Source organism: Microbulbifer regidiadema (SeqCode) (genome assembly GCF_052466995.1).
Genome location: NZ_CP174297.1, coordinates 57,672 through 115,342, shown reverse-complemented (window position 1 = coordinate 115,342; position 57,671 = coordinate 57,672). Strand labels below are relative to the sequence as shown.

Annotated in this window: 48 protein-coding genes (2 of these 48 cut by a window edge); 16 read left to right on the top strand and 32 right to left on the bottom strand. The window is 49.1% G+C overall.

The features are described 5' to 3' along the window. The 8 genes from ACJJIK_RS00495 to rdgC all read left to right on the top strand — a co-directional run. A protein-coding gene (locus ACJJIK_RS00495; RefSeq protein ID WP_444931713.1) for a VOC family protein crosses the window boundary here: on the top strand, positions 1 to 346 show its 3' portion. 53 nt of this gene lie to the left of the window's left edge; the window shows 346 of its 399 coding nt (coding positions 54-399); its start codon lies beyond the left edge, outside the window; its stop codon occupies positions 344 to 346. A gap of 375 nt (positions 347 to 721) precedes the next feature. Next, positions 722 to 1,825, top strand: a complete 1,104-nt coding sequence (locus ACJJIK_RS00490) for a hypothetical protein (protein ID WP_444943874.1) — start codon at positions 722 to 724, stop codon at positions 1,823 to 1,825. 94 nt (positions 1,826 to 1,919) lie between these two features. Next, positions 1,920 to 2,420 (top strand): hypothetical protein, encoded by a 501-nt coding sequence (locus ACJJIK_RS00485; RefSeq protein WP_444931715.1) that lies wholly within the window; start codon positions 1,920 to 1,922, stop codon positions 2,418 to 2,420. Between the two features lie 10 nt (positions 2,421 to 2,430). Then, a complete protein-coding gene (locus ACJJIK_RS00480; protein ID WP_444931716.1) occupies positions 2,431 to 2,769 on the top strand; it encodes a hypothetical protein in 339 nt (112 codons plus the stop codon). Between the two features lie 247 nt (positions 2,770 to 3,016). Continuing rightward, positions 3,017 to 3,487 carry a hypothetical protein gene (locus ACJJIK_RS00475; protein WP_444931717.1) on the top strand — a complete coding sequence of 157 codons (471 nt, stop codon included), beginning with the start codon at positions 3,017 to 3,019 and terminating at the stop codon, positions 3,485 to 3,487. A 294-nt stretch (positions 3,488 to 3,781) separates the two neighbouring features. Next, positions 3,782 to 4,123: a hypothetical protein gene (locus tag ACJJIK_RS00470; protein ID WP_444931718.1), complete on the top strand. Its 342-nt coding sequence runs from the start codon at positions 3,782 to 3,784 to the stop codon at positions 4,121 to 4,123. 162 nt (positions 4,124 to 4,285) lie between these two features. Next, entirely contained in the window at positions 4,286 to 4,825 is a 540-nt protein-coding gene (locus ACJJIK_RS00465; protein ID WP_444931719.1) for an alkaline phosphatase family protein, read from the top strand. 185 nt (positions 4,826 to 5,010) lie between these two features. Beyond that, on the top strand, positions 5,011 to 6,003 hold the full coding sequence (gene rdgC, locus ACJJIK_RS00460) for a recombination-associated protein RdgC (RefSeq protein ID WP_444931720.1): 993 nt from the start codon (positions 5,011 to 5,013) through the stop codon (positions 6,001 to 6,003). A 50-nt stretch (positions 6,004 to 6,053) separates the two neighbouring features. On the opposite strand, the gene gndA is transcribed toward rdgC, so the two are convergent. Then, complete coding sequence (gene gndA, locus ACJJIK_RS00455; protein ID WP_444931721.1) at positions 6,054 to 7,574, bottom strand: NADP-dependent phosphogluconate dehydrogenase; 1,521 nt, start codon at positions 7,572 to 7,574, stop codon at positions 6,054 to 6,056. Between the two features lie 848 nt (positions 7,575 to 8,422). Here gndA and ACJJIK_RS00450 point away from each other — a divergent pair. Then, the gene (locus tag ACJJIK_RS00450) at positions 8,423 to 8,905 is read left to right on the top strand and encodes a hypothetical protein (RefSeq protein ID WP_444931722.1); all 483 of its coding nucleotides are present in this window, start codon (positions 8,423 to 8,425) and stop codon (positions 8,903 to 8,905) included. A gap of 384 nt (positions 8,906 to 9,289) precedes the next feature. On the opposite strand, the gene ACJJIK_RS00445 is transcribed toward ACJJIK_RS00450, so the two are convergent. Then, positions 9,290 to 12,280, bottom strand: a complete 2,991-nt coding sequence (locus tag ACJJIK_RS00445) for a TonB-dependent receptor (RefSeq protein ID WP_444932328.1) — start codon at positions 12,278 to 12,280, stop codon at positions 9,290 to 9,292. Positions 12,281 to 12,530: 250 nt separating this feature from the next. Further along, positions 12,531 to 13,046 (bottom strand): RNA polymerase sigma factor, encoded by a 516-nt coding sequence (locus tag ACJJIK_RS00440; RefSeq protein ID WP_444931723.1) that lies wholly within the window; start codon positions 13,044 to 13,046, stop codon positions 12,531 to 12,533. Positions 13,047 to 13,819: 773 nt separating this feature from the next. Between ACJJIK_RS00440 and ACJJIK_RS00435 the strand changes: the two genes are divergently transcribed. The 6 genes from ACJJIK_RS00435 (at position 13,820) to ACJJIK_RS00410 (ending at position 19,279) form a co-directional block, all read left to right on the top strand. Next, positions 13,820 to 14,680 (top strand): alpha/beta hydrolase, encoded by an 861-nt coding sequence (locus ACJJIK_RS00435; protein WP_444931724.1) that lies wholly within the window; start codon positions 13,820 to 13,822, stop codon positions 14,678 to 14,680. Positions 14,681 to 14,752: 72 nt separating this feature from the next. Beyond that, positions 14,753 to 16,222 carry an alpha/beta hydrolase gene (locus ACJJIK_RS00430; protein WP_444931725.1) on the top strand — a complete coding sequence of 490 codons (1,470 nt, stop codon included), beginning with the start codon at positions 14,753 to 14,755 and terminating at the stop codon, positions 16,220 to 16,222. Between the two features lie 123 nt (positions 16,223 to 16,345). Beyond that, positions 16,346 to 17,440 carry a PaaI family thioesterase gene (locus ACJJIK_RS00425; RefSeq protein ID WP_444931726.1) on the top strand — a complete coding sequence of 365 codons (1,095 nt, stop codon included), beginning with the start codon at positions 16,346 to 16,348 and terminating at the stop codon, positions 17,438 to 17,440. Between the two features lie 149 nt (positions 17,441 to 17,589). Beyond that, positions 17,590 to 18,123, top strand: a complete 534-nt coding sequence (locus ACJJIK_RS00420) for a DUF2058 domain-containing protein (RefSeq protein WP_444931727.1) — start codon at positions 17,590 to 17,592, stop codon at positions 18,121 to 18,123. 8 nt (positions 18,124 to 18,131) lie between these two features. Beyond that, on the top strand, positions 18,132 to 18,695 hold the full coding sequence (locus ACJJIK_RS00415) for a DUF1415 domain-containing protein (RefSeq protein ID WP_444931728.1): 564 nt from the start codon (positions 18,132 to 18,134) through the stop codon (positions 18,693 to 18,695). Continuing rightward, positions 18,692 to 19,279 (top strand): endonuclease dU, encoded by a 588-nt coding sequence (locus ACJJIK_RS00410; RefSeq protein ID WP_444931729.1) that lies wholly within the window; start codon positions 18,692 to 18,694, stop codon positions 19,277 to 19,279. Before ACJJIK_RS00415 ends, ACJJIK_RS00410 begins: the two co-directional genes overlap by 4 nt. Positions 19,280 to 19,332: 53 nt before the next feature. On the opposite strand, the gene ACJJIK_RS00405 is transcribed toward ACJJIK_RS00410, so the two are convergent. The 21 genes from ACJJIK_RS00405 to cysM form a co-directional block, all read right to left on the bottom strand. After that, on the bottom strand, positions 19,333 to 20,199 hold the full coding sequence (locus ACJJIK_RS00405) for an alpha/beta hydrolase (protein ID WP_444931730.1): 867 nt from the start codon (positions 20,197 to 20,199) through the stop codon (positions 19,333 to 19,335). 139 nt (positions 20,200 to 20,338) lie between these two features. Continuing rightward, on the bottom strand, positions 20,339 to 21,712 hold the full coding sequence (locus ACJJIK_RS00400) for a peptidoglycan DD-metalloendopeptidase family protein (protein WP_444932329.1): 1,374 nt from the start codon (positions 21,710 to 21,712) through the stop codon (positions 20,339 to 20,341). Positions 21,713 to 21,725: 13 nt separating this feature from the next. Next, a complete protein-coding gene (locus ACJJIK_RS00395; RefSeq protein WP_444931731.1) occupies positions 21,726 to 23,213 on the bottom strand; it encodes a M23/M56 family metallopeptidase in 1,488 nt (495 codons plus the stop codon). 3 nt (positions 23,214 to 23,216) lie between these two features. Beyond that, a complete protein-coding gene (locus ACJJIK_RS00390) occupies positions 23,217 to 23,612 on the bottom strand; it encodes a BlaI/MecI/CopY family transcriptional regulator (protein WP_444931732.1) in 396 nt (131 codons plus the stop codon). A 216-nt stretch (positions 23,613 to 23,828) separates the two neighbouring features. Beyond that, positions 23,829 to 24,227: an MAPEG family protein gene (locus ACJJIK_RS00385; RefSeq protein ID WP_444931733.1), complete on the bottom strand. Its 399-nt coding sequence runs from the start codon at positions 24,225 to 24,227 to the stop codon at positions 23,829 to 23,831. 95 nt (positions 24,228 to 24,322) lie between these two features. Further along, entirely contained in the window at positions 24,323 to 24,784 is a 462-nt protein-coding gene (locus ACJJIK_RS00380; protein WP_444931734.1) for a hypothetical protein, read from the bottom strand. Positions 24,785 to 24,947: 163 nt separating this feature from the next. Beyond that, positions 24,948 to 25,433 (bottom strand): hotdog fold domain-containing protein, encoded by a 486-nt coding sequence (locus ACJJIK_RS00375; RefSeq protein WP_444943873.1) that lies wholly within the window; start codon positions 25,431 to 25,433, stop codon positions 24,948 to 24,950. 662 nt (positions 25,434 to 26,095) lie between these two features. Further along, positions 26,096 to 27,067, bottom strand: a complete 972-nt coding sequence (locus tag ACJJIK_RS00370) for a GlxA family transcriptional regulator (RefSeq protein WP_444931736.1) — start codon at positions 27,065 to 27,067, stop codon at positions 26,096 to 26,098. 238 nt (positions 27,068 to 27,305) lie between these two features. Beyond that, positions 27,306 to 27,650, bottom strand: a complete 345-nt coding sequence (locus ACJJIK_RS00365; RefSeq protein ID WP_444943872.1) for a hypothetical protein — start codon at positions 27,648 to 27,650, stop codon at positions 27,306 to 27,308. A 528-nt stretch (positions 27,651 to 28,178) separates the two neighbouring features. Next, the gene (locus tag ACJJIK_RS00360) at positions 28,179 to 32,147 is read right to left on the bottom strand and encodes a DUF6531 domain-containing protein (RefSeq protein WP_444943871.1); all 3,969 of its coding nucleotides are present in this window, start codon (positions 32,145 to 32,147) and stop codon (positions 28,179 to 28,181) included. A 787-nt stretch (positions 32,148 to 32,934) separates the two neighbouring features. After that, positions 32,935 to 35,145, bottom strand: a complete 2,211-nt coding sequence (locus ACJJIK_RS00355; protein ID WP_444931739.1) for a neutral/alkaline non-lysosomal ceramidase N-terminal domain-containing protein — start codon at positions 35,143 to 35,145, stop codon at positions 32,935 to 32,937. A gap of 763 nt (positions 35,146 to 35,908) precedes the next feature. After that, complete coding sequence (locus ACJJIK_RS00350; protein WP_444943870.1) at positions 35,909 to 37,039, bottom strand: tRNA-queuosine alpha-mannosyltransferase domain-containing protein; 1,131 nt, start codon at positions 37,037 to 37,039, stop codon at positions 35,909 to 35,911. A 68-nt stretch (positions 37,040 to 37,107) separates the two neighbouring features. Then, complete coding sequence (locus tag ACJJIK_RS00345) at positions 37,108 to 37,989, bottom strand: NAD(P)-dependent oxidoreductase (protein ID WP_444931741.1); 882 nt, start codon at positions 37,987 to 37,989, stop codon at positions 37,108 to 37,110. Positions 37,990 to 37,994: 5 nt separating this feature from the next. After that, positions 37,995 to 38,792 (bottom strand): undecaprenyl-diphosphate phosphatase, encoded by a 798-nt coding sequence (locus tag ACJJIK_RS00340; RefSeq protein WP_444931742.1) that lies wholly within the window; start codon positions 38,790 to 38,792, stop codon positions 37,995 to 37,997. Positions 38,793 to 38,795: 3 nt separating this feature from the next. Further along, complete coding sequence (gene tsaB / locus ACJJIK_RS00335; protein WP_444943869.1) at positions 38,796 to 39,518, bottom strand: tRNA (adenosine(37)-N6)-threonylcarbamoyltransferase complex dimerization subunit type 1 TsaB; 723 nt, start codon at positions 39,516 to 39,518, stop codon at positions 38,796 to 38,798. 153 nt (positions 39,519 to 39,671) lie between these two features. Continuing rightward, the gene (locus tag ACJJIK_RS00330) at positions 39,672 to 40,475 is read right to left on the bottom strand and encodes a hypothetical protein (RefSeq protein ID WP_444943868.1); all 804 of its coding nucleotides are present in this window, start codon (positions 40,473 to 40,475) and stop codon (positions 39,672 to 39,674) included. Between the two features lie 266 nt (positions 40,476 to 40,741). Next, on the bottom strand, positions 40,742 to 41,740 hold the full coding sequence (gene hemH, locus ACJJIK_RS00325) for a ferrochelatase (RefSeq protein ID WP_444943867.1): 999 nt from the start codon (positions 41,738 to 41,740) through the stop codon (positions 40,742 to 40,744). A 168-nt stretch (positions 41,741 to 41,908) separates the two neighbouring features. Next, positions 41,909 to 42,562, bottom strand: a complete 654-nt coding sequence (gene adk, locus ACJJIK_RS00320) for an adenylate kinase (protein WP_444931746.1) — start codon at positions 42,560 to 42,562, stop codon at positions 41,909 to 41,911. Positions 42,563 to 42,899: 337 nt separating this feature from the next. After that, positions 42,900 to 43,727: a nucleoside triphosphate pyrophosphohydrolase gene (mazG, locus tag ACJJIK_RS00315; protein WP_444943866.1), complete on the bottom strand. Its 828-nt coding sequence runs from the start codon at positions 43,725 to 43,727 to the stop codon at positions 42,900 to 42,902. A 12-nt stretch (positions 43,728 to 43,739) separates the two neighbouring features. Then, the gene (gene relA, locus ACJJIK_RS00310; protein ID WP_444931748.1) at positions 43,740 to 45,986 is read right to left on the bottom strand and encodes a GTP diphosphokinase; all 2,247 of its coding nucleotides are present in this window, start codon (positions 45,984 to 45,986) and stop codon (positions 43,740 to 43,742) included. Positions 45,987 to 46,727: 741 nt separating this feature from the next. Beyond that, complete coding sequence (gene cysM / locus ACJJIK_RS00305) at positions 46,728 to 47,618, bottom strand: cysteine synthase CysM (RefSeq protein WP_444931749.1); 891 nt, start codon at positions 47,616 to 47,618, stop codon at positions 46,728 to 46,730. A gap of 434 nt (positions 47,619 to 48,052) precedes the next feature. Here cysM and ACJJIK_RS00300 point away from each other — a divergent pair, with 434 nt between their 5' ends. Further along, positions 48,053 to 50,830 carry a response regulator gene (locus ACJJIK_RS00300; protein ID WP_444943865.1) on the top strand — a complete coding sequence of 926 codons (2,778 nt, stop codon included), beginning with the start codon at positions 48,053 to 48,055 and terminating at the stop codon, positions 50,828 to 50,830. Here the strand turns inward: ACJJIK_RS00300 and acpS are convergent. From acpS to ACJJIK_RS00260, 8 genes are all read right to left on the bottom strand, one after another. Then, complete coding sequence (acpS, locus tag ACJJIK_RS00295; protein WP_444943864.1) at positions 50,827 to 51,213, bottom strand: holo-ACP synthase; 387 nt, start codon at positions 51,211 to 51,213, stop codon at positions 50,827 to 50,829. The genes ACJJIK_RS00300 and acpS overlap by 4 nt on opposite strands. Further along, a complete protein-coding gene (recO, locus tag ACJJIK_RS00290; RefSeq protein ID WP_444943863.1) occupies positions 51,213 to 51,962 on the bottom strand; it encodes a DNA repair protein RecO in 750 nt (249 codons plus the stop codon). Before recO ends, acpS begins: the two co-directional genes overlap by 1 nt. 27 nt (positions 51,963 to 51,989) lie before the next feature. Then, on the bottom strand, positions 51,990 to 52,889 hold the full coding sequence (gene era / locus ACJJIK_RS00285) for a GTPase Era (protein ID WP_444931753.1): 900 nt from the start codon (positions 52,887 to 52,889) through the stop codon (positions 51,990 to 51,992). 122 nt (positions 52,890 to 53,011) lie between these two features. Continuing rightward, positions 53,012 to 53,692 (bottom strand): ribonuclease III, encoded by a 681-nt coding sequence (gene rnc / locus ACJJIK_RS00280; RefSeq protein ID WP_444931754.1) that lies wholly within the window; start codon positions 53,690 to 53,692, stop codon positions 53,012 to 53,014. After that, positions 53,685 to 54,125 (bottom strand): DUF4845 domain-containing protein, encoded by a 441-nt coding sequence (locus ACJJIK_RS00275; RefSeq protein WP_444931755.1) that lies wholly within the window; start codon positions 54,123 to 54,125, stop codon positions 53,685 to 53,687. Before ACJJIK_RS00275 ends, rnc begins: the two co-directional genes overlap by 8 nt. 53 nt (positions 54,126 to 54,178) lie before the next feature. Further along, the gene (gene lepB, locus ACJJIK_RS00270) at positions 54,179 to 54,946 is read right to left on the bottom strand and encodes a signal peptidase I (protein ID WP_444943862.1); all 768 of its coding nucleotides are present in this window, start codon (positions 54,944 to 54,946) and stop codon (positions 54,179 to 54,181) included. Positions 54,947 to 54,995: 49 nt separating this feature from the next. Continuing rightward, positions 54,996 to 56,801, bottom strand: a complete 1,806-nt coding sequence (lepA, locus tag ACJJIK_RS00265; protein WP_444931757.1) for a translation elongation factor 4 — start codon at positions 56,799 to 56,801, stop codon at positions 54,996 to 54,998. A 134-nt stretch (positions 56,802 to 56,935) separates the two neighbouring features. Then, positions 56,936 to 57,671, bottom strand: partial view of a Do family serine endopeptidase gene (locus ACJJIK_RS00260; RefSeq protein WP_444943861.1) — the 3' portion only. It continues 659 nt past the right edge of the window; only the last 736 of its 1,395 coding nucleotides appear in the window; its start codon lies off the right edge, out of view; its stop codon occupies positions 56,936 to 56,938.

Here is a 57,671-nt window from a genome sequence, read left to right as displayed (position 1 = left end):
TGCTTTCTATTGCGACAAACTGGGATTTGAAGTTTTTATAGACTCTGAAGTAGCATCCCAGAGATTTGTACATATTCGCCTGCCAACACAAAAAGATATGGGCATATGGCTACTTCAGACAACTTCTGACAAGCAACAAAAGAAAGTAGGCGCACAAACTGCCGGACAGCCCTGCGCCGTTATCTATACGGATAACTTCGACAGAGATTATAAAAAGCTTGTGCGCAATGGCGTCCACTTCAATACCTCTCCCGCTTTTCATGGCGGAGCAGAATTTGCACACTTTGCAGACCTCTACGGCAACGAATTCATTTTGGTAGAGTTCCAAACAGAAACCGCCGTGTAAATTTTCACCGATCGCGCTAGCGGATATGGCGCAGAGATTTGTACAGCCCGCATCGCTCTACTTCTCTTAGGCAAAGATAAGGCGCACACCTAATCAATAATTTTTAATTATTTGCGTATTTACATCTTGCTTCGTATCACATATAAATCGAGCAAGACTCAGTCGATGAGCACCATCCCCCATGTCTTCCGCTCAGTGAAAAAATGTTCACTGGTCGAAAATTCGGCACCGGGACGTGCCGCAGCTAGCTACAGACTAGTGCGCACTCAAGTATTAGAAAACTCACCTGCTGAAATCGCCACCACACTACGAACAATGGCACAGGTAAGCCTTGCCAAAGGCGGCTCCTGCAAGATACAGCCAACTGGAATAACAATGAGAAGAAGCCTGATTATGCTGGTACCCGGATTGACCAGGGTTACCAGCACCGCTCAACTATCAGAATTCACCGAGGGACTGATCGCAGCCAGTGAGCGCATGCCGCTCACTAAAATCTCCGACCCCTCTGTTCCCGCCGGAATCAGCCGTCTGAGGATCAGCGATACGCAGGAGCTCGATCTAGTCGAGGCCTACTGGAACGATTTGGTTCCCAGTATTACCCAGCAGAGCCTGAAAGTCCGCCTCGCCCGGGGCTTTTCCCTGATCTGGTTCTGGCTGGCTAACCTGCATATCTGGAAAGGTGTCCTAAAACGAAAGTACCTGACATTTGGCCTAACCCTTTCAGCACTGACCTTTATTGTTTGGTACCTTGGCACCATTATCTTGTTTGTCGAAGCCATTGAACCCAGCAGTGACAGCCCATTTTTTCCCGCTATCCAACAACTCAAGCAGGGGGTCGAGTATATAGGCGGCTGGCGTGTCTGGCTGATTGCCACCGCAGTCGTTGCCCTTATGCCGGTCTCTCTGCTGGTGGATATTTCCGACTTCTGTAAGCGCTATCTCACCAATGAGCCAGCTGCCAAAGGCAAACCGGCAGTGCGCTTTGAAATTATCCGGCGGGTTAGGGAACAATTGGAAAGCAGCACTCAGCAATATGAGTACGATTCTGTCACTATCGTCGGGCACAGTTTTGGCAGCGTTGTCACCGTAGACCTGTTCGCCGATCTCCCGCCAATCGGAGTCCCCATCCGCATTCTTACAATGGGTTCCCTGATTGAGGTTTTGGCGAAGCAGGCGCCCTGGCTACAAGGTGAAGTTGAGCAATTGTCAAAGAGAGAGGATTTGGTCGAGTGGATTGATATCAAATCTCATTCCGACTGGTTTGCCAGCGGCTCTGCGGTACCAGCGCGTCACCATTGCTACGAACGAATTATCGGATCTTACGGTACATTCCCCGACAAGCTGGCAGCCCGGGTACACTCCCGCTATTTTGACAATCAAGAGGCCGTTCGCTTATTGCTCACATATTTTGAAAAACAAGTTACACACAATGCTGCAACGCCAAGCAAGAAAATACTGGAAACAGCATCAAGCGAGTAACGTGAATATTCTGCCACTCATAGCCGTGCACAACCGAAGTATTTAGTGGCAGTCCAGCTCGATCACTACCCAATAAAACCAAAGGGAGATTTTTATGTTAAAACTGTATCCGAAAGCAGCTTTTATACTCCTGGCCTTCCTGGCGATACTCGCCAGTGGCTGTTCACAAATGGCCCCGCGCTACGATGCCGCCCTCTACTCCGATTTAACCAGCATCAATGTAGAGCTAATGGAATTTTTCTCCTCGGTATCCAGGGGTACTGACAAAGATTCTTACTCAAAAAGGGACAAGAAATACCACGCTTTAATCGGTAGAGTGGAAGCTCTGGCAATGCAGTCAAACACTCGCCCAGCACCTGAGAGTAAAGCGCTCAAAAAGATTAATGAATACCTGAGATCCACCGGCAGGGAAATTAGCTTTGAACGGGTGCCTCCCAGTGTCGCATCACTAGAAAAGATTTCCGAAAGCTTGAATATGATGCGCACAGCAGATGAAGACCAAGGCCTAAACGCTACGGCCGTCTCTCTTTTTAAAAATGAAGTTGTTATCTCTATGGACCAAGCACTCACCTACGAATCCTTTTTGAATCGCTGAGGAAATGAAAATGTCTATTGACGTTAACCAACTCATTATCGATATTAAAGGGGCCGCTTCTGCGGTAATCAACAGTGATATTACTGAACTGAGGGGGTTTTCCGAGCGCCAGTTATCCGCATTGGCACTACAAACCAAAATGATAGCCAAAGCAATTCTATCTGGAGAGATTTCTGATGAACTGAAGGATTATTTCCTCGACTCCCTCGAAGATATGACCAAGAACTTCGCCAACACCTTGCGGGGGCTCCTGGTAGTGACTATTGAAAAAATTTGGAATGCCATTATCGGAGTTATTTGGGGAACGATTGAGGCTTGCACCGGCATTCCACTCAAAATCGCCACATAACTTCCATTCAAACAGGGCTGGGACAACCCAGCCCCAAGTATACATAGCCACAAGTCCCCTCTTACCCTCTCACTCATATTAAAGCTCAAGCGCCACGCCCTCCTATTAAAAAGAGAAAAGAAAGGCATACACCAGTCAAAAGAGTTTAACTCCGCTGTAAAGAATATTTCATCAAGACCCGTCACTGTAACCGCGCCAATCAAGCCACTGACTAGGCCTGTTGAATCATGACATGCTGGGGTTTCCGATGAATACAAACAAAATCTGCCTAGCAGCCGCTGAAGAGCTCAGCAATATGCCAATAGAAGAAGTGATGGTAGTGGGATCGACCAGTACCTTTAACCGCAGCGAAATCTCCGAGGCGATACACAAGCAGCAGTCCTCCATCATCAACGTCAACGCCCTGATCGACAATCTCCCCGGTGTTTCTGTCAATAAAGGAGATACTTACGGCTTTGACGACTGGCCCACCAATAATTGCCTACGACGACATTCACAAAGACAACTACCAACACATCCATTCAGACACTCAATTCGAAGTATTTTCAGCAAATTTACTGCTGACCGCTATGTCGACCTGGGCAATAGCTGGATTACCGATGCCTACCTGGGGATTAATCTGGAAGATTTTAGCCCGGCACTGCAGGGCGCCAACCTGAATTTAGCAATCAATAACTTACTGAATGAGGGTTGCTTGGGCAGCGTAGTTTCTGGCTGAGCCTGGATTCGCATCCCACGCACAGCCTCAGCCACTGTTGATTTCCAGAGTGTTTTAGCGGCAGCACAATCGGCCAGTAATACTGATCAATTGCATCTGCGGCACCGAAAGCAATAGGATAAAAAATAATTTCGCCTTCAATTTCCAGCAAAAAATAAACGCAAATATTTTTATTTAATTAAGACCAACCCATAACCGCAAAGCACTACAAAGAGCTGACTCAATGGAAAACTGATTACTGTAGTCCTGACCCTATTTCTATCCAGCCAAACCCTCGCCGCAGACAACTTGGTATTGGTCACTATTGACAGTTTGCGCTGGCAGGAGGTATTTTCCGGGTACGACAGCGAGCTTCTCCACCATGCGGGGCTCACTAAAAACAAAGAAGACCTGATTGATAATTTTCACGGCGATTCACTCGATGAAAAACGCCAAAGACTTCTGCCTTTTATCTGGCAAACAGTCGCTAAGAAGGGAGCTTTGATTGGCAACCGCACCAGGGGATCTGAAGCAAAAACTACCAATGGCTGGTGGTTTTCCTACCCCGGTTACAATGAAATATTAACCGGTTCCGCCGATCCCAGAGTCAACAATGACGAGCCACTCCCCAACGCCAACACCACCTTTCTCGAATAGCTAGTCAACAAACCTGAGTTTACAGATCGTATCGCTGCGTTTGGTAGCTCGGGCGCTTTCTCTTCGATTATTAACCGTGAGCGCAGCGGTATTTATATCAATGCCGGCCCCGAGGCGGCAGACTGGCCCAAACTGACCCAAAGAGCTGTATTTCTCAACGACTTGCAAGGGCAACTGCCGGTTTTCTGGCAAAATGTGCGACCCGATGCCTTTACTTACGGATTTGCCAAGGAGTATCTCATCAGTGAAAAACCCAGGGTAATGTATATTGCCCTGGGGGAAACCGATGATTTCGCCCACGATGAGGAGTATCACCACTCAGCCCATCGCAACGACGTGATACTCGCGGGCCTCTGGCAAACACTCCAATCCCTGGATCAATACCGGGACAATACCAACTTAATCATTACCGTCGACCACGGGCGCGGCAATACCGCAGAGTCCCGGTCCCACCACGCCAGCGGCCCAGCTCTGACCCAGCATTTCAGCAAACGGGATCACCCCCACAAAGCGGGTATACCCGGCTCCAGTGAGACCTGGATTGCAGCACTCAGCCCCGATATTAAAGCCCTGGGCGAAGTATCCGGGGGAGATGCGGTCTTTCAGGATCAAATAGCGGCAACCGCATTAAAACTCCTCGGCTACCGAGCCCAGGCGTTTTCACAGGATGCCGGCGCGGCGATCGATCACATTATCAAATAACCTCTAGTCGAACCGATCCCACAGGCTCGACTGTACAGGCCCTCACCGCCTTGGGGTGGCAAAGTTCTGGCACTGGCTGACAACGAATAACGGCCAGCAAATTAGTACCACAGGCCCTAGCTGCCCCGCCTCAGTTTCCGCATAATGCAGGCCGCACTCGCAACTGAAAACCGATGGCCTGATGTATGTGGTTTAAAAATCTCCGTATTTATCGTTTGACGAAAGAATTTTCCCTGGATGCTGAAAAATTGAACGAATTGCTGGAGCCCCACGCATTCGTCCCCTGCGGCAGCCAGGACAGTACACGCTATGGATGGGTGGCTCCGCTGGGTCGTCACGGCAGCCAGTTGGTACACGCAACCAATGGCTACCTGATGGTCTGCGCCAAGAAGCAGGAAAAAGTAATTCCTGCTGCGGTAGTGAACGAGAAAGTCGAAGAACTGGCGCAGGCAATTTCCGCAAAAGAAGCGCGGCAAGTGGGCCGCAAAGAGCGGCAAAATCTCAAAGACGAAGTACTCCTTGAGATGCGCCCCAAAGCATTCGCTCGCTCCCGCCTGCAATACGCCTATATCGCCCCACAAGATGGCTGGGTAGTGGTAGACGCAGCTTCCGCCTCCGCCGCTGAGGAACTGCTGGAAAATCTCCGCGAAGCTATCAGCAGTCTCGCCGTGGTACCGCTCTCCGCGAAGAATCTGCCACAGCAGACTATGACCCACTGGCTCAGCGCCCCTGAGGCACCGCTGCAATTTGATTTTGGCCATGAATGTGAGCTGCGCGACCCCAAGGACAGCGGCAGTGTTATCCGCTGTAAAAACCAGGATCTCTGTGCCGAGGAGATTCACAACCACTTGGTGGCCGGACTACAGGTACACAAGCTGGGGCTAACTTGGCGCGGCGGCGTTGACTTTCTGGTAGACGACCAGTTATCTCTGAAGCGTATAAAGTTTAGCGACGAGCTGCTGGAGAAGGCCGATAGCGCCGATGCCGAAAGTGCAGCACAGCGGTTTGATGCGGATTTTGCGGTAATGACTCTGGAAATATCAGCCCTGACCAAAGACCTGCTCACGGCCTTCGGCGGTGTAAATACCGAGTCGGTCAGTGTTGAGGAGCTGGTCGCCAAAGCCAGCCGCCAAGAGGCGGAGGCCCTGGCTAAAGAGGTGGAAGAGGTCGTACTTTAACAACCTCATGCAGTGATACGTACACACGGGCACGTATCACTGCCCTCTTATCAGATCTCCACCATCGGGCGGCCAGCTTCAGTCCACTGAACGTGATATTTGTTCTGCTCAGGCTGATCCACCCGCGCAAAGGTATGGGCGCCGAAGAAATCTCTCTGCCCTTGCAGCAGGTTTGCCGGCAGCGATTCGGTGCGGAACGCATCGTAGTAGTTGAGTGCAGATGACAGAGCGGGCACCGGGATGCCATTCAGAGTGGCGCTCGCCACTGCTTGGCGCCAGTTGGCCTGGTGATCGGCAATCTGCTGGGTGAAGAAGTCATCCAACAGCAAGTTGGAAAGCTTGGGATCGCGGTCGTAAGCATCGCTGATCGATTGCAGGAATACGGCGCGGATAATACAGCCCGCACGCCAAATTCTAGCGATCTCAGAGAAGTTCAGCTGCCAACCCTGCTCCCGCGCCGCCAGCTTCATCAAATCGAAACCCTGAGCGTATACGCAGATTTTTGCGCAGTAGAGCGCATCGTGCAGTTGCGCGATTACCTCTTCCCGCTGCTCTCGGGCCACAGGCATCAATTCTGGCCCCTGTAACTTCTTCGCCGCACGGGTGCGCAAGACTTTGCGGGTCGACAGTGAACGGGCATAAACCGCCTCGGCAATACTCGGGGCAGGACAGCCCACCTCCAGGCTGCTCATAGCAGTCCACAAACCGGTGCCTTTTTGCCCGGCGCGATCGAGGATAACGTCGACCAGAGGCTTCTCTGTTACAGAATCCAGAGTGGAGAGGACTTCTGCACTGATATTGATCAGATAGCTATTCAGCGGGCCTCGGTTCCACTCCCGGAACACCTCGGCAATTTCCTCTGGAGCCATACCCAGTGCCGTACGCATCACATGATATGCCTCGCAGATCATCTGCATATCGGCATATTCAATACCATTGTGCACCATCTTCACATAGTGGCCGGAGCCTATCGGGCCGATATAGGCTGCACAGGGCTCGCCTTCACGGACCGGGTTGCCCGGCTCAAAGCGCTCAATCGGCTGGCCGCTGGTTTTATCCACCTTGGCGGCAATCGCATGCCAAACGGGCTCGATACGGCTCCAGGCATAGCGGTCACCACTGGGCATCAGGGATGGCCCAAAGCGAGCACCCACTTCGCCACCGGATACTGCGGTGGTGAAGAAAATCAATTTGCCCTCATAGCGCTTGGCCCGCTCTACGGAGTCGGTCCACAGGCTGTTACCGGTATCGACAACGATATCGTCAGCTTTCAAGCCGGCGTCAAGCAGCTTGCTGCACACATCATCAACGGGGTCTCCGGCCGGAACCGAGAGAATAATCAAGTGCGGGGCTTTAACCTTCGCCAACAGCTCTGTGTAAGAGTTGCAGGCTTCAACACGTGCGGGCTGGTCGCCACGCTCTTTCTCGTCCTGCTCCAGCAGCGCATTCAGCCGGTTGTGATCCAAGTCAAAAGCACAGACCCTGTAGCCGTTATCGGCCAAGTTCAGGATCAGGTTCTTACCCATCACACCGGCGCCGATAAAGCCAATATCGCACTGTGAATCAGACATCAAGTTCTCCATATAAAGAAAGGGGGCTTTCAGGGGCGCGGAGTATAGCAACATGAAACGAGTGCCGGGAGAGCAAAAGCCCCACAAAACAGTCCGCTTCGACGCTAATGCCAGCCTAGCGGGATGTTAAATAGCAGTATGAATACACGGCCAGGTTTTTATGGTCATATCAGCATCGCATGTCGACTTACCTTTTGGCGACGCCGCTTCGGATAAGAACACCCAGCAAAAGTGTACAGGCAATCTTTTGTGGTTGACGGCAACCAGCCTTGACCAACCAGTCCAAAGCTTACCTGTCAGTATCCTTGCCAGAGAAACGAGAAGTAATACTGAGATCAATACAACCTCTGCAATAGCCCCGAAGCCCAACCCCACTTAAGGCACCGCTAAACCACTCCACTCTGTCTCTGCAGATTATTTAAAACTTCCGCTACCCTTTTCCCCGGCAAACTAGACTTTCCACAACAACCCCCCAGGGTGGTCAATTAAAAACCAGCAAATAAGCCCCCCATAACTACCAAAAGAAAAATTAATAAAAAATAGAGCAATTAATCTTTTAGTAACAAAAAATTCAAACTCGCACTTATCTATAAAACTTTTTTTATAATTGTCGAACCTGAGCAGACCCAAACCGAATAGAGCAGACAAGCAAGTCTCAGAACAAATAGAAACACGTCGTTTTCCCCCAACTCATGCCCCCCAAAAATAACCAATTACGTCTTTTATTGGTGGGAGGCGCATGCCTTCCTGCGATATGAGAGCTTCTAAGCGCGGCGCATGAAAACAGGCAACAGCCAAGTAATGTGTCGACATCAAAAACTAACAGAGATATAAGGAATACTATTATTATGAAAAAGATCCTTACCGCAGCAACTATCTGCCTAGCCTCTTTTGGAGTGAGCGGGCTGGCTAATGCAGAAACCTGGTCACCATCAGGTGCTATCGGCCTTGCCAATGTCGGCACCTTCAGCGTGCAAAAAGGCATTGCGCTCAACTGCACACTCTCTGGCAGTGTGAATTCAACTGGGGGCTCTGCCGAGGTAGGCAGCCTGGCGCTATCAGGTGGATTCCTCAATATTTGTAGTAGAATCTCATTTAACAACCTACCCTATGATCTGATAGGCAATGCCAACAATACTGTAACAATTAAAGATGTATCCGTTACGGCGATAACCGGCTCATGCGCTGGGGACCTGACCGGATCATTTAATCAATCAAATGGACAAATCACCTTCAACAATGCTCAAATTCCCAGTGTCGGTTCGGGCAGTGCATGCGAAATTGATGGTGTAATCTCGACCAACCCTCAATCCTCCTATACAGTGCCCTAAATCAATGTCTAGCTGATTGACAGCCCCAAATATCACCAGCAAAAGCTGGTGTATTTGGGGCTCACCTCACTAATATATAAATTGACTATCCGCCCGAAGAATCACCGACTTCACTTTTAAATGCCAAGAACTCGGGGAATCGCAACACCTTGAGGAAACAACGGCAGCCCCGTCCCCCTAATAAGAGAAAGCTGTTTTCACAGCAAACGATAAAGTCACCTAAAGGATGATGCGCGTCAAAGTTGAATACAGACTGCTTAAAATAGCGGATTTCAGAATAAATATTTAGGTGGGTGGCAGCAAGCTGGCAAGAAAATTCCACCTAGCCAACTTGCTACACTTTCTCCGGCTGAGTCAAAATCACCAACTTTTTGTCAGTTGAAATTAGAACCCTTTACTAACACTAAAGCCGACAATACGCGGTTCTAGTGTAAAGACATTAGTGGTAAGGCCTGAATCATCACTATTGGTAAACATATCCGTGATAGGCGCATCATCAAAAATATTTTTCACATAGAGCTGCATATATAGGTCAGAGTTAGGATTGCTGAGGCTCACAGAAGCATTGAGGTTACTCCAGGCCTTCAGGCGATCATATTCAGTATTATATACCCGCGCGTAACTTTCCGATTGGCGGTAATAATCTGCTCGTAAAGTGAGATCCCAACTATCAATAGGAATAGTATGCTGAAGACCCAAGTTCATGGTTAAGCGTGGTGCATTGGGTAATTCATTGCCACTTAAATCAGCAGCAAAACCACGCCCTCCATTAGGGGCATCGGTAAGTGGATTGTAGGGGGCAAGACCGAGAATTTGGTCCCAGCGGGTACCATCAATTTCAGGACTAAAAGATCCATACTGAGAAGACCCTGCACAAAGCGACCAAAGGGGGAATGGGTGCCCCACCAGCAGACTAGCCTCTACATATTCCACCGGTGCGATGCAATTAGAGGGCACCTGGATACTTGGGCGCACCAGCACCCAACCTTCATTTCCCTGAGTGCGATCCATCACATCGATTGACTCTTCACCATCAGCAATACGAGTCTTCAAGTATCCCAAATTCATATCCATCCGAGTCGCATCTGTCAGCTGCCAGACCAACTCAAGTTCCAACCCCATACTCTCTGCATCAAAGTTTTCATTGAGTGAAATACGATCGACAATCTGGGAAACCTGATAATCAGAATAGTCATAATAGAAAGCATTGGCGTTCAACATTAAACTGCCATCAAGCAAAAGGTTTTTCGCACCAAACTCAATTGCATTTACAAACTCAGGCGCAAAGGTCTCCTCTAGCGGTTGATATTGTACCCTTGCCGGATCAATCTCTGCGCGGGGCGGGTTGGTGCCTCCTCCTTTGTAGCCGTGGGCAAAGGAGATATAGAACATACTCTCATCCGTAAAAGGTGTCTCCGAGCGCCAGTCCAATACTGCACGCCCTGTATACTCTTTCCAGCTCTGAGTAACCTGAGGGTCTTCAGGGTAGCCTTGATGAACATAACCCCCTGAATACTCACCCGGTATCACTTCACCGGTTACAGGATCGAGTTGAGTGCCTAGCAGTAGTTGACTGGATACTGGCGTTGAGCGCTTGCGATCATCGGTGTAACGCAGGCCGGTTGTTAACTTCACATCATCATTAATTTGCCAGTAGGCCTCACCAAATAAAGCCCAAGATCGAACCTCGACTAAATTTCGACTCAGAAAATAGTTATGCCCCTCTTCATCGATATTTTCAAGTGAGTTGGGGTCAACATAAATACAATCCCCTGGACCCGTTGGTCCATCTATACATTCCTCTGTATACAGCATGCCACCTTCATATTCCCCACCATAAAAATATTGGGCGACCATGGAAAACATATTATTGAAAACAAAGTAGTCATCCTGAGTTTTAAAATCCAAATAATTAGTGCCAAAAGCAAAATTCCAAGGGCCATCAAAAGATGTCTGCAAACGGAATTCTTGGCTCCACTGTTTATTATCTGAACGGCTGACATCCACCGCTAGTATTCCATCAGAAGCCCCAAGCTGTGGATCAATAAAAAAACCACCAGGCGTAGGGCCAGGATCTAGCCCAGCCTCTATAGAGTCACGAAATATTGCATCCGAAACATAGCGGTTATAATCCTGAGAGGAATAATAGTCATCTTTGGCATAAGTAGACTGTGAGAAAAAGGTAAGATTGTCCCCCACGGCCCACTCAAAATTCAGCTGCACTAAATCATTTTCTGCACGAAATACGGGGTCATAACTGGTCTCTATCTCACGAAGATCCCGCGACTGGGTTGCGCCAGCATATGGATCAATGTAGTAATCATTGAACGGATTTCCACCATCTGGATAAATGATAAACTGGGGAACTAACACAAAAGCAAAACCCTTAGCGTTGGGGGTATCGTAAGCGTCATCGCTATATATAGATTCCGGCAGGCACCCCTGGCTAAAGAATACCGGAAAGAAACCTGTCAACTCTGTATCACCAATCTGAGATAAGCCTGGATCTTTAGTACAGAGCTGTTTACCGGTACGCGAACGTTTATCATCTTCCTCAAAATGCTGCCAAATTAAATTGGCACTAAAAGTATCACTCGGCTCCCATTCGAAAATGGCACGAGTAGAGTAGAGGTCGCGGTCATTAACATCATTATCGGTGTAAGTGTTGTAATCAAATCCATCACGCTTGGTCATAGCTCCGGAGAAACGCAACGCCATAGTTTCCCCAATCGGCAAATTTAACATGCCACTTGTGCGCTTAGAATTGTAGCTACCCACCTCAGCTTTAAGCTCAGAAGCAAACTCATCCTCAGGCATAATCGGCAGCATGTTAACTACGCCAGCGGTCGCGTTGCGACCATAAAGGGTACCCTGAGGGCCGCGCAACACCTCGACTCGCTGCACATCAAAAAACTCCTGCTCGAATAGCCGATTGCGAATCAAAGGGGTATTATTGAAGCTAACTGCCACCGCTGGATCCGAAGCGGCAGAGACTGCCTTGGTACCTATACCGCGAATAGAGAAGTTGTAGGTACTGAAGTTAGATTTGGAGAAGTTGGTATTTGGTATGGCGCGAAGCAGCTCTTCTCCTCGCTCAATCTTAAGGTCGTCCATATCGTCACCACTCAGCGCAGAGACCGCTATTGGTACATCCTGAATGCTCTCTTCAATTTTCTGCGCGGTAACCGTAACCTCCTCAATCGCCTGGCTTGGACGATTGCGTTCTGTACTCTCCTGGGCACTAGATATAGTAGGTGCAGCTGCAATTGCCAAAGAGGCAATCACGACACTGTACCAGGGGGTGGTTTGACATGAATGTCCAGATTGATAAATCGCTTGTGCAATCAATGTTTTATTTTTCGCAGGTTTCATCATCACACTACGTCTCTCTTTATTGTCGGTATTATTGGGCTATTGACCTGATCTAAATCTATTTCAGGTACAATAAAATTTAAGACGCACAAATAAAAAAATGGGGGGGATAAAAAACGGTACTTAACTCTTTCAAACTAAAGCGGAAGGCTCATTCTGGTATTTAGCCAGTTTTAGCAGAACAACCGAAACAGCACATGTTTGGCGCAGCATTGCTCCGCCCCTATCACCACAGAGTTCTGACAAAAAGCTATCAAGAGGCCTCTTCTTCCACTTGCCTGATCTTAACCAGCGCTCGCTGTATTAGCTCTTTCACCGACTCCTTGGAAATTCCCATCTGCTCGGCAATTGCCTGATAAGTCATCCCTTCAAATCGATGAAAGCGAAAAGCCGCGCCAGCCCTTGGTGGCAGCCTTAAAATGGCCTCCCGCACCCGGGTATAGGCCTGTATTCCCATCACCGCCCGCTCGGGACTGATCATATAAGGAATATCCGCTTTACAATCAATAGAATCATGAAGCCCACCACATCGCGATTTCTGATGTCTACCGTGGCTAATCAAAAGATTTTTTGCTATCGCATAAATATAAATTTTGGGGTTTTCGATATCGCCGCCGTGCTTTGTTATACGAATATACAGCTGTGTAAAAACCTCTTGTACCAAGTCATCAACATCAGACAGGTTGACCCGGGAAGAAAAGTAACGCTTCAAACCCAACCCGTACTCCCCTACCCACTGAGCCACATCATCCTGATAAGAATTTTCCATTTTACTAGCCAATCATCGCTTATGACCGACCGGTTTCGCTTAACTCCTGGATAGTGTTTCAATAGTACTACATCGCTTACAGAGGCTCTCTAGAGACAATCCATAAAATAAGCAGCCGACCAATTGTTTTTTTGATCAAATTATTTTTCGGTACAAGCCAACTTCCCTTCACTCTTGCCTCACCCTTGAATATCGCCCCCAATGGGTTGTTATCAAACTTTAGTTTTATCCAGATAAAAGCCTCTGCTCAACCACTGAAAAAAGCAAAGAAAATATACAATAAACGACCAGCTCCGATAGCTGGAGAAAACCAACGCCTAAATCACAAACAACAGGAAAACCTAGAGACACTACTGAGAGCAAAATGCTAATCGAATTTTAGACTATTAGTATTCAAAAGAAACAAAAATAAAAGAATACATAGGCAGCGCATCGGCTAAAAAAGTATGGATAGCACAGAATCATCTTGCCAAATATAAAAATAGAACTAGTCAACTCCTCTAATTGACGAATAACACAGTGAATTCTTCCAATTCTATAGGATTTTTAAACCATCCATACTCTTTATCTTGCCGTAGAAAAAATATCGATATCAGCCTCAAAAATTATGCAAATAGTTTTCAACAAAGATTTATTTCGATATGCTGGGGCACTTTCCTGACTTTTTATTAGTACCAATCTGTTAACCAGCGCACAAAAGGTGGCACTTTCGTGCATAAGACAGTGTAAATTGCCCCACAAAAAGTACAGATTTTACCCGATGGATTCTCTCAATGATCAGATCCCTTGCCTGTTTTTTCGCCGCAGCGAGCCTCTACTTAACCCTTGAAACTCCAGTCAGTGCGGAAACCACCCCACTCCAAATTCCTCGCAGTAGCAGCTTCGAGCTACAGGACCCAAACAGCAAAAGGACCTACCCACTTTTTGTTAAATTACCAAAAAGTTACAAAAGCACCCCCTATCAACGATACCCTCTGGTACTGATAAGCGATGGGGACTCTGCCTTTCAGATGATCTCTGGTGCAACTCAAATTCCAATGGACTTCGGCAAACTACGGGAAGTTATTCTGGTCGGACTCTCATACGCAAAAGGCTCCAATGACCAAGTCAGCCGTATTCGGGACTTCACCCCCACCAGCGATAACAGCTGGCAATATATGACGGGTAAAGCTGCTGAACACACAGATTTTATCCACGATGTCATTTTGCCCCATCTATCCAGTACTTATCGCCTAACGGATGGTGGACACACCTTTATAGGGCACTCTCTAGGTGGGCTCTTAGGTACCTATATACTACTTACCAGATCAAACAGTTTTGACAACTATATCCTTGGCAGCCCCTCTATATGGTACGACCGTGAACATATTCTCAGCCTCAAGGCCACGCCCAACCCTGTCCCCCGCAAGGTATTTATCGGGGTTGGTGCCCTAGAAACTCCAGAAAAAAGTCTAACTCGCAACGACATGGTAAAGGGAGCGAAGAAGCTTTATAGCAAACTGCTTGGTGAAGAAGGGATTGTGATAGATGGCAAACTGCTGATTGTCCCCGAAGCCAATCATGGCACTTCATTTCCAACAACGGCTATTCAGGGATTGGACTGGCTATACAGGACTAATCTACAACGACAGTAATAGCATACCCTTTAGACGCTAGTTGTATAAAGCGCCCCTCAGGTACAGCTACTTTAAATCAGGAATAAAATAATGAAAAACAAGGCAAAACAATTTTTTCTTCTCGCTCCGGCCTGTTTAGCACTTTTGCTAAGCCCTATTAGCGGGGCTGCAAAACCTATTACCAATGAAGAGCCCTACACTTTTACCACATGGAGCAAACAAACGGCACAGGGCTATAGTGGTTTTATCCAGGTACCTGAGGATCGCACCAATAAGGATAGCCGCAATATCACTCTCCAGTACGTAAGATTTCCAGCCACTGGAGAACAAGCGGGCCCACCAATCATCTACTTGGCAGGCGGTCCCGGTGGTTCAGGAATTATGGCCGTTAACTACCGCTTTGATATGTTTATGGCGCTGCGGCAATTTGGTGATGTCATTGCCTTGGACCAACGCGGTACCGGCCGCTCCAATGACCTTCCTAACTGTGAATCCCAGCAAGTGATACCATCACTTAAAGTCACCACTGACGTCCAGTATATCGATTACCATCGCAAAGCCCTAAAAGAGTGCTTACACTTTTGGACCTCCCATGGCGTAAACCTAGCGGCCTACAATACACTCGAAAACGCCCGTGATCTCGATGCCCTAAGAAGCCATTTGGGTACAGAAAAAATAGTTTTATGGGGCACCTCCTATGGAAGTCACCTCTCTCTGGCGGCAGTAAAGGAGATTGAGGCACGCATTGACAAGCTAATTCTATCCAGCGCTGAAGGTTTGGCCCAAACCATTAAACTACCGGCCCGAACGGATCTCTATTTAAGCCGCCTACAGCAGGCGATCGACCAGCAGCCCGCAGCCAAGGCCGCCTATCCAGATATCAAAACACTGATAAGCCGGGTCCATAACCAGCTAGAATCTCAGCCTTTAAAAATTCAAATCCCTCAACGGGATGGCAGTGAAATCGACTATCTTCTACAGCGTAGGGATATGCAGCAAATTGCCTCAGCATTTATTGCAGACCCTAAAAGCGCCAGCCATCTTCTCAGGTTTTACCGCAATTTGGACCGAGGTAAAACGCTGAATTTTGACCAGATTCCCAGACGCTACTTCCCCAGTGAATTCTTGCAACCGGGCAGCCCCATATCCCTGCGCCCAATGCCAACGGCAATGGATATCGCCTCTGGCATTGACCAGAAACGTAAAGCGCAAGTTGTAGAGCAGGCAAAAAAATCTCTACTTAAAGACTACCTGAACTTCTCACTACACTACGATAAATTGGCTCCAGACCTTGATCTCGGGGATAAATTCCGAGAAAAACCGGTCAGTGATATCCCCGTATTGCTATTAAGTGGCAGTTTGGATGGGAGAACTTATCTGGAAGGGCAACATGAAGCTATTTCAGGCTTTAAAAATGCCATCAAGGTAACAGTAGAAAATGCGGGGCATAATTTGCTAATGGCTTCCCCTGAAGTTCAGGATACCATCAATCTATTTATGCAAGACCGCCCTATCCCCACTACTCATATCGTGGCCGAGCTACCTGATTTCGCACCATAATTCCCCTGCATCAGGAGAGAGTTGCAGTATTGGAGTTAAGGGCAGCCGCGCAACTTTCTCGCCTCCTCGTGCCGTGTAAACCGTCACATTACCCTTGCCATAGATGCAACGGGAGGCTGGGGGATGACCAATATCACCGACGAAGTTCATCGTGGTGCCATCTGTGACCTCAGGGCCTTACAACAGCCAGGCCTTGAGACCTTTAAACGCTATATTCGCGGCAGCTTACCCGGCCCCCCGTTTTGGCGCTTAACCGGTATGACCCCCACTGAAGCAGGCCTTGGCAAGGCCACCTATTCAATGCCCATTACGCCCTGGTTGGCCGATGGCACAGGTATCTATTGGGGCGGTATTTACGCCATGTTTGCCGACGCACCCCTGGCTTCTGCTATATGGACGACTTTACCCGCCGGTAAAGTCCTGAGTACATCAGAATTAAACATGTGCTTTATCCGCCCCATCACCAGTAGTACGCAAAATATTGTTGGCAGAGCCACGACCGTTCATTCAGGTAGCCAAGTGGGGCTCTCCAGTATTCAGATTAACGATCAGGATGGGAGGACTCTGGCCTACGGCAGTACCCGCTGCCTAATCTCCGACTTTCCAGTCAACCCCGCTCAAGAGCTTCCCATGCCCGACCTGGGACCAGCAGATACACCGGACCCCTATCTGCGCCCTCCCCCAAAAACCTTCTTTTGCGATATGGCACACCTGCCGGAACAAGTCCCCATAGAACTCCAGCGAACGACCATCAGTGAGGGGCGAACTCATCCCATCTGGATACTTACAGGCTACCGTGCTGTAGAGATAGAAAACGGTCGCTGCATCTCGACTATGCCTTCCTCCCCGTGGTTTTCCAACGGGACCCTATCTATCTACGGTGGGCTCTTGGCATGGGCCGCAGATTTCACCATGGGGGGCGCGGTCTACTCGACACTGCCTGCCGGATCGATATTTGCCACCCTGGATATGCACATTCGCTTTGCTCGCCCCGCCAAACTCAATAGCGGTGACTTAATCCTGGAGGCTCAAGTCCTCCACCGGGGACGGCAGTTGAGAGTATCATCTTGTAATATTGATACCCCCAGCGGTAAACGCGTGGCTATTGCCAGCGGTTCTGCCCTGGTAATCCCAGGGGGAGCTCAAATGCTGAGTGACGGCAAAGAACCCGATGAGATTATCGCAACAGCCACCTCTGGCAGACCTTGGACACTGTAAAATTCATTGGCGGCAATACCGCCATCTTCAGGTAAAATACCCCCAACCAATGTCAACTCACACAGTTGATCAATTTTTAACCAGGCGTGCCAGCAAAGCCTACCCAGCTGACCACTGCCAAAAGCTTAGATTATTACGGGGAAGCGACTATGGCCTCATTGCAAGACCAACTGCTCCAGGCGGGACTTGTCGATAAAAAGAAAGCCAAACAAATCAGCAAAGATAAGCGCAAGCAACAAAAAGTTACGAAGAAGTCCTCCCAACCCCAGGTTGATGAAACCAAGCTCGCCGCACAAAAAACTCGTGCGGAGAAAGCCGCCCGCGACCGAGCCCTCAATGCCGAGCGTGATGCCGCAGCACAGCAAAAAGCAATCGCTGCACAGATCAAGCAATTGGTAGAAAATAATCGCCAGCCATACTCCGGCGAAATCACCTACAACTTCACTTTCGACAAAAAGATCAAAACCATCTATGTCAGTGAAGACTTGCGGGACCACCTGATTGCTGGGCGTCTGATGATCGTTGTCCAGGGCGAGCGCTTTGAGCTGGTCCCACGGGTTATTGCGGAGAAAATTGCAGAGCGCAATAGTGATATCGTAATCAAGCCCGCTGAAAGTTCAGCAGTGGTGGATGAAGATGATCCCTATGCAGACTTCCAGATCCCCGATGATCTAATGTGGTAAGCAGTCAGATGGAAAAAGCGGTTATCCAAGCAGTACAACAATGGCTTACCGATGTGGTTGTCGGTCTCAATCTCTGCCCCTTCGCACGCAAGCCTTTGCGTGCAGGGCAAATTCGCTTCAAAGTAAGTACCGCCACAGAAGATGAAGCGCTGCTAAATGACCTGCTGGCTGAATTGCACCAGCTCGACGCCACATCAGAAGCTGAAGTAGTCACTACTTTACTTATTATCCCCAATCACTTACACAATTTCAGCGACTACAACCAGTTCCTGGATCTCGCCGAGTGGTTACTGGATCGCAACGATTATACCGGCATCTATCAATTGGCCAGCTTCCACCCGGACTACCAGTTTGCCGGAACCGCAGCCACCGACGCTGAAAACCTTACCAATCGCGCCCCCTACCCAATCTTACATCTACTGCGAGAGGAAAATCTGGAAAAAATGATTGATCTGTACCCGGATCCAGAGAGTATTCCAGAAAATAATATCCGCCGTGTGGAATCCTTAAGCCATGAAGAAAAACTAAAGCTATTTCCCTACTTGTTTCAGCAGGATAACAATAACCGATGAGGCCTCTGGCTGAGCTGTTACGACTAGGGAAACAGATTCGGGTTGTCGGCTTTGATGACGCCCCTTTTGAAAAACAAAGGGGCGCACCGGTTAAAGTAAGCGGTATTATCTGCACGAATACTCGCTTCGAGGGAATGCTCTGGGGACAGGTCAGTAAAGATGGAATGGAGGCGACTGAAACGCTCGCCTCCCTACTGCAAGAAAGTAAATTCTATAGCCAGGTAAATGTCGTGCTAACCGATGGCGTAGCTGTAGGCGGTTTCAATATCATTGACCTAGCCAAGCTGGCTGATATCTTACAGCGCCCCTGTATTGCTGTAATGCGGAAAGCACCCGACCTTGAAGCCATTGATAAGGCCCTACAAAACTTTCCCGACTACCTGTTGCGCAAAGAAACCCTGCTAAAGGCTGGGAAAATTCACAACTACAGCAACTTCCATTTTCAAGTACAGGGCTGCGAACCAGAGATTGCCGCCCAGGTACTGGAGCAGGCCACTGACAGGGGGCATGTTCCCGAGGCTCTGCGCTTGGCTCATATGATTGGCGCAGCAGTAATGACCGGGCAAAGTGGCAAGCGCGCCTAAGCACTACAGGTCTAGTCTATGTGGCAGATAGCTATAGTGCCACTTCGCTATAGCTATTGGTTCGCCCACAGGTCTTGGTATATCCACCTTAAGCCCTTTGCCAACCCCACAGGGAAGGTAGAGAAGTGGTCCGCCCCATTAACAACCTCTCCATTAAGCTTCAATCCCCGGTAATTGCGTGACTGTAAGCGCGCAAAAAATCTCTTGTGTCCATCGACCATATCTTTGCGCATGCCCCCTGCCTCCGGTGTCTCCAAGGCGCCGGTGGCGATATATACATTTACCGGCAATGAATTATGACGGCTTGCATATTTATCCTCCAGTTCAAATATCATTTCATCTTTAAACCAAAGTGAGGGGCTTGATAGAATATAGCTGGAAAATAACTGAGGTTTGGTAAGCAATACCCAAGCACCAAAAGATCCACCCAACGAGTGGCCGGAGAGAATTCTGCGCCTGGGGTCAACTCGAAAACTCCTCTCAATAAAGGGTATTATCTCTTTTTCGATAAATTTTAAGTAGTCTTCAGCTCCACCCGTGGTATAGCGCCTCCATCCGCTATCCACTGCCGGAGTAAGATCCCGTACCCGGCTAAACTGACCATTTTCACCGTGAGCAAATGAGATAGCAACAACAATAGCTTTATCCATACTTCTAAAGTGCGTAACACCCGAGGCGACCTTAAATGTATGCGGGCCATCATTAAGGTAAATAACCGGGTAAGCCTTATTTCTATCTGTTAAATAACCTGAAGGTAGTTTCACATATAAATCATACTTGCGCTTTAGGACCTCTGAGTCAACGGTATATATTTGAGAGCTGCTCAACTCAAAAGATTCCGAAACTTTGGTGACAAGTGGTTTTGCATTGATCGGATTAGATAACACAAAAATAGCCACCAGAAAAATAAGTCTAGTCATATTTAACCTTGGTTAATTTTTTACACATGGCGCCGCTGCAAGTCTATCGTTAACTGCCAGCTAAAATTACAGCGACATTAACTCTCCCCACTCTAAAAAGAGCAAAGACAGAAACAAAAGTAATAAATAGGGCGTTTAGTTATGAGTCAGACAAATCTGATTGAGCGTATTTCGCCAGCTCATCTTGGATATTCTGGACCTGTTGAGAAAAACGCTGTAAATCATCTCCTGTCAGCGCTGTGCTAACGGGAAGATTAAGCCTTAATGGGTCAACCGCTATACCATTTTTATGAATTTCATAGTGTAAATGTCGCCCCTGCACCCGCCCGGTGGCTCCGAGATAACCGATTATCTGCCCCTGCCTAACCCGAGCTCCTTGATTGATTCCTTTCGCATACCCTTTCAGGTGAGCATAAATAGTTTTTATACCAGAGGTATGGCGAATACGAATATAGTTGCCAAAACTACCAAAATAGGAGGCTCGCTCAATAACACCATCACCAGCAGCCAATATCGGTGTCCCCAAGGGAGCGCCAAAGTCCAGCCCCTTATGCATTCGGGTATACCCTAACACTGGGTGCTTGCGACGCCCAAAATAGGATGACAAGCGCGCATTCTCTAAAGGTGTGCGCATTAGAAATCCTCTAGAACCCCGGCCATCAGGATAAAAATACTCCGACCCCAAAGACTCTTCAGCAGAAAAATTATATAGCGTGACTTTCTCTCCACTTAAAATCAGTTCTGCAAATAGAACCCGATCTAGCTGCTCCTCCCCAGTTTGGTGGTCAAACAAAGTATCGTAGAAAACTGAAAATTGATCACCAGCTCGAATCTGTCGCTGAAAGTCTACGGAATAACTAAATATTTCATTGAGCTTTACGAGAGCAGAAACAGATACCCCAGCTTCTTTTCCACTTTGATACAAACTACCAGAAATTTCACCTTTCACATATTTCTTTCTGATATCAACAGTAGACTTTATTTGGCGAGCGCTATAGCTGTCTCCCTCTCTAACCAACTCTAAACGCTCTGCAAAACCGGTACGCAAAGTAATTTTATCGAGTTTTCTGTCAGGGCTTATTAGCAACTCAAACTCCTTAGCAACTGGCAAACTGCTGACATTGATATGCACCGACAAGGCCTGGACAATCTTATAAGCCTCTGTTCGATCAATCCCACTCCCCGTCAACAAAGATAAAACTCCTTGATTTTTAGCTAACCTGATCTTCTTCGTGCGCTCTCTATACTCCCTCTCAAACGCAACTTTGAGCGGTGGGAAAACTGCCCCGCGCTGTACTTTATAGTCTTGATAACCTATGGATAGGTCATTTAGAGAAGGCAATATATTCGACCAATCATATGGCATCAATTGAACATTGGGATAACCTTCTGATAGTGGACCTGCCATTGCCCATGAATGGGCTGGCACAAAAGCGAGCAACAAAGCCACCTTCCACAAATCGAGCAACAAGAAAGCAATTGATTGCCCTATTTTTCTTGTGTAATAAATCATCAACAGCTGCCCCTTACTTTGCCAGCAAAGTAGCAGGATTGATTCTTTTACCGTCTTTGATCAACTCAAAATGAAGATGCGGTCCGGTAACACGTCCAGATACCCCCACAGTCCCTATCGGCTGGCCGGCTCGCACGGATTGTCCGACCTCGACCTCCCGTTCATTCAAGTGAGAGTAAAGTGTTTTAGTATCATCACCATGGTCAACAATTATAATTTTCCCGTAATTTTTATGTTTATATTCATCAGTAGAGACTATTACAACACCACTTGCAGCTGAAACCACAGGGGTACCTATGGGGGCGGCAAAATCGGTGCCTTCATGAGGCTTTTTACGGATTTTACTGAGATCACCAAATGGACTGCTGATACGCGCACTCTCAACTGGAATTGTCAAATTGGCGACCTCAGCTGAAGCCATTGTTAACCCAGGTTTTAATAGTAGTCCTGCAAGAATTAATATCGTTGAAAAACCGCAGAACAACATAGCTCGCATATAAACCTCTAAATTACTGCTAAAAGACTCTATCCTTGAGATTTCCATAATGTTTATGAGTCTTCGGCGAAAAAATGGGACCTGATTCGACCCAGCGAAGAAAGAGAATGCGACAGCCCAATCACTTGTCCTCTGTAAAGAGTTTCGTCGAAGCGAATCAATCATTGTCTGCGCATAAACACGGTGCAAATTTCGCTGGCAAGATTTTAGAACATCACGATCACAGCCCAATTCAATCGCCCAGCTAAACCGAGATTTCATCCAACCCAAGAAAGGATTAAACCATAGGATGCAAGTAAAAATATGCACCAAAAAAATCAGCAAAGGGTCCAACCTTTTCAGATGCATAATTTCATGCTCAACGATGAGGTGGCGCTCGGTGGCATCCATTGATAAAACATAGGAGGGAAGCACCAGTTTGCGACTGAATAATTGCATCACAAATGGCGTAACCGCTGATTGAGTAATAAATACCTGAGTTTTACTTTTAACCAGGTAATCACTTTGCGACAAAGTAAAAAACCGGCCAAAATTGACAGTAGATAGTTGGTTATTTGCTATTAGGCTCAATCTCCTGCCACAGAGCAATTGACTCAGCACCATTTTAGCTAGCTTGAAAGATACGCCACAGACATATAGAAGCAACCAAAAAATAGCCAGTAGCTCTATCGCACTTAAAGAGGTAGATACATATTCATGCAGAACCCTATTTTCTGGCGGTATAGAGGCAGCTTCATAAACTGTAGGCAATTCAAAATTCAAATCTGGAACTATACCCAGGGTTAATTGGTCGCTCAATTGCGCGAAAACAAATGGAGAGCCAGCAGCTACTAAGGCACACAACCAAAAGCTTCGCCATTGGTATAGCGCTTTAAACTTATCACCTCCAATAGCGATTACCAGCCAAATAACAGTAAAAACCAACCCCGCCCACAGAATGGAGAAGAAAGAGGTAACTAGAAAATCCAATGAAAATGGTAGAACTGTAGAGACTATCTCGGCCATAGCCTATTCACCCTTATTGACTGACTCAGAGTCAGGCCAGGCATCAAGCACTGCCTGGAGTTCCTCAATGTCCGCATCATTCATTAACTTACTGCTGGCGAACATCGCCACGGGAAGGGGACCATCAAGTTCCAAAACTCTCTCCGCGAAATCTTTGGCATAGGATGCCAGAGTTTCCACCTTGTCAATCACAGGGCTATAAACATGGATTCCGTGGATCTCAGATTGAGCTACGAGCGACTTATCCCGCATTCGATCCAGAGTCTTTCGTGTCGAGGAGTAAGACCAACCCAGTCCCGGCCCCACCCGATCGTGTAGCTCTCTAGCACTTAGTGGCTCCTGCTTCCATAGAGCCTTTAATAATGCAAGTTCAGATGGAGACGGCTTTACTTCTTTCATTATGCTTACTCTTGTGACGACAAGGGTAAGTGTGCGACAAGTGTCGCATGCGGTCAACCAACTATTCGAAAAACTCTTTGTTGGTTATTTTATGTACAGGAATGACAGATAGAATTACCTGGCGGCCCGTCATAAATTAAAAGCTGGCGATATACCAACTTATTTTGATCAATTTAAAGGCAGCCAATATAGACTCTACGAGCCTTGGCAAGCATTTCAAAGGCTCAGAGCTCGCTGAACAAGCGCCAGGCACAACCCTAAGCTAAAGAAGTAAGTGCCTATAGCACCCAGAAAGCGCATGGGGTTTGGCTTTGCCATAGTGGAGGGAAATAAGATACCCGCAACAAAAAGAAATCGGCAGGCGGTCAGTAAAATAGCAAACCAGTAAACCCAGGTAGAGGGCTGCCCCAAACTCACTAAATAAATAAGTATCATCAAAAGGGGGGCATATTCTGCTGTATTTGCATGAGCCCTTACCCATTTGTGTAAGGTATTATCAGGGTCGAACGAGTGCCCCACCAAGACCTCATACTTACCGCGACCAATAGTAACCAGAATACCGAGTAGAAGAGATAATGCCGCTAAGAGACCAATACATAAGTAGTAAACATTCATAGAAAACTCCTTTTTCTATTATGCTATCAATAAGGGGAGGTAGCCCCTCCCCCAAGTCAGCTCACAGTATAAAATACGGTTTACGACATAGCCTGTTAGAGAATTACAGCCTTATCTCTGGAACCCACCGCAAATAGTGCAACCAACGAGAACTGCGAAAATCCCTGATCGGTAGATAGATACTCTTTACACCAAAACCTGAGATCATCGGATAGCTTGGCGAGAGCCTCCAACCTATCTACCTCAACCGTATTTTGAGAGGCCAGTCCGGCAAAATGACAGTGCACAACCGCTTTAGAGTCGTTACTGCGGCGATCATCTGTCACTGATATCGTCACACTGGCCGACGCTGGCTCCCAACCTATCAGAAAGTACAAAGAGCTATCTGTTACATTTTCATCAAGCTTGGAAATTGCCAGCTGTAATACTTCAGAGAGATCCTGATAGACCTCTTCTGCCTTGAGGGCGCCACTTTGCGCTTGATGCACCTCACGCTCTGCATTATCTACTGCATCAAAAAGGTTGCTCGATTGCCCTACCTGCCAAGCCAATCCCATAAATCCTCCCAATATACCGAGACTCGTAAAAGTGTATTTTACGAGATTCATGGACATAGCACACTCAACACCTTTGAGGCCGGTCTCTTATGTGCAACTTCAAGCTCGCGGTAGAACTCCCCGTAAAGGGCAGAGCAACATCTGGCATGAAATGCCAATATTGTTACTCTGGCGAAGGACGCGCTGAAACGCGCATGGTGATGTCCGCATGAAAGACCTCTACACCATGTGTATCGATAACCCTTACCGGCATCACAACATCTCCAGCTTGAATCGCCTTAAAGTCCGGGTAGTCACAAACCGCCCGAAGGTTTGTCTTTGCCATCTTTAAATATTTGACTTCCATCCCTACCGGTATCCAGCGAAAGCGGCGATCCAGAGATACATCCAGACATACACCACCAGCCAGTTCAGCCGCATTACACATGGCAATAGCATGCACCGTTCCGATATGATTTGTTACACCCCATCGCTTCTGTAGTAAAACTTCCACCTTGCCCGGTGATATTTCTGCAAAACGTGGTTTGATCGACCGAAAGTACGGCGCCTTGAAAGCTACGAGTTTAGACACCGCCCATCGACCCAATCCCGAACCACCAAACCTGCTCCATAGATTAAGCACCGGACTTCTTGAAGATTGATAGTCCATATTACCTCACCACCTTATAAATCTGAGACCACTCTAAACGGGTGGCCCTAAGCTATTTAGGCCAACTATATATCAATTTCTGACAGACCTGAGTACTCAGATCTATCAGTCTTATTGACATGGCACTCTACTCCAAATAGAGCAATAGCTAGGAGCTGGATATGGAATTTGACTATAAAACAACCACCGGAATATGGGCAGATCACGATAATCTCCATATAAGCTGAGCCCGGCAGCTATGAAAAAAGAAAGGCACAGGAGATCATTTTATAGGCCAAATGATCTCGATCCAGAGGCCCTCTACTTTTCATCTGTGTCAACATACAAAAATATCGAGTTTTAAATTGGAGACAATATCACTGACTCAATTCCGTCAGAGCCCCCCGAGGCATAGTGAGGCTCTGCCCGCCTTTTACAATTTACACTATCGCGGACATCATCAGCCAGCTTCGATTAATAGAAGTTGACTGTGCTGATTAGCGCAACAACCTATTTACCACTGACGAACGCAGATTAGTAATCGAAGACCTTTTATAAAATAAGCCGACCTATATCAGTTATTGGAAATACTGCGATGATAATTTTTATTTTAAAAAACAGGACAAAATAGCCAAGCTTAAATTAGAGCGACCTGTAAATAAGCCACTCCACGATAAATCAACTCAAGACAATCTTTGACGATACTCTCTCGGCAACATTCCTTTATTGCGACGAAATGCTCGTCTAAGCTGCTCTTGCGAGTTAAACCCACAGATACTTGCAATTTTTTCTTGAGTCAATGCTTGTGTAGCAAGAAGCTGACACACCTTTTCTATGCGGATTTTCTCTACAAACCGGCCTGGAGTCTCGCCCATATCCCGGGTAAAACAGCGCGCAAAATTCCTAGGGCTCATAGATGCCTTTTCCGCAAGACTATTGACACACATAGGCTTATCTAAATTATTGTGCATCCACTGAATCAACTCTAGAAAACGGTCGCTTTTCAATTGGCTCATTAAATAAGTACTACTCTGCTTGTGATCACCGTCTCGCTTGAGATAAAGAATCATCAACTGCGCGACAGCGAGAGCAATCCCACGGCCAAAATCATCCTCAACCATTGCCAGAGCTAAATCTACTCCTGCACTGACGCCTGCGGAGGTATATATATGGCCATCTTTGACAAATACCGACTCAGAATCAACCTCCACTTCCGGAAATTTCTTCAGCTGCTCAATATATCTCCAGTGAGTCGTCGCCCGTCGGCCGTTGAGCAAACCAACCTTTGCAAGAATTAGAGCACCACTACCAATAGAGCCTATACGCTTAACCAGGCCAGACTGGTAAGATATCCAACGTGTTAGACATTCACTTACCTTGAGGCCCTCACCATTATCAAGGTTACCGCTAACAAGGAGTGTGTGAATCCCACTAGAGTCAGTAAAACACCTATCAGAGCACAACCTCAACCCTGATGACACTTGTTTAGTGTCCCCATCTTCTGCCAAGAACTCTACTTCGTACTGATCATCACAGCTAAACCCTTTATCCTTTAATTGCTGATTTGCAAGAGAAAACACCTCTGCTGGACCCATTACATCCAGTGAGTGCGCCCCAGGATAAAACACAATTGATACTTTCTTTTTACAGTTCATTTTATATTGCAGAATAAGTGTAAAACCTTATACAAATATCAAAATCTCTGTGTGAACCATAATTTATTTCGGAAAGCCCAGGAACACAACCCAAACAGCTGAGCCCCAAACAAAAGGGGATAACGCTATAGCGGAAGCTAACAACCACAAATAAATTGATCCTTTACCTATACCCGAGTAAATTACTGGGCTTTACCGCTACCGAACAACAAGAACTGATTACACAGCGATTTTCACCTCAAAGAGAACTCTGACAGACAGCCCCACTATCTGCTACATCCTCAAGATGTATATCCATATTCCTTTCGGGAAAGCCATCTCCTAAAAAGCAGTAGATGATCCACCCTATCAAATCAATTAATTTTGACTCTAAGTTACCAGCTTTTTCTATTCTGTAAAGCGATAACGTTATTTTTTTAAAGAATACATATTTACTGGTTAAATAACCTTGCTTTCTGCCAAATAAACTTTGATTGCAGCCATAAACCTTCAGCAAAGAAAACTCTAAATCCAAGCCGAAAAAGAAAAGAATAATCACCTTAAAGAGGCGACCCTTAAAGCCTCCAAGCATAGAAATCGCCAATAGCCTTCAAAAGCCACCCGCAAAAACATAAAATTCAGCCAAGGAGGAAATAGCAACTTAACAGTTAGCCGTCCAAACGATGGTACCACTTTCTATTATAAAACATACCCAGCCCAAGCTAAGCTCTTCCCTCCAGTCACATCTTAGCCTCAGAATCTAAAATATTTATATAATTACATCGGTAGCCACTAAACTGCGCAGCTGGAGACTCTTCAGCAGGGTCAAATGTTGGTATACACCAATGAAGAAGAAAAAATATTGAATACCACTCAGAACCCAGGCAACATTTTATTGAAGGAATAATTGGTAGAATAGCCCAGAACATCAATAAGGACACCCTGCTCCTTATTGATAAAGGTCCGTCAGTAGAGCTAGAACACAGACCTGATCTTTCCCTGAAGACACTATCAACTTAATAGGTTTATCAATCAGAAGAGGCTATACGCTAGCGCACTCGACACACTCTTAATGAAAGAAAAACTCCTCACATCTACTCTCACACACCAATTACAGTAGAATCAAATAAAGCTAACATGTATAAATAGCAACACCCCGGCCCGCTAAACTCCCAAGCCTTTGCTCCTGTACAAGAACACCACCACTCCAGAGGAAACTCACACTGCCCCTATAGCTTTTATGCCTAATGCATCGACCCAAAGGATCGTATTGATACTGAATCACTTCCTGAAACTGCTCCATACCCTTTTCCACTTTCAGCTTTTCCACTCGCATTAGTTGCTGACGGAAATTATAGTAGAATCGGGCCCTGCATGATTCTTCCCCACCCCTCAATTCCTTAACCAAATACCCCTGAAAATTATAACGGCCATCAACACCACAGGAAGAAACACAACCTCTTACATCCTCACCGGCAAGATCTCGATACTTAACCCCATATTTAAATTTAGTTTCAGAGGAAGTAAAAATATCGGGAAGAACAACAGAAGTTTTGGCGAACTGATATCCCCTACTATATTGACAATCACTCTTGAACATTAAGCTCAACTCATCCAAACGGGCATTAGTTAAGCCCTCAGGATTTTCAGGCAGTAAAGCTAAAGCATCACCTGAAAAATCATAGAATCTATGAAACCCCAAATTATCAGCTAACAGGCACAGAGCATCTTCGCCACAGCTGTCAAAATTCTTATGCTCCACTAGAGGATTTATATCCCCAACCACTGAATAATCACGCAAACCCTGAGCTTCACCAGAAGAGCTATATATACCCTCAAGAATTTCTCCACAGGGCAATGTGGTCGCAACAAGATTACCTGCCACATCGTATTGATAGCTGAGCTTATTAAAACCCTGCCACTCAGCTATAACGCGACCATTAACATCGTATTCCCAACGCAGCCTACACTGACTATTTTTAGCTTCGATCAACTGACCCCGACAATTATATCTAAAGCTGCTTACACCATCTGGAGCATTTTCTCTCAATAGACGACCTAGCAAATCTCTTTCAAAGTAGATATCTAATTCTACATCACTCTCTACATCAATAACTTTGCTCGACCTTACTAAATACCCTGCAGGATTATAAGTATAGCGAGTAGCACGACCATCAAAGCCCACTTCTTCAACAAGGCGGTTATTAAAATCATATTTTCGCTGATAGCATTCGCCTTTTTCATTCTTCAAGCCGATTAAGTTGCACTCTCCATCATAATAAAACTCCAGCCGACTGCCGTTAGAGTGTGTACGAGACCTTACTTGACCGAGCCCATCATAAGTGTACGTAGTACTTGTACCATCATCCTCTATAATTTCAACAAGCAGACCTTGAACGTTATAGATATATTGAGTACGCCTTCCATCGAGAGTTGAGACTATACAAACACGCCCCTGTTCATCGTACTTATAGCAAGTTTTCTTGTCTTGACTAGAGCGCACTATATTTAGAAGACTATCACTACCATATTGATAACAAATAGATCTTCCCAGAGAATCCTCAATCGCTGACAAGCGGCCTTCATCTTCCCAAAAATAGCGCGTAACATTACCTAGAGGATCAGTAACAGAATCAATCAAGCCCTCAGGGGTATAGGTGTAGTGCGTAGTATTGCCAAGGGGGTCTTCAATAGCTACAATTTTTCCATATTTATTGTAGCGACGCTGCCAACTGGAGCCTTCTGGGTCAGTGAGCTTACAGGGAAGTCCTGCACTACTGTACTCGATTTGATATCTATTTCCACCAGCATCCACTTTCTGTACTAGGCGGCCATCCTTATCGTATTGGTATATCTCTTCACGTAGGGCGTCACTCTCACTGGGCAGCTGCACCCTGGAAATCCTGCCCATATCGTTGTAACTATACAACGTTTCCCCACCTTCGCCATTACAGTAATAGGTGGGCAATCCTCGCTCATTAAAACAATAATGCGTTTGCCCTCCCCGGGTATCAATAATCGTTACTCTATAGCCATCTCCGCCCCAAATAAATTGGTAGTTACAGGTAGGTTTGCCGTCAATCGTATCTCCCCACTGCCGGACACATCGCGCAGAGGGGCCATCAGTATCCCACTCAAAGTAGAAACGATAACCAGTTTTTAAGGTCCGCTGTTTAATGTTATATTTTTGGTATTCATATTTTTCGCCACAGCCAGACCCGTCTACAGCTTTAATTAGTGAGCCTTCATCACTATACTCATAGTGAGCGACAAATTTAGTGCCACCATCTCGACCTATTCTTTTTAAGGCACCGATTCGAAAGCTTGCAGAACTTTCCTCTGCTGGACTTATATATAAATCCTCGCCAAAACTACTCTCAACTCTGATTAAACATTCATTACGGTAGTGGAGCTGGTAAAAGTTACCATAGCTATCACAAATTTTAGTAAGCCTTAGTGCACCCGTTTCCCCAGTAGCTTTAAAGTGCTTCTCTATTCCAGCGGAAACCCCGTAAGTCGTGATAACCCAATGTTCGTCATTTATCCTGGTGAGTGTTAATTGCTCAACAACATTATGGCTGCGAGAGCTATTTCCTGGTGCCGGCAAACTTATTACTCTACCTTCAGCATCAAAGAACAGTATCGTTTGACCCGGACGCCACACCAGGCGTTCACTTAATGTATGGGTCCACCCATATCCCAAACCAATATCCCTAGAGTTACTACTACGATATGTACGGGCTATCCGTAATGGTAGAGGTCCACTCAGCGCCACATCTGTCAAGGTAAAGCTAACCTCACCCGTTTTTAAATGAACTATCTCTCCAACTGTACAAGCGGTAGCGTTACTCTGACAGGTATCACCCGTATAATTTTCTCCTGCTTCACTACAACTCTTATCGGCCTCCTCTGAAAAATTTTTCGCCCGATTTATTCCTATAACTTGTGCACCCGAACTATAAAGCCTCCTGGGAGTTTGACTCTGCGGATTGCCACTTCCTAATAAATCAGATTTAACTGAAGCCTGGGAATTTTTTTTGCCATAGCGCTTTTGTATATTGGCTTGAGTACCCTTCCTGCCCGCTTTGCGCTCTGTTTTTTTAGCAAGTAATGTGCGCTGCCTTTTTAACCGGGCAAAATCAAACATCAAATCGCCAATATTTCTAAAGGCAGTAAGCAGGCGTGCACTCTTTGCACGGGAGACTGCTGTAACGTCCCCTTTAGTTAAAGCTGCAAGTGCTATTGTCAAGATAATTTCAAAAGTGCCGCTGGCAACTAGATCGGTAACTTTTAGGCTATAGCGTGTCTTGATATAATTCTGTGCAAAATGAAAGACGGCCCCTCGAAGTATGGAGTCACTATAGATAACCTCAGCGATATTAAAGCTCAGGCGAAGCTGTTTCCTGGAAACCGTATTCGGATTAAATCCTAATGCTGTGATCACTCCACGGAACACGGAGGTTACACACTCTCCGCCAGGCTCCTCTAGATTTTCTGCATACAATATATAGTCGATGACTTCTGTACTAAGTTCAAATGATTGACGCGCTGGACTCACCACCGCTGCAACCTCAGCAGCATCCTTAGTCCAAATAGATAGGCTCCATGCGGAACAACTTGGTACTTTTGTAATATTCGTTGCGGCAGCCTCCTTCACCTTACCGGAATCAGTTTTAACTACTGATTTGGTCAGGGGTTCGCCGACAGAATCTTGCAAGGTTACCTGTTGCAACCCTATGCGAATCCTGTTAGCCAGCTCCGCTTGTAAATCTGCCAAAACGGAGTACGGTAAAGGAGCTTCTTCGATCACGAGTCGGTGCTGTACTAACGCAAGGTAGATGGCCTTATCTCGCTCACAGAGATAGCCTGGGGCATCATTTTTCGGTGTGGATTGGCGTTCTGCCTGTCGAGAATCTGTATCTGACGTAGGAGTCTTATATAAGCCGAGATACTGGTCATATACTAGCTGGAGTGTTTTGCTATCAAACATACCCAGTACCTCGGTAGCATCAATCTGAGCTGAGGTCGTGTTTTTGCAGGTCCAGCCAGCACTTACTGTGTAACGGGTGCCTTGATAATTTTCGATAAAGAGCTGTATCAAAAGTTAAATCCTATCAACCACTGACCAACCGTTGTACGGTCATCAAACAACCGAATCCATCCAGGATTCCTAAAATATGATCTCAACTCCGTTATCACCACTCTGATTAAGGCTGTCCTCTCAAAAAAGGAAAGAAAACTTCGCTATAGCCACCCAGTGTCGGGGATAGGCAATAGTAGCGGATAAAAAATAGCCTAAACCTCTAGAGCATGGCTAAAAAGTACCAATCAGAATGTCACGTAGCTAGAATCACCAAGCCGAGCCCCTAGTTAGTACTTTTGTAACAAAACTAGTAATAACAGCCCCAAAACCAACAGATAATTTCACAATGCATCCACATTTAAAATCTTCTGCTGGATTTAAACTCAATAGATAAACTACTCAGTAGTCTCCAAACCATATTTCTCAAATATCAAATAGAATGCCCTGTAACCTGGCCCAAAATTTGGAGAAAGCTGACTTAGTTTAGTATTTCTTAGTAGGGAAAAGCGATGACAGTAAAGCACACAGAGAGCAATACAAATAAATTTGACTTCGATTAAGGTTTTAATCTCAATTCCAACCGACAGGAAGCGGGAAATTTTAACAAAGAAGCATCGCCTATCGAAAGAAATATAGGCGACCTAATCACCCCGACAAAACTACAAAAAGCACCCCCTGCAAATGAATGGTATCACAAAATCATACAAGGACCGATTCAATTCAGGTGGCGCCTTTCTTATACCAGCCGCATACTGTTTGCAAATTAAAGAAATCGGCAGGAGTATCCAGCCGACGTCTTAACTCATTAATTGTCAACCGTAAAGCTGCTCGACGTACCAGAATAGCTGGAAATTTTTCCGCCCCACCCACTCTTCCAGTTTCCATAATGCCTTATTCGATAAGTACCTGATGGCGTATCCCCTGCAATAAGCCACTGCCCTTCAGCAAAGGAGCAGGCCATACAATCAATAGCCGTATCCCGTGTCCAAATAAAATGTGTATTCAAATCATTATCAGTCAGGTAAGCCTCCCAACTACCATTAACTTTACGCTGTACCTCAATAAAAGTTTCCTCAGTTTTTAAGTCATTGCGCGGATGGCCAGAACGAAAGGTAACTGAGACCGTATCGCCAATACGATAATTGTTATCCACGTCATCCCATACCTGCCCAAAGGACTCCCAGAGGCGCTTATCATCATAAACAACCCCTATAACATTAATAATTTGATCATCGGATAGATCTTCAGGTATGGGCCCCGCAGCGACATCTACACCGTTGATCATGGCATAAGACATTTCGGTATATATCTGCCGATAAGCGGCAAGTGTATTCGGGCCATAAATCGTATGCGCTCCCTCATAATGCTGCATATCGAACTCTTCATGAGTCGTTATATAGCCGGTATAGGCATTTGCTAAACCGGTTAGCACCACAGCGGTGACACCACTCTGTGCAAAAGCCGATAAAACATCCGCCTGAAGACGCCGCCCAGCCATAGTTGTCATTTCACCCGGAACTGCTATTAGAGCGAGAGACCCTATACGGAATAGTTGAAAGGGTAGATACGGCGTATAGAGCGCCTGCCCGACTACTTTACGCTCTACAAATGTAGGCTTTGGGTACTGACAGGGGTCATCTTGAGTATCCTCATATACCGCAGCAGCAGAGAAGGCACTCATTAGGCCAAAAAGGGGGTAACCATGAATTACTGATTCGAATAAACCAACACTCCTATCCCAGTCCACCCCCTCATTTTCTATAGACATCCCTTCAAAGATACCACCAATTTCGCTGGGACCATCCCATGAGGAGCCAGCGGTAAATGACCAGCCGACCGCACCTTCACAGATATCCTGCTGTCCCTCACCGGTAAACTCATCCGCTACGGTATAGCCAGGAAAATAGATATGTTGATGACGGTAATCCAAGCCGCCCTCAAGCTTCAGCGACGACGACTGGTAAAGTAACTGCGCCTTGGCAACCTGTTTTTCCGCAGCTAAGAGTAAACTATCATATTCAGTGTTTCCACAGCCATCCCTGGGACCGCAGATATTGGGAGAAGCATCTCCTAAATTACTATTGGCAAATGCTGCGATAAATTTACTAGCGGCGCCCTGCCCAACAGCCCAGGCCTCAAATAACTGACTTGCCGCACCTTTATGATCAGCACTAATTTGGCGCTGATCTTTACCTAGAGAAACATTGTGTACCGCAAACCAGTTAATAACCCCCAAAGCCTTGTTGTTAGCATTAACTAACTTGAGTTGAGTCATTGTTTTATTGGTATCGTATTGATAGCTACCAGCGTCGGCATTTTCAGTATAAGGCTCCGGGTTCCGATTAACACTGGCATTTAGGAGAGTTCCCTGCTCCACAAAAATATCACCCGAAGCCAATCCATTATTCGCTTCCACAATTGACTGGAAGATACCATCGACAATAATCTTATAGTTATCTCCGGCATATCCTAGGGTACTCATATTCAACATAACATAATGATCATAACCACCGGGGCCAACGTGGGTATGAGTGGCAGTTAGCATGACATTTTTTTCAGTATACCGACTATTACCAAATCGGCTCTTTAACTTTTCAATGACCCCCTGCTTCACACCCTGAGGAATACCCTGTAGATCTGCCGATACAAATACTAAACGCTTACTGTCAGTATTATCAGCAATAACAAATGCCCGCGACCACAAGCGTGTATGGATACCTTTTGTCGTTTGATCCACATCCCCATAACCTACCATCCCAACATCAGCTGCCGGTCCAGTAATATCATACTTACCCACCCCAACAAGCCATTGCGGCGAGCTTGCAACACTAGGCACCCAAACAATCAGCATAGAAATAAGGAGGAAATTTCTCATTATTTTTTTCATTTTTTTCTCCAGAATTTTTACGCACAGAAGCACACCCACCACTTCACAGGCGTAAAGAATTGTAGTTTTGCTAAAATTAACAACTGAATAGACTGCCGCCGAACGATACGACAACACGCCATTAGACATTAAGCCAATTTGATTCTTGGCTTTTATTATTCCAGCCTGAAAAGTAGCTTTATTATTTTCAGCAACGCCTCAAGCAACCACGACCCCCAACGTACCCAAACTTGTAAGGCAGCTCTAGCACGCACAGCCAGCATACCCCATTTACCTACACTTGGTACCACCCATAGCGCTAAGGCCCGCCATATTCCCATTATGTTTCGAGATTAAAAGTTATTAGTTTTATCTTCTTATTAAATATGAAAAATCCATTCCCAACGACACCAAGCCAAACAAGCAGTCCACGAGATCAAAAGAAGGTAAAGCAAACCACTTTGCAATCACTAAAAATCATTGCCTAATGACTTTCTACAGCCCCTAACCCCAGCCAATGATTTATCATAAAACTGACAATTCACCCTCAAGCAAGACAGTCAGAAACCATTTTGTTCAAAGCTAACAAACAGGTTAGCTATATAAAACAGGAATAGGTGAAATTGGCATTTAAATCTGGCACAGATATCGAAGAGCTTTTTAGATGGAAACACCTGACAAGACGGCCTATACAAGTAAAAAGACTGCCTATATCCAAAGCAATATAAAGTATTACACGAGAAATCTGAAAATCTTGCTGAAAACTCCGCAATATTTTTATGGGGTTTTCAGCGCAGCTCAAGCTCTGCGCTGTAGCTCTTGATACCCCCAGAGAGACTCACCAAAATACACGCCTTGACTGTAAATACTCTGCCCCCAGGGTTATGGTTGAATAACTCAAGGATTTTCCAGATCAGCTCTTAATAAGACTGACAAATTGCTCGCGGTACTTTACCCACATTGCCTCCCCGGAAAAATGGCTAAAATCGACCTGCTGTAATTTACGCCCCGCCACTAATGACTGATATAGAGACTCCAGTTTTTGTACAGCATCATCGGAACTTGAGTAGCGCAAACCTTCTGGGTAGAACTCCGGGTAGCACTGCTCATCGGGTACTATAGGTGTTGCACCGAGAATAGCCGCCTCCATTACTGCCAGTCCCTGGAATTCATGGTAAGCCGTTGATAAAAATATATGGCTATGTCGCAGTATTTGACGATAACTTTCAGTACTTTCGACAAACCCAAGCACCAATAAGTGCTCAGAGAATTCTCGTTGTATCTGCGCAAATTCAGCCGGACTATTGCGGAATGACTGTCCCATCAAATTGACAAGAAACTTAACCTTTTTGTCCTTCAAGCCCCGAAGGATATGAAGTAGTCGATCGGCTCCCTTATCATACTCCCAACGAGCGGCCCAGCTTATAATCAAAGTATCTTTACTTATATCCCTCTGCTCATTCCTCTTTGAATGGCATTTCCATAAAAACTCCTCTTCTGGAGCTGTAATATTGAATACGATATCTTCCAGTGGTACCGGAATTACCCGTGATTTTTCTTCTATCTCCGCACAAATACCTGGCGGGACACAATCAGGAAAGCGTTTCAGTAATTTTGCAGCGCCATCTATCAAAGTGCGGCGGTTGTATTCTGAGTTGAACAGCAACCGATCGCCGGCCAGAGCTGTATAGATATTAAGCAGCTGAGGTTCTACCGATCGAAAGGCGTCAGAGCTCACCGGGTAGGCAAACTGATTCTCGTGAAAATACACAATGGTGGGCACCCCCACAATCTCAGGTACCAAGCCGCGCAGAGCGCTCAGGTCTGTCATTGATGTGGTAACAATCAAGTCCCAGCCCTGCTTCAATATTTTTGCAGCGTCTCCCCTGGCCCAAGAAAGGCTATTTCCACGAATACGCCAACTGAAATAACGCGGCGGCAGGGTGAGTAGGGTCCATTGCCACTTGGGAAAAGCCGCCACCAAGCCTTTGCGCCAGCGCTTGTGGCTATCTGCATCATAAGCAGAGAGTAGTAAAACTTTCATCAAATCGTAATAAGAAAAGGATAGCGCCCGTAACCAAAGCTGATCCCGGGGCTATCTTATAGAAGGGACTAGTTGAAGGGGCGCACATTCATTAAACGTGCAAACAAGCTGGAGGTATCCCAGCGCGAACCACCGATCGCTTGAACTTCACTGTAAAATTGATCGACGAGGGCCGTAACTGGCAGCAGAGCCCCGTTGTGTTGCGCCTCCTCTAATACGATCGACAAATCCTTGCGCATCCAATCCACAGCAAAGCCGTGGTCGTACTCTCCAGCTAGCATGGTTTTCGAGCGATTTTCCATCTGCCAGCTCTGCGCTGCCCCTTTGGAGATTACATCGACGACTTGCTCTGCATCCAAGCCAGCCGCTTTCGCAAAATGCAATCCCTCAGCGAGCCCCTGGACAACCCCGGCTATACAGATTTGATTAACCATCTTGCATAGCTGGCCAGCACCTACAGGCCCCATCAGGCTTATCGCCCGCGCATAGCTCTCAATCAGTGGCAGCACCTTGTCGAAGCTTGCCTGCTCTCCACCAACCATAACCGTTAAAACACCGTTTTCCGCGCCAGCCTGACCTCCGGAGACAGGTGCATCCAGGAAGGCGAGGCCCTTTTCATCGGCAGCAGCTGCCAGTTCGCGGGCGACATTTGCAGAAGCTGTTGTATGGTCTACCAGCAGAGTTCCTTTTGTCATGGTGGCGAAAGCACCCTGCTCTCCTGCTACGACCTGGCGAAGATCATTATCATTACCAACACAGACAAAAACGACCTCTGCCCCTTTTGCCGCTTCCGCAGGTGTTGAAAAGCTCTCACCATCATATTCTTGTAGCCATTGATCCGCGCGGCTGACCGTGCGATTGTAAATTCGCACCATATGACCCGCACTGGAAAGGTGACCTGCCATGGGGTATCCCATTACCCCCAAGCCAATAAATGCCACTGTTGCCATTTTCTCTACCCCCATATCATCCAAATAAGCACCACACCGAGAGCCAGGCGATAAATCGCAAAAGGTGCCATCCCAATGCGGCTAATAAATTGTAGGAAAAAGTGAATACACAAATAAGCGCTAATACACGATAAAACTGTGCCCAGCAGCAGATCATTCCACGGCACGCTTTCATGAGCAAGCAACTCAAATGTCAACAAAATAGCACTGAGCGTGATAACCGGAATAGACATTAGGAATGAAAAGCGTGCAGCAGCTTCCCGCTTCATTCCGAGCATTAAGCCCGCAGTCATTGTAATGCCGGAGCGGGAAGTACCAGGAATTAGGGCCAGCACTTGCGACAAACCGATCAAGAGGGCCTTCTTCCAGTTTAACTGGGCGAGAGACTCCACTCTGCGCCCCTTCACATCTGCCCACCACAGTAAAATACCAAAACCAATAGTGGTTATTGCGATAACCCCTGCGGAGCGCAAGTGAGTTTCAATAAAGCCCTTAAATAGCAACCCAATCAGCCCCACAGGAATTGTGGCGAGAACAATCAGCCAGGCCAACCGCCCTTCATCACTAAACTGCCTATCCGTAAAACCACCAAGGCCATCCCTAAGCAGCACCCAAATATCTTTGCGAAAATAGAATACTACTGCCAATAAAGAGCCAAAATGAACAGCCACATCGAAAGCCAGGCCCTGATCTTGCCAACCCAATATCTCGGAGGGCAAGATCAAATGCGCAGAACTGGAAATGGGAAGGAATTCTGTCAATCCCTGAATCAGGGACAGTATTACTATCTGAAATGTTTCCATGTGCTATTGAGAGCGAATTTTCTGTCGTTTTTTCCAAGTGACTTCATTGCGCAAATAAACAGGCTCAAGCGCTTCAGCGGTGACGGTTTTACCCTGTTCCCACAATGGAGCTGCCAGTTGCACAATATCCCGAGCGTGAATAAGGCTGCCCTGATCAACCGATACCAACGGCGCCGCCGCAAAGGCCTCGTAGTGTAACCCCGGGCCCGCAGCATAAAGCGGAGTAGAAATATCTGATTGCTCTAGAGACAACAGAACCTCTTCTGGGTTCTGTACAGCTTCCGGTATCAAGCTGTCGCAGGGTGACTCAGAGGAGTAGACCCCCCAATAAACTTGCTGCATACGGGCATCCAGCATCGCCACCACAGGAGACTGCCCCCATTCCGGATGTGCGCGTCGAGCTCCAAGGGCGAGAGCGGCGAGACTGGAAACCGGTATAACCGGCAGGTCGCAGGCATAGGCCAACCCCTGCACGCTACTAATTGCAATACGGAGGCCGGTAAATGACCCCGGCCCTCGACTGACGGCAAGAGCATCCAAATCTGCCAGTTTTATGCCAGCTTCTGCGAGGACTTCATCCACCATAGGCAAAAGGCGACGGGTATGGTCACGCTCTGCTTGCACAAAGCGTTCGATCAACTGTCCATCAGACATGAGAGCCACTGAACAGGCTCCCGAAGTTGTATCCAGGGCAAGTATTTTCACAGCGTTCTTAAACCTGGTCATTAAAAGGGGGGGAATTGTGGCACGGGAGCAGAGGCGAGTCATGCCCAATATCGCAATCCACAACTAAAAAACCCCGGTACTAACCGGGGCTTCTAAAGAGAGAGCTTCGATTCACGACTGCGGGCCCCTCTGTGTAACTCTAGATGAGTTTCTTCAAGTGGCCTTCTTCGGTGGGCGACCTCGCCGGGCGGTACCCGCTTTCGGTGGGCGACCACGGCGGGCTGGTGCCTTCTTGGTAGCCGCTGCTGCGACAGCTTTCTTGGGGCGCCCGGCTCTTTTTGCCGGCTTAGCCTCTGCATCAGCCTTCTTTGGCCGCCCAGCTTTCTTCGCTGTGGTTTCGGCAACCTTTTTAGGGCGACCGGGCTTTTTCGCTGTAGGGACCTCGGCTGCGGGTTTCTTCTTGGCCTTTTTAGCCTTCTGGGCTTCAGCTTTTAATTTGGCTTTAGCCTTCTTCTCTAAATCTTTGACTTTAGCCGCAGCTTTCTTTGCCGCCGCTTTTACCTTGGCTTCGGCCTTCTTCTCAGCGGCCTTCAGTTTCTTGGCATGTGCCTTTTCTTTGGTTTTCACCCAGCGCGCTTCAAACGCCTTGAGAGCGGCAGCCAACTCTTTATCCGCTTTACTGGAGAGACTCTCGGAGAGACTTTCCACCTTTTCTTTTGCGGCCGCCTCAGCCAAACGTACGGCATCCATCGCCTTAGCTTTGGCGAGCCCCATCTTTGCCTCTGACAGCTTGGCACGCAAATCCTTTGCTTTGCTATTGGCATTGGCCAGCGAGGTTTTCGCTGTGGCTGAATTGCTTTTCTGTGCTCGCGCTTTTGCTTTAGCGACACGATCCATTTGCGCATCCAGCGAACTAGTCGCTGAATCTACCGCTTTCTGCGCTTTTGCGACCGCTGGCGACTCCTCGGTCGCACTAGCTGCGCGCTTCGCGCGTGTACCCTTTTTTACTCTTGCCATCCCTTGTCTCCTCGCTGAAAGAAGAAGTACATCCAAAAGTGTGCCAGCAGCATTGCTTTTTAGCTATCAAATAAAAACTGCAACCGGTTGTTTTTATTACTTATGCAGAGTGCCGCACCGCCTATTTCGATACAACTTTATCAAAGTTAATAAAAATACCCGGCATTGCAAGTAAAAAAGCGGAAAATGAGAAGCTTTTTATAAAAAAAGTATCTTTTTCTTATCAATTTCCGCTTTTGGGTCCCGTTTTAGCACTTTGGTAGAAATTATTTTGTCCCAGCGAGCTTAGCTTGCACAACTCCCGCAAGCGCCGTTATATGATCTTCGCGTAAATTTAATGCGGGAATATACCGGTAATCATTGCCTCCCGCCTCAATAAAGTTAGCGCGATTCTCTACCGAAATTTCTTCCAGGGTTTCCAGACAATCGGCAGAAAAAGCCGGACAAATTACATCGACACTGCTAACTCCAGAGCTGCCCCACTCAATCAGAGTCTTATCGGTGTAGGGCTGTAACCACTCCGCCTTGCCAAAACGCGACTGGAAAGTAACTTGCCACTTATCCCGCTCAATTTGCAACTCTTGCGCTAGCAGTTGCGCGGTCTCCATACAGTGGCGGTAATAGGGATCGCCCTTGTTGACATTGGCTTTGGGGATGCCGTGAAATGAGAGTAACAGCTTTTCTGCTGGCCCGACTTTTTGCCAGTGCTCTCTCACTGAATTGGCCAGGGATTTTATATAAAGCGGATTTTGATAATAATCTCGAATCAGGGAGATATCCGGAATATCGCGACTATTGCGAAAAATCTGCGCCACCTGATCATAAATGGCTGCGGTTGTGGTCGCCGAATACTGGGGGTATAGAGGAAGAACCACAAAAGATTCAAAGCCCTTCTCGCGCAGGGCTGCTATCGTCTTGTCGAGCCGGGGCTCGCCATAAGTCATGGCATATTCAACCGCGACATCATAGCCCTGTGCCTGAAAATGCTTCTGTAACAGCTCTGCTTGCTGCTGCGTGTAGTAAAGAAGTGGTGACCCTTCCACTTTTGCTTCATCAGCACTCCCATTCCATATCTCCTTGTATGCCGGCGCAATACGTTGCGGGCGAAAAGGCAACACCAAGCAGTTCAAAATGGTCAACCAGATGGGTCTCGGTATCTCGACAACCCGAGGGTCTGAAAGGAATTCCCGTAAAAAACTTCTCACCGCCGAAGGTGTGGGCTCAGCAGGGGTGCCCAAATTCATCAAAACTATCGCCGTAGACATAAACCGTCCCGTTAAAATCTTATCCCTTCAAGAAGGCCTGCCAGCTATTAGGCAGCTAAGAGCGCATACTGCCAGAGCAGCGCCGTTGCGATCAACTCGCCCCCAATTGCTACAGAAGATACAAAAAAGCCCCCAAATGGGGGCTTTTGAAAAGCATTACTGGCGATCTCAGCTGAGAGCTTCCAATACCTTCTCGCGAATCTCATCCATGTTGCCAACCCCCATTACCTTGCTGTACTTAGGAGCCGCCTCAGGAGAGCGCGCTTGCAGCTCGCGGTAGTAACCCACCAGCGGTGCAGTCTGCTCGTGATAGACCGCCAAACGGTTGCGTACGGTCTCTTCCGTGTCATCGGTACGCTGAATCAGAGCCTCACCAGTCACATCATCGACACCCTCAGTCTTGGGCGGATTGTAAACCACATGGTAGACACGGCCGGAGTTTTCGTGAACTCGGCGACCGGAAAGGCGCTTTACGATTTCTTCATCGTCGACAGCGATTTCCAGAACGTGGTCAATGTGGACATCGGCTTCCAGCAGGGCTTCGGCCTGGGGAATAGTGCGAGGGAAACCATCGAACAGGAAACCTTTTGCACAGTCTTCCTGGGCGATACGCTCTTTAACCAGCGCAATGATCAGGTCGTCAGAAACCAGTTTTCCTGCGTCCATAACATCCTTGGCCTGTAGGCCAAGAGGGGTACCCGCCTTCACCGCAGCGCGAAGCATATCGCCGGTGGAGATCTGCGGAATGCCGAACTTCTCTGTTATGAATTGAGCCTGAGTGCCCTTGCCGGCCCCCGGCGCGCCCAAGAGAATAATTCGCATGTTCAGTAAGCCTCCAATACTTTCGACGAACCAAAAGCCGCCGCGCTAAAAGAGCGCTACCTTACACTCAGACCTCAGATTGGGCAAGATTGCCACCGGTACTCCCTGCACTGATACAAACCAGGGAGCCTCCGAACAATTCCGCAATATCTCTGCGGGCCTTGCCGGCGGTAGATGTTAGGCGCAGCTCGCCGCGAATGGCCGCGCCCTTTGCCGAAGCTGCAACACACTTCAGGGCCCACCCTATGGGGCTTTGCAGAGCGATTCACACTCTGCGCATCGCTGGGTGGTTCAGAGGCGCCCGGGAAGTGACGCCATGGATGGGCTCGCCAAGCCTTTAGCTTTCCGCCCCGGGGGGACGCTGCCCCTTGGCCATATCCCAAAGTCGATTCAATTCTTCCAGCGTCGCCTCTGACACCTGCCGCCCTTCACCCTGCAAGCGGGCCTCAACAAAGCCAAAACGCTGCTCAAACTTCCTACTACTGCCCCGCAGAGCAGCCTCTGGGTCAACCTTCAAGTGCCGGGATGTATTCACACAGGAAAACAGCAAGTCTCCCAACTCCTCCTTTGCGTGCTCAGTATCCCCTCTCGCCAGGGCTTCCCTCAGCTCGGCAACCTCCTCTTCTATCTTATCGAGGGTACCGGCGATATCGGGCCAGTCAAAACCGACTCGAGCGGCGCGCTTCTGCAATTTGGCTGCACGCGTCAATGCGGGCAGCCCTGTCGCGACCCCTGCCAGAGTGCCGGAATCTCCCTTAGCTGTGCGCTCAGCCTGTTTAATCGCCTCCCAGTTCCGCTTTACTTCGGCTTCATCCAGAGCCCCAGCAGAGCGACTGCCGTACAGGGTTCCACTGGGGAAGACATGGGGATGCCTGCGCACTAACTTGCGCACCAGAGTGTCGACAATCTGGGAGAAATCAAAATAGCCTTTCTCGCACCCTAGCTGAGCATAAAAAATAACCTGGAAGAGAAGGTCCCCAAGCTCTTCGTGCAGATGCTCAAAGTCCTCCTGTTCAATAGCCTCTGCAACTTCGTAGGCCTCTTCAATCGTCGAGGGAACTATACTGGCAAAGTCCTGTTTCAGATCCCAAGGGCAACCGCCATCGGGGTTGCGCAGTTGAGCCATCAGGTGGAGTAGGTCCTCCACAGAGTAATTCTGTTCCACTTTTTTCCCTATTCAGCGCAAAATTCGCCGCTTTGCCGATGCTACATTGGGAAGTTGATTAATCCGGTGTAACACCTGGCTTAACTCTTCAAAGTTGTGAATCTCAGCGGTCACAATCATTTCTACCGTATGCTTATTCTTATTAGAGCGGGTTTGCATAGCGGTAATATTAATTTTCTGGCTATCCAGCATCACGGTGACATCCCGCAACAACCCCTGGCGATCGTAGGCTTCGATCACAATTTCAACCGCATAGAGTTCACGGGGCTTCTCTGCCCAACTGACCTGAAGCACTCTTTCAGACTCTTCAACCTGCATGCGCAGCATATTTGCGCAGTCTTTGCGGTGAATAGAGACTCCGCGCCCCAGGGTGATATAGCCCATAATTTCATCGCCCGGAACCGGATTACAGCAACCGGCAATATGGGTGAGTAAATTCCCCACACCGTCGATATAGACATCTGCCTTGCCCTCCCCCCGGGCAACTGGGGCCGTCAGCGATGGCACCCGGGGGACATTGTCTACCTTCACCATCCGCTGGGCAGCATTGAGCACCTGCCCCACGCCGATATCACCGGCACCCACCGCTGCGTAGAGGTCCTCCAGTGAGTGCATATTGAGCTTGGCCGCCAACTTCTCAAAATCGAAGTCATTCAGCGCGAGCTGCTTAAACTCCCTATCCAGTATGCTGCGCCCATCGGCGATATTCTGGTCCCGCGCCTGCTGTTTAAACCAGTGGATAATCTTGGCTCTGGCGCGGGAGGTCGTAATATAGGCCATACCCGAGGAGAGCCAATCGCGGCTGGGAGCTTCGAGTTTCCCCGTCAAGATCTCCACCTGATTGGCGGTTTCCAGCTGATAGTTGAGCGGCACTATTCTTCCATCTACTTTAGCCCCACGGCAGCGGTGGCCAATTTCCGTATGAATTTTGTAGGCAAAATCTAATGGTGTTGCCCCCCGAGGCAGATCGACAACGTGGCCTCCCGGGGTAAATACATAGATGCGAGAATCCGCTTCGCTGGAGCGCAGATCATCTTGCAGGGGATTCCCCCCCACCTCTTCATGCCAATCGAGCACCTGCCGCAACCAGGATATCTTTTGCTCGTAGCTATCTTTATTTTCGCTCTTGAGGTCGGTGCCCTTGTAGCGCCAGTGAGCACAAACACCGTACTCCGCCTCCTCGTGCATGGCGAAAGTTCGAATCTGGACCTCGAGCACCTTGCGCTCAGGGCCGATCACTGCCGTGTGCAGTGAGCGGTAGCCGTTTTCTTTGGGCGAGGCGATATAATCGTCAAATTCATTGGGTATATTGCGCCAGAGGTTGTGCACTATCCCCAAAACGGCATAGCAATCCCTTACCGTGGGAACAAGAATACGCACCGCACGGATATCATAGACTTGGGAAAAGCCAATATTTTTGCGGCGCATTTTCCGCCAGATACTGTAGATATGCTTCGCCCGCCCGTAGACATCCCCCTCTATATGAGCGCGTTCAAGCTCGGAGCGCAATAACTCCAGTACCTCGTCAATATACTGCTGCCGAGCCAGTCTTTTCTCATCCAGCAAACGGGCAATTTGCTTGTAATCTTCAGGCTCAAGGTAGCGAAATGACAGGTCCTCCAGCTCCCACTTGATATGGCCAATACCCAGGCGGTGGGCAAGGGGCGCATAAACATCGGCCACTTCCCGGGCAACTCTCTGGCGCTTTGTCGGCTCCGAGTTTTTAGCCGCGCGAATCGCACAGGTGCGCTCGGCAAGCTTGATCAGGGCCACGCGCACATCGTCGACTAATGCCACCAGCATGCGTCGGATATTCTCCGAGTGCTCTTCTACAGCACCGCTGGTATTTTCTTCGCTGGTATCCGCACTGCGACTGCGGATTGCCGCCATACGCAAAACACCGCCGATCAACTTGGCGACACGTTCACCAAATTCTTTTTCCACAGTGGTTAGCGATAGGCGTTTTTCGCGCACAGCCCGGTACAAGACTGCTGCAACAAGAGCCTCTGAGTCGATCTGTAAGTCGGCGAGTATCTCAGCCATCTCCAGGCCGGTGGCAAAACTGCTCGCCCCCTCTGCCCAGATATTTTCCGCCTCAATAGCGCGCTGCTCTGCCTCTGCACTCACCTCAGCTGCGTGTCGCAAAGTCACGATTGCAGAGCCGTCCAGGCCCGCAAGTTTCTGTACGTGGCGCAACCAGGATTCAAGGTCGAGTTCACCTTCGCCACCGAAGGAGTGGTGTTTTCTTACTTGAACCATCTTTTAACAGGAGTCATCTGTGTTATTGGCATAATTTTATCGTCACTTGGCCATAGCAACAGGTTAATTCAGTATTCGTACCGATTTAAGGAGCCTCTATCATAGGTTTGTACTCACCAAAGTCCATGATTTTCTATAGGCATTTCCGTAAGCTGCGCGAAATTCAGCAGTTTTTTGTACCAGTTCGAACAAGAGGGTATAAGTCTTGCACAGCTTGTTGAGCTTTTGACCAGAGAGTAGAGCGGTAAAATCGATATCTACGGGAAAGTAAAGCGGTGCTGAACGGTAATCCAAGGTTCTCAATAGGCCACTGCTGCCTCTCGAGGGTGCCCCAGGGAAATCAATATGGAGCTTTACCGAACTTTACACACCACACACTTTTTGTAGTAGGCGGAATTTTTTTAACAATAATTAAAAATAACGAATAGAAAATTCGCTACACCAAAGCAAAACCAGAAAAAACAATCGAGAATTATTTGAAAAAACCAAAAAAATAGCTGGCCTGGAGCTTTTCTGCGAGCGTAAATATCCCGTCCAACTCCGAATATAAGGAAGGGTTACCCGCAGAAAACTCCATAGCGCAATTCGAGCGTAAAAATATAAGGGCCCCTGAAAACCGCTCTGTAAAGTTGCCCCCCCTGAAGAAATTCTGGCTATTTACAGCGGGCCGCACCCAACTTTTTAAGCCATCGAGATCCGCAGGGGTATAGCGGAATTATTCAGAGGCCTCAAGGGTTATTTTTAGCTGGCAAACAGCCCCGAAGATAAATAGCGGTCACCTCGGTCACAGACAATTGCAACAATCGTCGCATTCTCTAACTGCGCGGACAATCTCAAAGCACCGGCTACCGCCCCTCCAGAAGAAACACCGCAAAAAATGCCCTCTTCTTTCGCCAATCTGCGGGTCATCTCTTCGGCTTCCCGCTGCCCCATATCCATGACCATATCCACCTGCTCGGGAACAAAAATCTTTGGCAAGTAGGCCTCTGGCCAACGGCGAATCCCCGGAATACTGGAACCTTCGGTTGGTTGCAATCCAACAATTTGGATCTCGGGGTTTTGCGCTTTCAAATAACGCCCGCACCCCATAATTGTACCGGTTGTCCCCATTGAAGAGACAAAATGAGTCACTTTTCCAGCGGTCTGCTGCCAGATTTCCGGCCCAGTTCCCTCAAAATGCGCCAGGGGGTTATCGGTATTGGCAAACTGGTTAAGCACCAAGCCTTTTTTATCCTCCTGCATTTGCAGGGCCAGGTCCCGCGCCCCTTCCATACCCTCTTCAGCGCTCACCAGAATCAATTCTGCCCCATAGGCCGTCATTGAAGCCTTGCGCTCTTCGGTGGCGCTATCGGGCATAATCAAAATCATTTGATAGCCCTTGATTGCCGCCGCCATTGCCAGGGCAATCCCCGTATTGCCACTGGTCGCTTCGATCAGGGTATCTCCCGGCGCAATATAACCCGCAGCTTCCGCGTGGTTAATCATCGAGAGTGCCGGGCGATCTTTTACCGAACCTGCGGGGTTATTGCCTTCCAGCTTGAGCAAAACCGTATTGCTGGTATCACCGGGCAGGCGCTGCAACTTAACCAGCGGTGTATTGCCTACACAGTCAGCAATTGTTGGATAATCCATAATGCAATAAATTCCAGAAAAATCTTGCGGGAGACAAGTGTACAGCAAGCGCAACCGTGCACTAAATACCCTCTACTTTGCTCCACATCCCCTCCAGTTATTAAGGACCTTGAGCAACCCCGCAATATCTCTGCAGGACTTGCAGAGCGATTCACACACGGTATTGCGGCTTCTTGAAGTGACTAGGCATTCCTACGAATGCCACTAGATTGAGAACAACCTGCTGTCTAAGCCACTTCACCCCGCTCACTCACTATCCCAGCCTCTGAAATCAGCAAATTGAGACAAAAAGAGGCCGTATCTGTTGAGTGAAGGAGTGCGTTCAGATGTACATAGCGGTAAAATGAAGGGAAAATAATCCTACAAGGCCCCTTTTTACCATGGCCAAAGGCAACCCTATCCTCTCAATCGAGGAACCAGAGCAACCTAGATCCTTGCGAACCCTGGTATTCCGCCTCACCGTAGCACCCGCACTAATCCTGTCTCTGCTTCTCGCTTTCGTGTTTACCCTGCAACAAATGCACGATCGCCGCCAACTGCTGTTGAGTCACGGGCGAGCCAGTGCCGAGCAGCTGGCCGAATTAATAGAAATGAGTGGCGGCCATCCGGCTGAGTTGCGTATGGAATGGCTGCGCAAAAGCCTACTGGCACTTATGCTGGAAAAGGATATGGTCAGATCCGTGCATATCTATTCCACCGAATCCAGTACCAAGCGCGCCCTCAACCCCGGCACCGGGCTCAGCTTGCTAGCCAGTGCCGGCCCACACCCCCGCACCCCGGTCAACAAAGATCTACTCAAGCAGCGCGAATCCTTTATCTTCGAAGATGACGAGACTCTTCAAGTCCTACAGCCGCTGAAGGGGGATATCACCACCTGCTGGATCAGCATCGAGCTACATCGCCCCTACTTCCTGGTGGGCACCTACCAGGTTTTACTGGTGGGCCTGGTGGGGTTGATTCTCTGTACCCTGGCCGCGCTGGCCTGGTCTGTCATTATGTCCGAACGCTTTGCCCACAGCCTGATAAGAATGGGACGTACGCTGGAAGCCATTGGGCGGGGGGAGTTTGATCGACGCACCCATGAGACAGAGAACCGGGAGCTGGCGCAGCTGGGAAATCAAATTAATGAAATGGCTGAAAGCCTGTCCAATTACCAGCAGGAATACAAAGCGAACTTGTCGCAGTCCATGGATGACCTGCGCCAATCCCTGGACAGTATGGAGGAGCAGAATATTGAATTGGACCTGGCACGCAAGCGCGCCCAGGAGGTGAGCCGGATTAAATCGACCTTCCTCGCCAATACCAGCCATGAAATTCGCACGCCGCTAAATGGCATTATCGGTTTTACCAACCTATTGCTAAAAACGGGTATTGATGAGTTGCAGCAGGATTACCTGCAAACCATTTTGCGCTCATCAGAAAATCTGTTGACCACCATCAACGACATCCTGGATTTTTCCCGTATCGAATCCGGCAACTTGGTCCTCGACCATATCCCTATGGACCTGGGGCTACTGCTTGAAGAGACATTGCAAATACTGGCTCCAAACGCCTATGAGCACCACTTGGAGCTGGTGCCCTTAATCGACCCCCAACTCCCCCCAACCCTGATTGGGGACCCACTGCGAATCAAGCAAGTACTGACAAACCTGATAGGTAATGCGGTGCGCAGCTCGGAAAATGGCAATATTCCCGTGCGCCTGTCGGTACAGAGCAGCAAGGATTCCGAACTGGTCCTGCGTATTTCCGTTACCGGGTTGGGCAACCGGATTGATGAGGCCGGCCGCCGGGAAATCCAGAGGGTTCTCACCAGTAAGTCCCCGCAGCTCACCCAGCAAATCAGCGCAAATGGTCTGGGCATGTCTATTGCTCGCAGCCTGGTTGAAAGGATGGGCGGCTGTACCGGTATCGAGGAAACTGCCAGTGACAGCAGCACCTGCTGGGTACAAATTTCCCTCCAGGCCGAGCGCAACCGCGGTATATACCCGCGCACTCAGTACCCAGGCTGCCGAATACTCGTTGCAGATCCCAACCCGACCACACGCGCCCAAGTGGCACAACTGCTCAGCCAGTGGAAAGTGGAACCCATCGAACTGGGGGATACCGATACCCTACAACCGGCAATTGAACAAATGTGGCGGCACGATGCCCTGCCCGACGCGGTTATTATCGATACTGCGGCGGCAAAGGGGGACTTCGACAGTTTCAGTAGCCAAGTGCAGTCACTGGTTGATGCCTATCAGTGCCGCGTCATCGTGCTCGGCCCACCGGCGGAATTGCGGCGCTGCTATGATCAGCTGCGCACCCGCACCCTCACCTTCCTCAGCAAACCGGTCACTCGCGACAATTTGCTGCGCTCACTCAAAAGGGCTGTCCCCCAGCAGGGACAACAGCGAGTTAGCAGTGGGGTGCAGGCCCTTCCATGGCCGGCCCCGCCACGCGTACTGGCTGTGGATGACCACGCTGCAAACCGCCGACTGGTCGGTGAACTCCTGCGCTCCCAGGATGTAGAAGTGGTTATTGCCGCCAGTGGCGAGGAGGCCCTACAGCACTGGCAGCAGGGGGCCTTCGACTTGGTGTTTATGGACATTCAAATGCCCGAAATGGATGGTATCGAAGCGACCCGCCTGATTCGCGAGCAAGAGACTGACCATCGCACCCCAATCATTGCTCTCACCGCTCACGCCGGTGCCGAAGAGAAAGCCCGCCTGCTATCCGCCGGGCTGGATGACTACTTGAGCAAACCTGTCAGCGAAGCCCAGCTCTCCCACATGATCAAACGCTGGCTCAAGATCATCACCCCTCAGGCTGTAGAGAAAGTTAAGCTCAAAGAGGTGCGCCTGGTAGATATCAGTGAGTGCCTGACCCTGGCCAATGGCGATGCCAAGCTGGCCAGGGATATGCTGCGCATGCTTATCGACGGGCTCAGCTCAGATGAGGTAGAGCTTGAGCGACTGCACAATCTCGGCGACTACAAGGGGATGTTCGAGCTCACCCACCGTATGCATGGGGGCTGCTGCTACTGTGGCGTCTCCCGCTTGAGGGAGTCCACCTGTGTTTTACAGGAGACGTTGCGCACTATTCAGGGCTCTGACAGCCAGGATTTTGACCAGCGCAAACTCAATGCCGTTCTCAGAGAGATACGGGCCCTAAGGGAGTGGGCTTCAGAGCAGGACCTGGATGCGCTGTTCGGCTTGGAAGTGGTCGCCTAGTGGGATTCAAATAGCACAAATGCCAAGGCGGAGTCTTTTTCATCGGACAGGCTGAGGTGAATCCTGTCTACACCAAGTGCTCCAGCCCGCTCTTTAGCTGCGCCCGCCAGGACAACCTGCGGCGCGGCTCCTTTGCGCCGACGGACATCAATATCCTGCCAGGAAACCCCCTCACCAATCCCGGTGCCCAGGGCCTTCGCAACCGCCTCCTTTGCGGCAAAGCGCTTGCACAAGTACGCAGCCCGGGTGGCCTCAGCCATGGCATAGAAGTCCTCCCGCTCGCCTGCGCTGAGAACACGCTCGACAAAGCGATCGCCAAAGCGCTGCCACACCGTCTCGATCCGGCGGTAATTACAGATATCCGTACCAATACTTACAATCATTATTTTCCGTACACCTGTCGAAATAGCTCGCGACTTTGCAAGGGCTTGTCCCCCAGCACCCCGCGCAGCAGCAGGCGCGTTAAGCGCTTCGCTGGCGCCAACGCAGTATCCGCCCAGCCCCCTCCATTCATAGCCCTGTCCATACCCAGCAATTCCACACCAGAGAAATCCGCCTCTCCCAGATGCGCTCCACCAGAGCGATGCACAGGGATTAAACCCCGCTCAACATCCAGGTGATAAACGCCCTGCTCAGTTACCGCCACGTCTTGTGGAGTGCAAGTATTGAGAGATGGACAGTTACCGAGTTCCAGTAATAGCCGCAACTCAAAGCGGCGCAGCGGGCCCTCCAGCTCAAGGTTGGAGAGCCCTTCCAACTGGGAGAGCGAGTCCAGCAGGTTTTGATAGGCTGCGAACAATGTGTAGTGCGCCTCCCCTTCGGGAAGCAGTCTTACCATCAGCTCGTTGGCATAGAGACCGGCATAGACCGCTCGTCCTTTGAGCCAAAGTGGCACTCCCACATTTTCAACCGGGCCGAGCGTCTTGAGCGAACCCGCCCCCATCAGGGTGACAAGTAGCGGAGTAAAAGGCTGCAACGCCTGTTGGCGGCGCTGCTTGTCGCGGCGGGCCCCACGGGCGACACAGCCCAAGCGACCGTAATCGGGCGTGAAAAGCTCCAGAATCAAACTGGAGTCTTTATAGGGGCGCGAATGCAGGATATACGCGGGCTGGGGCGGTTGTGGGCTTTTCATAGTGCCAGGGGAAAACGGCCCCGATGATTACTCGTCTCTGTAGCCCAGACTGCGCAAAGCCCGCTCATCATCGGACCAGCCAGACTTTACCTTGACCCACAAATTGAGCATTACCTTGTTGTCAAACATGCGCTCCATATCCTCTCGCGCCTGGCTGCCGATCTGCTTAATCCGCTCGCCTTTATTTCCGATCAGGATGCGCTTTTGACCGGACCGCTCAACCAAAATGGCAGCGCTGATATGCAGGACCTTCCCCTCCTGGGTAAACTCCTCCACTTCGACGGTGACCTGATAGGGCACCTCGGCACCCAATTGGCGCATAATCTTTTCGCGCACAATTTCTGCGGCGAGAAAGCGCGAGCTGCGGTCAGTCACCTGGTCTTCCGGGAAGAAGTGCTGCCCTTCGGGCAAGTGCTTCAAAATAACCTCTTCCAGCGCATCCAGATTTACATTGCGCAGGGCCGAAATCGGAACGATCTCTGCTTTTGGGTGCTGCTCGGCCAGGGCCTGCAACTGGGGCAACAGGTCCGCTTTATCTTCGAGCTGATCCACCTTGTTCACGGCAATAATCAGCGGGCATTTAATGCCGCGCAGCTTATCGGCCACCAACTGATCCGCCTCGCTCCAGCGAGTGCGCTCCACCACAAACACCACCGCATCCACATCCCGCGCAGCACTGGCCGCCGCCCGGTTCATATAGCGGTTGATCGCTTTTTCCTGGTCTGAATGCAGGCCCGGGGTGTCGACAAAAATAATCTGGTTTGGACCTTCGGTTTTAATACCGAGCATATTGTGGCGGGTCGTCTGCGGCTTGCGCGAGGTGATCGCGAGCTTCTGCCCCAGCAGGTGGTTCAACAGTGTGGATTTTCCCACATTGGGGCGGCCGACAATCGCGACGTAGCCACAGCGAGAAGGTTGTTCGCTCAAGAAATTTCTCCGAAAGAGTTGGAGGTCTCCGGGAGACCCGGAGCCAGAAGCGCCCCCGGCGATGCCGGAGGCTGTCAGTGCGATACGGGATATAAATCCGACGCAGCGCTTGTATTGTAAGGTTAGTCCTGCCCGGTAAGCAGCTTGTAGGCCTCAACCGCCGCAGTCTTTTCAGCATTGCGACGACTGCTGGCCTCACCCTTTACCGGCTGCGCGAGACCACTGACACGACATTCCACCACAAAGTGCTGGGCGTGCTCTGCGCCAGAGACATCTACGACCTTATATTCCGGCAGCGGCTTTTTGCGTGCTTGCAGCCACTCCTGTAGGCGGGTTTTCGGGTCCTTCACAGTCTCCAGTGACAGTCCCTGCAAGCGCGGCGCAAACCACTCAAGCACCCGGGCACGCGCCGCTTCCAAGCCGGCATCCAAGTAGATAGCACCAATCAGCGCCTCTACGGCATCGGCGAGAATTGACGCCCGGCGAAAGCCGCCACTTTTCATTTCGCCCTCGCCGAGGCGCAGGCAATCGCCAATATCCAGCTCCCGGGCGAGCTTCGCCAGTGTTTCACCGCTCACTAGTTGAGCCCTCAAGCGGCTCAACTGCCCCTCGCGCCCATGGGGGAACTGCTCGTAAAGTGCCGCACCGATGGTGAAACCGAGAATAGAATCGCCGAGAAACTCCAGCCGTTCATTGTTACGACTGCCATGGGAGCGGTGGGTAAGAGCCAGTTCAAGCAGCTCGGCCTGAGCAAAATCATGGCCGAGGCGCTTGCAGAGGCGTTCCAGTAAAAGATCAGTCACGTTTGCGGAATTGCTCCAGATCAATCAGCGGATCACAGCAAAGTTCTGGCTTCGCCGTATCGAGCTGCTTATTAAACTTCATTACAACGTCAACGTTGTATATCAAGGGCTGGCGCAACTCGTAATCGATGCTCACCACAGACCCCTTTGTACCGCGAATGACCTGTACCGATTTGGTCGGCTCTCCGCGAACATTGTTAACGAGGAAAAAGCGGCTCAGCTCTTTCTTGATTTGGCCGGCCGTCATACCTTCCAGGTCGGGACGCTTACCGAGGGTTTTTAGCCCCTCATTGACGTAGCGCGCATCTACATAGGCCGGTGCCATTTTGGAGACACAGGTCAAAGCAAACCCCAGTACCGCGATGACCAGCAGCCACCCCCAGTAACTCATACCTCTTTGCCGTTGCAGAGAAAAGTTGAGTCTGTCACCCATAAATATGCCCTCCATCCTTTATAAATAACCGGGCTAGTGCCCGGCTGGTTTCATTATTGGATTGAGCCTACACGCTTAAAGCTGGGCAAACTGAGTAGCTTGTCCCAGTGCATCCAAATGGCGAAAGCTTTGCCAACGATGTCTTTCTCGGGAACAAAACCCCACTCCCGGCTATCGAGGCTGTTATCGCGATTATCGCCCATCATGAAATAGTGTCCCTCTGGAACAACACCACTGAAGTTGCTGTAGCGTCTGAGGTGAACACTTTTTTGCATCTCGTGGCGATAACCATCGAGGTCCTCCCACATAACCTCCGTTTGCGGGTTGCTCGGCGGAATAGCGCGAATCAACTCCTGGCGAGCCAGTTTACCGTTGACATAGAGCACATTATTTTTCAGCTCTATCCTGTCGCCCGGCAAGCCAATCACCCGCTTGATATAGTAGGTATTGTTGTTGTGCGGGGGGAAGAACACCATCACATCACCGCGCTTGGGCTCACCCACGTCCATCACCTTGGTGCGGGATACCGGCAAACGCACACCGTAGGCGTACTTGTTAACCAGGATAAAATCCCCAATTTCCAGCGTTGGAATCATGGAGCCCGACGGGATCTGAAAAGGCTCAAACAGAAAAGAGCGCAGAACAAACACAAACGCGAGAATTGGGAAGAAAGACTTCGCGTACTCGACAACGACCGGGTCCTCCTGCTGATCGCCAACTTTTTTCTTGCGGTGACGGGCGAAAAACAGGCTGTCGACCAGCCAGATTCCTCCGCTAATCGTCACCAAGCAGAGCAGAATCAGAGGTAAATTAATATCCATTACGTTTCTCTACTATCCCTTATTTTTATCCTGGCGCAGAGCCTGCGCTCTACTGATCCACCTTCAGTACCGCCAGGAATGCCTCCTGTGGCACCTCAACACGGCCCAATTGCTTCATTCTGCGCTTACCCGCTTTCTGCTTCTCCAGCAGCTTTTTCTTACGGGTAACATCACCACCGTAACACTTGGCCGTCACATTTTTGCGCAGCGCCTTCACCGTGGTTCTAGAAACCACCTGGCCGCCAATGGCCGCCTGAATCGCCACATCAAACATCTGTCGGGGGATCAGCTCTTTCATTTTTTCCGCCATAGCGCGGCCCTTCTGCTGCGCATTATCGCGGTGAACAATCAGGGCCAGAGCATCTACGCGGTCGCCATTAATCAGGATGTCCAGGCGCACCAACTTAGCCGCCTCAAAGCGGACAAAGCTGTAGTCCAGCGAAGCGAAACCGCGACTTACAGACTTGAGGCGGTCGAAGAAGTCCATAACGACTTCGCTCATCGGCAGTTCGTAGCGCAGGGAAACCTGTGAACCCACGTACTGCATATCCTTTTGGATACCGCGTTTTTCCACACACAGAGTGATGACATTGCCCAGGTACTCCTGCGGAACAAGAATATTCACCTCGGCAATCGGCTCTCTCATTTCTTCGATAGAACCCACATCGGGCAGGCGCGATGGGTTGTCCACCATCACAGTCTCACCGTCTGACTGCTCAACTTCGTAGACCACGGTGGGCGCGGTGGTGATCAGGTCCAGATCGTATTCCCGCTCCAGGCGCTCCTGGATAATTTCCATATGCAGCATGCCGAGGAAGCCGCAGCGGAAACCAAAGCCCAGGGCATCGGATGTTTCCGGCTCATAGAATAGGGAGGCATCGTTCAGCGAGAGCTTCTCCAGCGCATCCCTAAAGGCCTCATAATCATCTGAGCTGACCGGGAATAAGCCGGCATAGACCTGGGGCTTAACTTTCTGGAAGCCCGGCAGCATGTCGATGTCATCGGCACCCTTGGCATGGGTCAGAGTATCACCCACCGGGGCACCGTGAATATCCTTGATACCCGCTACCACAAAGCCCACTTCACCGGCGCGAAGCACACCGGTTTCATGGCGCTTGGGCGTGAAGATACCGACGCTGTCGACAACGTGGGCGCGACCGATAGACTTGGTAACGATCTTTTCTTTGGTTTTCAGGGTACCCTGAACGACACGCACCAGAGACACAACGCCCAGATAGCTGTCGAACCAGGAGTCGATAATCAGCGCCTGTAGGGGGGCATCCACATCGCCTTCCGGCGGCGGTACCATACGCACCAGATCTTCCAGCACATCTTCAACCCCAAGGCCGGACTTGGCACTACAACGGGTCGCCTCGGTAGCATCGATACCGATAATATCTTCGATCTCTTCTGCAACTTTCTCCGGGTCCGCCTGGGGCAAATCCATCTTGTTCAGAACCGGAATCACTTCCAGGCCTTGCTCAATGGCCGTATAGCAATTGGCAACTGACTGGGCTTCAACACCCTGGGCGGCATCAACCACCAGCAGCGCGCCCTCACAGGCCGCTAGAGAGCGGGATACTTCATAGGAGAAGTCCACGTGCCCCGGGGTATCAATAAAGTTCAGCTGATAGGTCTTGCCATCGCGCGCCGTGTAGTCGAGCGTCACACTCTGCGCCTTAATGGTAATCCCACGCTCGCGCTCGAGCTCCATGCTGTCCAGAACCTGTTCGGCCATCTCCCGATCGGAAAGGCCACCACAGTCCTGGATAAAGCGGTCAGCCAGGGTAGATTTGCCGTGGTCGATATGGGCAATAATGGAGAAATTGCGGATATGAGAGAGATCTGTGGCCACTGCGGAATAAAAACCCTTGCAAAATCAAATGATTAGCTGGCTGCTGTGCCAACTGTGTGGCGCAAGTCTAACAGAACTCATGGACAGAGGTGAGAGCTAGGTGGCCCAATGGGCCACCAATCACCCGAAAGCCATCAGCTTTCGATCTTAATTGTACGGAAAGTGGACTGTCCGGCACGGAAAAAACGAATCGGCAACAGCTCGTCTTTCGGCAGATCTTTCACAACGGTTTTGTAGTCACCGAGGTCATCCACCTCTTCAAAGCCGAGCTGAGCGATGATGTCGCCGCTGCGCAGACCCGCTTTAGCGCCGGGCTTGCCGGGAATCACCTGCTTCACCAGCACGCCAGTTTCCACATTCCAGCGCTGCTTCAGGACATCGGGGATCTCCTCAACCACCACTCCCAAGCGCCCCCCTACCGCAGAGCTGCGGTAGGCCGCCGTTTGAACGCCCTCATCAGCGGAGCCCGGCAGGGCGCCAACAATGACATTGACCCGCTCAGACTTCCCTTTGCGCATCAGTTCCACCTGAGCCTTTGTACCGGGGCGAATCTGACCAACTACGTGTGGCAGGTCGCCGCGCACACCAATTTCCTGGCCGTGGAAACGCATGATAATGTCGCCGGGAATAATTCCCGCGCGGGCTGCGGGCGACCCGGGGCTCACCTGCTCGATCAGAGCACCGGCGGGCTTATCGAGCCCCATCGCCTCCGCCATATCGCGGCTGACATTGCTGATACCCACACCGAGCCAGCCCCGATCCACGCGCCCCTTCTCCTTCAGCTGGGCCACCACGTCCTGGGCGAGGCTCGCGGGAATAGCAAAGGACAGGCCGATAGAACCGCCGCTGCGGGTATAGATCTGGGAGTTA

What these genes read in the sequence shown, in the direction of transcription:
- ACJJIK_RS00490 (WP_444943874.1), top strand. Translation starts at nt 722, where the DNA reads ATGAGAAGAAGCCTGATTATGCTGGTACCCGGATTGACCAGGGTTACC.
- ACJJIK_RS00485 (WP_444931715.1), top strand. Translation starts at nt 1,920, where the DNA reads ATGTTAAAACTGTATCCGAAAGCAGCTTTTATACTCCTGGCCTTCCTG.
- ACJJIK_RS00480 (WP_444931716.1), top strand. Translation starts at nt 2,431, where the DNA reads ATGTCTATTGACGTTAACCAACTCATTATCGATATTAAAGGGGCCGCT.
- ACJJIK_RS00475 (WP_444931717.1), top strand. Translation starts at nt 3,017, where the DNA reads ATGAATACAAACAAAATCTGCCTAGCAGCCGCTGAAGAGCTCAGCAAT.
- rdgC (WP_444931720.1), top strand. Translation starts at nt 5,011, where the DNA reads ATGTGGTTTAAAAATCTCCGTATTTATCGTTTGACGAAAGAATTTTCC.
- gndA (WP_444931721.1), bottom strand. Translation starts at nt 7,574, where the DNA reads ATGTCTGATTCACAGTGCGATATTGGCTTTATCGGCGCCGGTGTGATG.
- ACJJIK_RS00450 (WP_444931722.1), top strand. Translation starts at nt 8,423, where the DNA reads ATGAAAAAGATCCTTACCGCAGCAACTATCTGCCTAGCCTCTTTTGGA.
- ACJJIK_RS00445 (WP_444932328.1), bottom strand. Translation starts at nt 12,280, where the DNA reads ATGATGAAACCTGCGAAAAATAAAACATTGATTGCACAAGCGATTTAT.
- ACJJIK_RS00440 (WP_444931723.1), bottom strand. Translation starts at nt 13,046, where the DNA reads ATGGAAAATTCTTATCAGGATGATGTGGCTCAGTGGGTAGGGGAGTAC.
- ACJJIK_RS00435 (WP_444931724.1), top strand. Translation starts at nt 13,820, where the DNA reads ATGATCAGATCCCTTGCCTGTTTTTTCGCCGCAGCGAGCCTCTACTTA.
- ACJJIK_RS00430 (WP_444931725.1), top strand. Translation starts at nt 14,753, where the DNA reads ATGAAAAACAAGGCAAAACAATTTTTTCTTCTCGCTCCGGCCTGTTTA.
- ACJJIK_RS00425 (WP_444931726.1), top strand. Translation starts at nt 16,346, where the DNA reads ATGACCAATATCACCGACGAAGTTCATCGTGGTGCCATCTGTGACCTC.
- ACJJIK_RS00420 (WP_444931727.1), top strand. Translation starts at nt 17,590, where the DNA reads ATGGCCTCATTGCAAGACCAACTGCTCCAGGCGGGACTTGTCGATAAA.
- ACJJIK_RS00415 (WP_444931728.1), top strand. Translation starts at nt 18,132, where the DNA reads ATGGAAAAAGCGGTTATCCAAGCAGTACAACAATGGCTTACCGATGTG.
- ACJJIK_RS00410 (WP_444931729.1), top strand. Translation starts at nt 18,692, where the DNA reads ATGAGGCCTCTGGCTGAGCTGTTACGACTAGGGAAACAGATTCGGGTT.
- ACJJIK_RS00405 (WP_444931730.1), bottom strand. Translation starts at nt 20,199, where the DNA reads ATGACTAGACTTATTTTTCTGGTGGCTATTTTTGTGTTATCTAATCCG.
- ACJJIK_RS00400 (WP_444932329.1), bottom strand. Translation starts at nt 21,712, where the DNA reads ATGATTTATTACACAAGAAAAATAGGGCAATCAATTGCTTTCTTGTTG.
- ACJJIK_RS00395 (WP_444931731.1), bottom strand. Translation starts at nt 23,213, where the DNA reads ATGGCCGAGATAGTCTCTACAGTTCTACCATTTTCATTGGATTTTCTA.
- ACJJIK_RS00390 (WP_444931732.1), bottom strand. Translation starts at nt 23,612, where the DNA reads ATGAAAGAAGTAAAGCCGTCTCCATCTGAACTTGCATTATTAAAGGCT.
- ACJJIK_RS00385 (WP_444931733.1), bottom strand. Translation starts at nt 24,227, where the DNA reads ATGAATGTTTACTACTTATGTATTGGTCTCTTAGCGGCATTATCTCTT.
- ACJJIK_RS00380 (WP_444931734.1), bottom strand. Translation starts at nt 24,784, where the DNA reads ATGGGATTGGCTTGGCAGGTAGGGCAATCGAGCAACCTTTTTGATGCA.
- ACJJIK_RS00375 (WP_444943873.1), bottom strand. Translation starts at nt 25,433, where the DNA reads ATGGACTATCAATCTTCAAGAAGTCCGGTGCTTAATCTATGGAGCAGG.
- ACJJIK_RS00370 (WP_444931736.1), bottom strand. Translation starts at nt 27,067, where the DNA reads ATGAACTGTAAAAAGAAAGTATCAATTGTGTTTTATCCTGGGGCGCAC.
- ACJJIK_RS00355 (WP_444931739.1), bottom strand. Translation starts at nt 35,145, where the DNA reads ATGTCTAATGGCGTGTTGTCGTATCGTTCGGCGGCAGTCTATTCAGTT.
- ACJJIK_RS00350 (WP_444943870.1), bottom strand. Translation starts at nt 37,039, where the DNA reads ATGAAAGTTTTACTACTCTCTGCTTATGATGCAGATAGCCACAAGCGC.
- ACJJIK_RS00345 (WP_444931741.1), bottom strand. Translation starts at nt 37,989, where the DNA reads ATGGCAACAGTGGCATTTATTGGCTTGGGGGTAATGGGATACCCCATG.
- ACJJIK_RS00340 (WP_444931742.1), bottom strand. Translation starts at nt 38,792, where the DNA reads ATGGAAACATTTCAGATAGTAATACTGTCCCTGATTCAGGGATTGACA.
- tsaB (WP_444943869.1), bottom strand. Translation starts at nt 39,518, where the DNA reads ATGACCAGGTTTAAGAACGCTGTGAAAATACTTGCCCTGGATACAACT.
- ACJJIK_RS00330 (WP_444943868.1), bottom strand. Translation starts at nt 40,475, where the DNA reads ATGGCAAGAGTAAAAAAGGGTACACGCGCGAAGCGCGCAGCTAGTGCG.
- hemH (WP_444943867.1), bottom strand. Translation starts at nt 41,740, where the DNA reads ATGTCTACGGCGATAGTTTTGATGAATTTGGGCACCCCTGCTGAGCCC.
- adk (WP_444931746.1), bottom strand. Translation starts at nt 42,562, where the DNA reads ATGCGAATTATTCTCTTGGGCGCGCCGGGGGCCGGCAAGGGCACTCAG.
- relA (WP_444931748.1), bottom strand. Translation starts at nt 45,986, where the DNA reads ATGGTTCAAGTAAGAAAACACCACTCCTTCGGTGGCGAAGGTGAACTC.
- cysM (WP_444931749.1), bottom strand. Translation starts at nt 47,618, where the DNA reads ATGGATTATCCAACAATTGCTGACTGTGTAGGCAATACACCGCTGGTT.
- acpS (WP_444943864.1), bottom strand. Translation starts at nt 51,213, where the DNA reads ATGATTGTAAGTATTGGTACGGATATCTGTAATTACCGCCGGATCGAG.
- recO (WP_444943863.1), bottom strand. Translation starts at nt 51,962, where the DNA reads ATGAAAAGCCCACAACCGCCCCAGCCCGCGTATATCCTGCATTCGCGC.
- ACJJIK_RS00275 (WP_444931755.1), bottom strand. Translation starts at nt 54,125, where the DNA reads ATGGGTGACAGACTCAACTTTTCTCTGCAACGGCAAAGAGGTATGAGT.
- lepB (WP_444943862.1), bottom strand. Translation starts at nt 54,946, where the DNA reads ATGGATATTAATTTACCTCTGATTCTGCTCTGCTTGGTGACGATTAGC.